The organism is Vibrio atypicus, from assembly GCF_009811315.1.
Lineage (GTDB): Bacteria > Pseudomonadota > Gammaproteobacteria > Enterobacterales > Vibrionaceae > Vibrio > Vibrio atypicus.
This window is the reverse complement of sequence record NZ_BLID01000002.1, coordinates 566,872-622,044: the sequence shown is the minus strand read 5'-3', so window position 1 is coordinate 622,044 and position 55,173 is coordinate 566,872. Positions and strand designations below refer to the sequence as shown.

General features: G+C 43.0%; 53 protein-coding genes and 2 pseudogenes (1 of these 55 only partly in view). 22 read left to right on the top strand and 33 right to left on the bottom strand.

The features are described 5' to 3' along the window. Positions 1-1,478: VCBS domain-containing protein (locus GVO60_RS07375; protein WP_217358338.1), on the bottom strand; the 1,478-nt coding region annotated here is incomplete at its 3' end. Between the two features lie 289 nt (positions 1,479-1,767). Here GVO60_RS07375 and GVO60_RS07370 point away from each other — a divergent pair. Together GVO60_RS07370 and GVO60_RS07365 are read left to right on the top strand one after the other, a co-directional pair. Continuing rightward, a complete protein-coding gene (locus GVO60_RS07370) occupies positions 1,768-3,081 on the top strand; it encodes a TolC family outer membrane protein (RefSeq protein ID WP_159652415.1) in 1,314 nt (437 codons plus the stop codon). A 2-nt stretch (positions 3,082-3,083) separates the two neighbouring features. Next, positions 3,084-3,698, top strand: a complete 615-nt coding sequence (locus GVO60_RS07365) for an OmpA family protein (RefSeq protein WP_159652413.1) — start codon at positions 3,084-3,086, stop codon at positions 3,696-3,698. Positions 3,699-3,770: 72 nt separating this feature from the next. Here GVO60_RS07365 and nhaA read toward each other — a convergent pair whose 3' ends face one another. The 5 genes from nhaA to GVO60_RS07340 all read right to left on the bottom strand — a co-directional run bounded on the left by nhaA (position 3,771) and on the right by GVO60_RS07340 (position 10,931). Continuing rightward, on the bottom strand, positions 3,771-4,958 hold the full coding sequence (gene nhaA, locus GVO60_RS07360; protein ID WP_159652411.1) for a Na+/H+ antiporter NhaA: 1,188 nt from the start codon (positions 4,956-4,958) through the stop codon (positions 3,771-3,773). A gap of 248 nt (positions 4,959-5,206) precedes the next feature. Continuing rightward, positions 5,207-6,331, bottom strand: coding sequence for a lipocalin-like domain-containing protein (locus GVO60_RS07355; RefSeq protein WP_159652409.1), 1,125 nt, complete (start codon positions 6,329-6,331; stop codon positions 5,207-5,209). Then, on the bottom strand, positions 6,332-8,785 hold the full coding sequence (locus GVO60_RS07350; RefSeq protein ID WP_159652407.1) for an ABC transporter permease: 2,454 nt from the start codon (positions 8,783-8,785) through the stop codon (positions 6,332-6,334). It lies immediately after the preceding gene. Continuing rightward, a complete protein-coding gene (locus GVO60_RS07345; protein WP_159652406.1) occupies positions 8,766-9,437 on the bottom strand; it encodes an ABC transporter ATP-binding protein in 672 nt (223 codons plus the stop codon). The genes GVO60_RS07350 and GVO60_RS07345 overlap by 20 nt, the downstream gene beginning before the upstream one ends. A gap of 123 nt (positions 9,438-9,560) precedes the next feature. Then, entirely contained in the window at positions 9,561-10,931 is a 1,371-nt protein-coding gene (locus tag GVO60_RS07340) for an MATE family efflux transporter (protein WP_159652404.1), read from the bottom strand. A 103-nt stretch (positions 10,932-11,034) separates the two neighbouring features. Between GVO60_RS07340 and GVO60_RS07335 the strand changes: the two genes are divergently transcribed. Next, a complete protein-coding gene (locus GVO60_RS07335; protein WP_159652402.1) occupies positions 11,035-12,468 on the top strand; it encodes a DUF2867 domain-containing protein in 1,434 nt (477 codons plus the stop codon). Between the two features lie 34 nt (positions 12,469-12,502). Here GVO60_RS07335 and GVO60_RS07330 read toward each other — a convergent pair whose 3' ends face one another. From GVO60_RS07330 to rsuA, 3 genes are all read right to left on the bottom strand, one after another. Beyond that, on the bottom strand, positions 12,503-13,162 hold the full coding sequence (locus GVO60_RS07330; protein ID WP_159652480.1) for a DUF2913 family protein: 660 nt from the start codon (positions 13,160-13,162) through the stop codon (positions 12,503-12,505). Continuing rightward, positions 13,162-14,367, bottom strand: a complete 1,206-nt coding sequence (locus tag GVO60_RS07325; RefSeq protein ID WP_159652400.1) for a Bcr/CflA family multidrug efflux MFS transporter — start codon at positions 14,365-14,367, stop codon at positions 13,162-13,164. The genes GVO60_RS07330 and GVO60_RS07325 overlap by 1 nt, the downstream gene beginning before the upstream one ends. Positions 14,368-14,526: 159 nt before the next feature. Then, positions 14,527-15,228 (bottom strand): 16S rRNA pseudouridine(516) synthase RsuA, encoded by a 702-nt coding sequence (rsuA, locus tag GVO60_RS07320; RefSeq protein ID WP_159652398.1) that lies wholly within the window; start codon positions 15,226-15,228, stop codon positions 14,527-14,529. Positions 15,229-15,301: 73 nt separating this feature from the next. On the opposite strand from rsuA, the gene radD reads away from it, so the two are divergent. The 4 genes from radD (at position 15,302) to GVO60_RS07300 (ending at position 19,521) form a co-directional block, all read left to right on the top strand. Beyond that, positions 15,302-17,041 carry a DNA repair helicase RadD gene (gene radD / locus GVO60_RS07315; RefSeq protein ID WP_159652396.1) on the top strand — a complete coding sequence of 580 codons (1,740 nt, stop codon included), beginning with the start codon at positions 15,302-15,304 and terminating at the stop codon, positions 17,039-17,041. Positions 17,042-17,113: 72 nt separating this feature from the next. Beyond that, the gene (locus GVO60_RS07310; RefSeq protein WP_159652394.1) at positions 17,114-17,524 is read left to right on the top strand and encodes a PepSY domain-containing protein; all 411 of its coding nucleotides are present in this window, start codon (positions 17,114-17,116) and stop codon (positions 17,522-17,524) included. 1 nt (position 17,525) lies between these two features. Beyond that, complete coding sequence (locus GVO60_RS07305; protein ID WP_159652392.1) at positions 17,526-18,185, top strand: response regulator transcription factor; 660 nt, start codon at positions 17,526-17,528, stop codon at positions 18,183-18,185. Then, a complete protein-coding gene (locus GVO60_RS07300) occupies positions 18,175-19,521 on the top strand; it encodes an ATP-binding protein (protein ID WP_159652390.1) in 1,347 nt (448 codons plus the stop codon). Before GVO60_RS07305 ends, GVO60_RS07300 begins: the two co-directional genes overlap by 11 nt. Before the next feature lie 37 nt (positions 19,522-19,558). On the opposite strand, the gene GVO60_RS07295 is transcribed toward GVO60_RS07300, so the two are convergent. Next, complete coding sequence (locus GVO60_RS07295; RefSeq protein WP_159652388.1) at positions 19,559-20,836, bottom strand: LssY C-terminal domain-containing protein; 1,278 nt, start codon at positions 20,834-20,836, stop codon at positions 19,559-19,561. A gap of 18 nt (positions 20,837-20,854) precedes the next feature. Then, a complete protein-coding gene (locus GVO60_RS07290) occupies positions 20,855-21,583 on the bottom strand; it encodes a glycosyltransferase family 2 protein (protein ID WP_159652386.1) in 729 nt (242 codons plus the stop codon). A 380-nt stretch (positions 21,584-21,963) separates the two neighbouring features. Between GVO60_RS07290 and rplY the strand changes: the two genes are divergently transcribed. Then, positions 21,964-22,242: a 50S ribosomal protein L25 gene (gene rplY, locus GVO60_RS07285; RefSeq protein WP_159652384.1), complete on the top strand. Its 279-nt coding sequence runs from the start codon at positions 21,964-21,966 to the stop codon at positions 22,240-22,242. 377 nt (positions 22,243-22,619) lie between these two features. Here rplY and proX read toward each other — a convergent pair whose 3' ends face one another. The 4 genes and pseudogenes from proX to GVO60_RS22545 form a co-directional block, all read right to left on the bottom strand. After that, the gene (gene proX / locus GVO60_RS07280) at positions 22,620-23,627 is read right to left on the bottom strand and encodes a glycine betaine/L-proline ABC transporter substrate-binding protein ProX (protein ID WP_159652372.1); all 1,008 of its coding nucleotides are present in this window, start codon (positions 23,625-23,627) and stop codon (positions 22,620-22,622) included. Beyond that, positions 23,620-24,714, bottom strand: a complete 1,095-nt coding sequence (proW, locus tag GVO60_RS07275) for a glycine betaine/L-proline ABC transporter permease ProW (protein ID WP_159652370.1) — start codon at positions 24,712-24,714, stop codon at positions 23,620-23,622. The genes proX and proW overlap by 8 nt, the downstream gene beginning before the upstream one ends. Positions 24,715-24,717: 3 nt before the next feature. Continuing rightward, positions 24,718-25,905, bottom strand: a complete 1,188-nt coding sequence (proV, locus tag GVO60_RS07270) for a glycine betaine/L-proline ABC transporter ATP-binding protein ProV (RefSeq protein WP_159652368.1) — start codon at positions 25,903-25,905, stop codon at positions 24,718-24,720. A gap of 372 nt (positions 25,906-26,277) precedes the next feature. Next, a pseudogene (locus GVO60_RS22545) lies at positions 26,278-26,458 on the bottom strand (integrase); the annotation flags it as partial. On the opposite strand from GVO60_RS22545, the pseudogene GVO60_RS22540 reads away from it, so the two are divergent. Next, positions 26,441-26,601, top strand: a pseudogene (locus tag GVO60_RS22540) (tryptophan--tRNA ligase); the annotation flags it as partial. The pseudogenes GVO60_RS22545 and GVO60_RS22540 overlap by 18 nt on opposite strands. A gap of 74 nt (positions 26,602-26,675) precedes the next feature. Here GVO60_RS22540 and GVO60_RS07265 read toward each other — a convergent pair. The 3 genes from GVO60_RS07265 to GVO60_RS07255 all read right to left on the bottom strand — a co-directional run bounded on the left by GVO60_RS07265 (position 26,676) and on the right by GVO60_RS07255 (position 29,386). Next, complete coding sequence (locus GVO60_RS07265; RefSeq protein ID WP_159652366.1) at positions 26,676-27,371, bottom strand: substrate-binding periplasmic protein; 696 nt, start codon at positions 27,369-27,371, stop codon at positions 26,676-26,678. Between the two features lie 234 nt (positions 27,372-27,605). Then, positions 27,606-28,613, bottom strand: a complete 1,008-nt coding sequence (locus GVO60_RS07260) for a tetratricopeptide repeat protein (protein ID WP_159652364.1) — start codon at positions 28,611-28,613, stop codon at positions 27,606-27,608. 260 nt (positions 28,614-28,873) lie between these two features. Then, on the bottom strand, positions 28,874-29,386 hold the full coding sequence (locus GVO60_RS07255) for a DUF2799 domain-containing protein (RefSeq protein WP_159652362.1): 513 nt from the start codon (positions 29,384-29,386) through the stop codon (positions 28,874-28,876). Positions 29,387-29,627: 241 nt separating this feature from the next. On the opposite strand from GVO60_RS07255, the gene GVO60_RS07250 reads away from it, so the two are divergent. The 3 genes from GVO60_RS07250 (at position 29,628) to GVO60_RS07240 (ending at position 33,016) form a co-directional block, all read left to right on the top strand. Beyond that, on the top strand, positions 29,628-30,965 hold the full coding sequence (locus tag GVO60_RS07250; protein WP_159652361.1) for a winged helix-turn-helix domain-containing protein: 1,338 nt from the start codon (positions 29,628-29,630) through the stop codon (positions 30,963-30,965). A gap of 35 nt (positions 30,966-31,000) precedes the next feature. Next, positions 31,001-32,149 (top strand): outer membrane protein assembly factor BamB family protein, encoded by a 1,149-nt coding sequence (locus GVO60_RS07245; protein WP_225874904.1) that lies wholly within the window; start codon positions 31,001-31,003, stop codon positions 32,147-32,149. 186 nt (positions 32,150-32,335) lie between these two features. Then, positions 32,336-33,016, top strand: coding sequence for a DUF1826 domain-containing protein (locus GVO60_RS07240; RefSeq protein ID WP_159652359.1), 681 nt, complete (start codon positions 32,336-32,338; stop codon positions 33,014-33,016). A 48-nt stretch (positions 33,017-33,064) separates the two neighbouring features. Here the strand turns inward: GVO60_RS07240 and GVO60_RS07235 are convergent, their stop codons facing one another. The 5 genes from GVO60_RS07235 to GVO60_RS07215 form a co-directional block, all read right to left on the bottom strand. Further along, positions 33,065-33,403 (bottom strand): hypothetical protein, encoded by a 339-nt coding sequence (locus GVO60_RS07235; RefSeq protein ID WP_159652357.1) that lies wholly within the window; start codon positions 33,401-33,403, stop codon positions 33,065-33,067. A gap of 44 nt (positions 33,404-33,447) precedes the next feature. Further along, positions 33,448-33,942 (bottom strand): RDD family protein, encoded by a 495-nt coding sequence (locus tag GVO60_RS07230; RefSeq protein WP_159652355.1) that lies wholly within the window; start codon positions 33,940-33,942, stop codon positions 33,448-33,450. 215 nt (positions 33,943-34,157) lie between these two features. Beyond that, positions 34,158-34,463: a Bor family protein gene (locus GVO60_RS07225; protein WP_159652353.1), complete on the bottom strand. Its 306-nt coding sequence runs from the start codon at positions 34,461-34,463 to the stop codon at positions 34,158-34,160. Between the two features lie 96 nt (positions 34,464-34,559). Beyond that, positions 34,560-35,882, bottom strand: a complete 1,323-nt coding sequence (locus tag GVO60_RS07220) for a sensor histidine kinase (protein WP_159652351.1) — start codon at positions 35,880-35,882, stop codon at positions 34,560-34,562. 27 nt (positions 35,883-35,909) lie between these two features. Further along, positions 35,910-36,611 (bottom strand): response regulator, encoded by a 702-nt coding sequence (locus GVO60_RS07215; RefSeq protein WP_159652349.1) that lies wholly within the window; start codon positions 36,609-36,611, stop codon positions 35,910-35,912. A gap of 207 nt (positions 36,612-36,818) precedes the next feature. On the opposite strand from GVO60_RS07215, the gene GVO60_RS07210 reads away from it, so the two are divergent. Together GVO60_RS07210 and GVO60_RS07205 are read left to right on the top strand one after the other, a co-directional pair. After that, positions 36,819-37,919: an alpha/beta hydrolase gene (locus tag GVO60_RS07210; protein ID WP_159652347.1), complete on the top strand. Its 1,101-nt coding sequence runs from the start codon at positions 36,819-36,821 to the stop codon at positions 37,917-37,919. Positions 37,920-38,048: 129 nt separating this feature from the next. Then, positions 38,049-38,669 carry an alpha-ketoglutarate-dependent dioxygenase AlkB family protein gene (locus GVO60_RS07205; RefSeq protein WP_371862435.1) on the top strand — a complete coding sequence of 207 codons (621 nt, stop codon included), beginning with the start codon at positions 38,049-38,051 and terminating at the stop codon, positions 38,667-38,669. Here GVO60_RS07205 and GVO60_RS07200 read toward each other — a convergent pair. The 5 genes from GVO60_RS07200 to ectA form a co-directional block, all read right to left on the bottom strand. Then, positions 38,666-39,256 (bottom strand): hypothetical protein, encoded by a 591-nt coding sequence (locus GVO60_RS07200; RefSeq protein ID WP_159652345.1) that lies wholly within the window; start codon positions 39,254-39,256, stop codon positions 38,666-38,668. The genes GVO60_RS07205 and GVO60_RS07200 overlap by 4 nt on opposite strands. 180 nt (positions 39,257-39,436) lie before the next feature. Then, the gene (locus GVO60_RS07195) at positions 39,437-40,867 is read right to left on the bottom strand and encodes an aspartate kinase (protein WP_159652314.1); all 1,431 of its coding nucleotides are present in this window, start codon (positions 40,865-40,867) and stop codon (positions 39,437-39,439) included. Between the two features lie 80 nt (positions 40,868-40,947). Further along, entirely contained in the window at positions 40,948-41,334 is a 387-nt protein-coding gene (locus GVO60_RS07190; protein ID WP_159652312.1) for an ectoine synthase, read from the bottom strand. 11 nt (positions 41,335-41,345) lie between these two features. Next, complete coding sequence (ectB, locus tag GVO60_RS07185; RefSeq protein ID WP_159652310.1) at positions 41,346-42,611, bottom strand: diaminobutyrate--2-oxoglutarate transaminase; 1,266 nt, start codon at positions 42,609-42,611, stop codon at positions 41,346-41,348. A gap of 11 nt (positions 42,612-42,622) precedes the next feature. Further along, positions 42,623-43,177: a diaminobutyrate acetyltransferase gene (gene ectA / locus GVO60_RS07180; RefSeq protein WP_174855872.1), complete on the bottom strand. Its 555-nt coding sequence runs from the start codon at positions 43,175-43,177 to the stop codon at positions 42,623-42,625. A gap of 575 nt (positions 43,178-43,752) precedes the next feature. Between ectA and GVO60_RS07175 the strand changes: the two genes are divergently transcribed. The 8 genes from GVO60_RS07175 (at position 43,753) to GVO60_RS07140 (ending at position 51,378) form a co-directional block, all read left to right on the top strand. Beyond that, complete coding sequence (locus GVO60_RS07175) at positions 43,753-44,250, top strand: hypothetical protein (RefSeq protein WP_159652306.1); 498 nt, start codon at positions 43,753-43,755, stop codon at positions 44,248-44,250. Between the two features lie 87 nt (positions 44,251-44,337). Then, positions 44,338-44,832, top strand: a complete 495-nt coding sequence (locus GVO60_RS07170; RefSeq protein WP_159652304.1) for a hypothetical protein — start codon at positions 44,338-44,340, stop codon at positions 44,830-44,832. Positions 44,833-44,905: 73 nt separating this feature from the next. Further along, entirely contained in the window at positions 44,906-45,610 is a 705-nt protein-coding gene (locus GVO60_RS07165) for a fimbrial biogenesis chaperone (protein ID WP_159652302.1), read from the top strand. 1 nt (position 45,611) lies between these two features. Next, positions 45,612-46,286: a fimbrial biogenesis chaperone gene (locus GVO60_RS07160; protein WP_159652300.1), complete on the top strand. Its 675-nt coding sequence runs from the start codon at positions 45,612-45,614 to the stop codon at positions 46,284-46,286. Next, entirely contained in the window at positions 46,270-48,750 is a 2,481-nt protein-coding gene (locus GVO60_RS07155; protein WP_159652298.1) for a fimbria/pilus outer membrane usher protein, read from the top strand. The genes GVO60_RS07160 and GVO60_RS07155 overlap by 17 nt, the downstream gene beginning before the upstream one ends. After that, positions 48,740-49,615 (top strand): hypothetical protein, encoded by an 876-nt coding sequence (locus GVO60_RS07150; RefSeq protein ID WP_159652296.1) that lies wholly within the window; start codon positions 48,740-48,742, stop codon positions 49,613-49,615. Before GVO60_RS07155 ends, GVO60_RS07150 begins: the two co-directional genes overlap by 11 nt. Positions 49,616-49,702: 87 nt before the next feature. After that, the gene (locus GVO60_RS07145; RefSeq protein WP_159652294.1) at positions 49,703-50,371 is read left to right on the top strand and encodes a response regulator transcription factor; all 669 of its coding nucleotides are present in this window, start codon (positions 49,703-49,705) and stop codon (positions 50,369-50,371) included. A gap of 152 nt (positions 50,372-50,523) precedes the next feature. After that, positions 50,524-51,378: a tetratricopeptide repeat protein gene (locus GVO60_RS07140; RefSeq protein ID WP_159652292.1), complete on the top strand. Its 855-nt coding sequence runs from the start codon at positions 50,524-50,526 to the stop codon at positions 51,376-51,378. Between the two features lie 8 nt (positions 51,379-51,386). On the opposite strand, the gene phnP is transcribed toward GVO60_RS07140, so the two are convergent. The 5 genes in view from phnP to phnK are tightly spaced (at most 18 nt apart) and all read right to left on the bottom strand, a layout consistent with a single transcriptional unit that may run on beyond the window. Next, positions 51,387-52,160 carry a phosphonate metabolism protein PhnP gene (gene phnP / locus GVO60_RS07135; RefSeq protein WP_159652290.1) on the bottom strand — a complete coding sequence of 258 codons (774 nt, stop codon included), beginning with the start codon at positions 52,158-52,160 and terminating at the stop codon, positions 51,387-51,389. Further along, positions 52,154-52,738, bottom strand: coding sequence for a ribose 1,5-bisphosphokinase (gene phnN / locus GVO60_RS07130; RefSeq protein ID WP_159652288.1), 585 nt, complete (start codon positions 52,736-52,738; stop codon positions 52,154-52,156). Before phnN ends, phnP begins: the two co-directional genes overlap by 7 nt. Before the next feature lie 16 nt (positions 52,739-52,754). Further along, positions 52,755-53,891 carry an alpha-D-ribose 1-methylphosphonate 5-triphosphate diphosphatase gene (gene phnM, locus GVO60_RS07125; protein WP_159652286.1) on the bottom strand — a complete coding sequence of 379 codons (1,137 nt, stop codon included), beginning with the start codon at positions 53,889-53,891 and terminating at the stop codon, positions 52,755-52,757. Positions 53,892-53,903: 12 nt separating this feature from the next. After that, a complete protein-coding gene (gene phnL, locus GVO60_RS07120; RefSeq protein ID WP_167522331.1) occupies positions 53,904-54,626 on the bottom strand; it encodes a phosphonate C-P lyase system protein PhnL in 723 nt (240 codons plus the stop codon). Positions 54,627-54,644: 18 nt separating this feature from the next. Further along, on the bottom strand, positions 54,645-55,173 hold the 3' portion of the coding sequence (gene phnK, locus GVO60_RS07115) for a phosphonate C-P lyase system protein PhnK (RefSeq protein WP_159652470.1). 296 nt of this gene lie beyond the right edge of the window; 529 of the gene's 825 nt are visible here — the last part of the coding sequence; its start codon lies off the right edge, out of view; the stop codon is at positions 54,645-54,647.

Genomic DNA, 55,173 nt, shown 5'->3' with positions numbered 1-55,173 from the left:
AGTTCACTCAGCTCTACGCTAATGTCGGTGCTGTTGACCTCGCCAAAGCCTTCGTCTTCTGTGGCGGTCACTGTGATGTTGTGAACGTTCGCCGCCAATTCATAATCATTGGTGAACGCCGCGACACCCGCTGCAGTTAAGCTAATTTCACCAGAATTGGCATCGATTTCAAACAGAGGCTCATCCGCGTCATTGGTGACATTACTGGTGATGCTATAAGTAACGTTTTCGCCATCTGGGTCGCTGGCAGAGACAGTACCTATCACATCGTCTGCGGTAGAGTTTTCGTTGTAACTGAATTCGTAGTTACCGGACTCTGGGTCGGCATCGTTGAAGGTTGGCGGATTGTCATCAATATTCTGCTCATTTAAGAAAACATCAACGTCAACTGACTGCGGTTCTCCTTCACCATCCCCTTCTGTCACCGTAACAACAATACCATGTGCATTGCCTAAAACTTCATAATCATTGACATAGGCGGCGACACCCGCCTCTGTCAAACTTATCTCGCCAGTATCAGGATCAATTTGGAACAAGTCATTATTGTCATCATCTTGGATATTGGTAGCAATACTAAAAAGCAACACACTATTATCGGGATCGGTCGCTGCAACTTGCCCAATCGTAACACCAGCTTCTGTCCCTTCGTTATAGTCAAAGGAATACGAATCAACATCAAACGTTGAAAAGTCATCTTCAGTAGAACTATCTCCGACATTAACAAATTCTGGTAAATCATTGGTGCCGTCAATTGTCACAGTCACCGTGGACAACGTTCCATCCCCAGACTGAACCTCGAACTGCTCAGATACCAAATCGCCAATGTTTAATTCATCGAAAGCATGGTCTGCAACAAAGGTCCAATTACCATCACTATCAATTGAAAACTGTCCGTAGGTGCCCTGTACATCTGATTGGGAAATAAAGGTCGGGTCATCTGTATCTGAAGCAACCAGCGTTCCATTGATAACCCATGGCTCATCAGTTTCATCGACTCTGACATCATCATCGCCACTAATAAGTGCTTGCGTGGAAATAGAATCTTCAACAATATCTAATAATGCTAAGCTTTGCGTTTCAGATAACCCTTGAGATTCCAGACCAGAAGTATCAAAGCTCGTCTCTGCCAGAGTTTCCGCTCCAATTCGCTCAATGTCTCCCGACCCTGTTGGACTTGACCCATTTTGCCCACCGGCGGCGGTTGCAAACTCATCGTTTTGGGTTGGATCCACCCCTTGTTCAATTTGTTCAAAAATCGCCGCAATTTCATTGTCTAAATTGAGTTCGGTTAAGCCACCGTCGTCACTAACAAGCAGAGCTTCTACATCGGTTGTTTCTGTCGTTCCCTGACCGGTAACTACCACAACTTCACCAGGAGCAGGAGCCTCTCCAGGAAGTAACTCTCTCACTTGGCCGTTGGCATCGACGACCACTGTTGAATTGGCCAAAGCCAACGTCGCAATACTTTTAATATCCATAGTCAAACTTTCCCAGTTGTATGACTAATTCCGCAGCTTCTAAATGAAGCTCTCTCATTCGAACGTACTAGTGCATCCTATAAACCTAGTTGTCTCACAACTGATAAACCACTTAAAGACATAAAAGTGCCAACGAAAATTGATAATTAGATAACTAAAAGCATTATTTTATTTGATGTAAATCTCACTTCTTCATTGATTGAGCTAAGCTTTTCTTGATATTCCATACATTCTGACACTCCAAACTTACTTCATAAGTCGCAGACGGCTTCTGAATAAGGAGGCAACTTTGAACTGGAAAAAAAACCTAATAGTTAGCTGCATATTGTGTTTTAGCGCTGCGAGTAGCGCCCAAACGCTCGAACAGTCAGTCGCCATTACACTAGCAACAAACCCAGAAATTAGAGCAGTGTTCAATGAGTTCCAAAGTGCAGTAAAGCAAAACTCTGCAGCTGGAGGCGCTTATTTACCTAGCATTGACCTGGATGCAGGCATTGGATATGAACGTATAAACCCCGCAGATTCAACTGGACGAGATACTACAAACCTCACCCGAAAAGAGGCAACCGTGAGTTTGACGCAGCTTTTATGGGATGGCTCAGCCACATTAAATGATATGGATAGAACCGCCGCAGAAGCCGAATCCATACGTCTACAACTTTTGGCTGATGCTTCAGACTTAGCGTTAAAAGTAACGAGCATCTATTTAGAAGCGGTCAAAGCAACTGAGATTTTGGCTCTATCAGAAAGTAATCTAGCGGTTCATAAGGAAATCTATAAAGACATACGTAGGCGTGCAGAATCTGGAATTGGCTCTACTGCTGATGTATCACAAGTTGAGGCTCGTATCGCGAAAGCGCACGGTAATCTACTCGCGGCTCAGAACAACTTAATTGATACGCACACACAATTCAAAAGAGTTGTTGGACAAGATCCACTAGGGCTTATCTACCCAAGAGCAGACGAAGACAAACTTCCTTTGTCACTGACAGACGCGATTGTACAAGCGTATGACCAGCACCCTATCATAAAACTCTCAATGATTGATGTTGATGCGGCACGCTTCCAATATAAACAGTCTAAAGGCAGCTTCTACCCAACCTTCTCCATTGAAGCGAGTCAAACATGGCGTGATGATGCGGGTGGTGATGAGGGACGAGGAGAAGAAACGCTTGCGATGTTAAGAATGCGATACAACATCTACAACGGCGGATCCGATAGCGACCTTTCAGAACGGGCAGCATATCAACTTAATAAAGCAAAAGACCTACGAGATGATGCCTACCGACAAGTTGAAGAAAGCTTACGCCTTTCATGGAGTGCGCTAGATTTAACACTTCAACAAAAAAACTTTTTGGCTGACCATGTAGATTCTGCTGCTGAAACCGTTATCTCCTATGAGAAACAATATCGAATTGGTCAGAGAACCCTACTCGACCTGCTCAATACCGAAAACGAGTTGTTTGAAGCTCGTAAAGATTACTTAGACGCTCACTACGCAGAGCAATATGCAAAATACCGTGTTATGAATACCACCGGCATTTTACTTGATGCATTGCTAGTCGACACGCCTAAAGAGTGGACACAGCGAGTGGAGTATTGATTATGAAAACAATATACCTAGTCCCCCTTTCAGCGCTCACAGTCGCAATAACACAACCATCTTGGGCCGAAGACGAATATGAGTATATCGACGCACCAGTCGCGGAACAAATAGCCGATCTCACTGATGATGATAGAGATGGCGTCGTCAACGCTCGAGATCTTTGCCCTGCGACTCCTTCTGGAGCCCAAGTTGATAATGTTGGATGTGGCGAGTCTTTGAAAGAACAAGAGGAACGTCAATTGCGAATCCTATTTGCAAATGACTCCTATGAGATCAATCCAATCTTTTCTGATCAGATTCAAACCATGGCCGAGTTTCTTGAACGCTATCAATCAGCATCAATCCAAATCCAAGGGTTTGCGAGCAAAGTGGGATCACCCGAATACAATCTAGAGTTATCCAAAAAACGGGCCCACGCGGTGGAAGATGAACTGCTTTCCTTCTATGTCGAACCTGAGCGAGTCACTATTGTAGGATATGGTGAAACTCGACTAGAAGCAGAAGGTGACGACGAGACCTCACACGCACTTAATCGTAAGGTGACTGCGACTGTAGTTGGTTTGAAAGAAGAAGTTATTGAAGAGTGGACGATATTTACATCGAAAGAAAAATAACCTCACTCAGCAGCTAAAGTAAAAAAGCGCCTCAATATAAGAGGCGCTTTTCTGTATTAATGGATGTTGAGCTTAATGGTGAGACTTCACTTCGTTGGTGCTACCTGATTTTGCTTCTTTCGTTTCAGGTAGGGATAAGCGAAGTAACACATAACCTAAAATGGCAGCTGTAGTAGAGCCCATCAAGATACCTAGTCGAGCAAAAGTATCGTACTCTGCATTCGCTTGGCCAAATGCCAGCGACGAAATAAAGATGGACATGGTGAAACCGATACCACACAACACTGATACTGCGAAAATATTCTTGAAGTTAATTCCCTCAGGCAGTTTTGCTACTCCCAGTTTTACGGCCAACCAACTAAAGCTAAAGATACCCAGAGGTTTACCAATCAATAAGCCCAAAGCGATACCCAATGGTAGTGCTGCTGTTAAGCTAGATAGTGAAATACCTTCCAGTGAAATACCAGCATTGGCAAATGCAAACACAGGTAAAATCGCAAACGCCACGTATGGGTGAAGCGCATGCTCCATATGTTTCAGCGGAGAATATGAGCCTTTTTCACCTTTAAGAGGAATTGCGAAACCAATAACTACACCTGCAAGCGTTGCGTGAACACCTGATTTTAGTACCGCGAACCAAAGAATCAAACCAACGATCATATAAGGTGTCAGCTTCGTTACATGCTTAGAGTTGAGCATGAACAAGGCAGCTGTCATGGCAAATCCTATCGCCAGTGCCGTCGTAGATAAGTCACTGGTGTAGAACAGAGCGATAATAACAACAACACCAAGGTCATCGATAATCGCAAGTGCAAGCAAGAAGACTTTCAAGCTAACAGGAACTCGTTTACCCAATAGCGCCATAATACCCAGTGCAAACGCAATATCCGTCGCAGCAGGAATCGCCCAACCTTGAATGGCGGCAGCATCACCAAGGTTAAATAGTACATAAACAAGAGCAGGAGCTAACATACCACCAACGGCTGCAATCGCAGGGAAAATGGCTGTCTCTTTCGATTTAAGAGCACCTTCTAACAGTTCGCGCTTTACTTCCAAACCAATCAACATGAAGAAAACAGCCATCAGGCCATCATTAATCCAATGCGATACAGACATGCCGAGCACATAAGAGTGCAAGATACCTTGGTAAGCGTCATTTAATGGAGAGTTTGCAACAGTCATCGCGATGGCAGCGGCAATCACTAGTATAATTCCACCAGCAGACTCCATCTTGAAAAAATCGCGAATAATATCACTCATGATATCTTCCTTATATTTATTATGTTAATAAGCGATTAACAAAGAATACAGACGAGTGTATAGATAACAAAACCACAGGAAAAATCGCTTGTTTAGTGTTTTAATTTCGGTATTTCCGATGTAAATACGGTTATTGCCTTCTATTTTCCTGATCCAATTATAGGCAAGATGCGCAAATAACCCCAGAAAAGCAAAAGAGCGGCTTCTCATCTAGTGAGAAGCCGCTCTTAGTCTATGTAATTCAATAGTTAATAACCAGTAAGTTGTATAAAGCCTTTCGCATTATGGCTACCTGTCGCAGAAATAGGACCTTCCCAGTATGGAATCACAAAGGGCAACCATAATGATGAATTGAGTACCTTCGTCGTTAAACTGATGTCATAACGAGGAATATTAATGGTCCAATGCAATGGTACCTTCTTCGTCCCGCTTATGTACGTTGATTGCAGCGGAATCAAAGAGATTTCATCCGGCGCTATATCAATGACTTTCCCATCATTCGTTGCTAACGTACCAAAGATATAAGGCAGCTGCTTTTCATGACGATATCGACTGAGTGACAGCGTCGTTTCATCATCGAGATGTAAAACAAACCAGTCCCAACCTTGCTGCTGCTCAGTCATAAGGCCGCTCCCCCACTCCTTACTCATCCAAGCGCTTCCTTCAACTTGAATTAGCTTACTATGACCTAGCTTAAGCTCCCCTTTTACCCTTAAAAATGGTGCAGTTAGGTTATAGGATGCAACAGGGAGTAGATCATGCTTCTCTCTATACCCACGCTCACCAGGCAAGACATAAGGCCCTTTTACGGTCGTAGTTAGTGATAAATCGAAAGAATCAGAAGATGCCGTCAGTTGACCAGGAAACGGTGTCTTTCCTAGCGAGCGCCAATACCAGTTATCTATCCAAATTCGAAAAGGGGCATTAGACATACCTGCCTGACCAATGCCTCCTCGGGAGATACGCTGTTCACGCCAAACCTGACGACCATTACTAATAACTATATGAGAAGCATAGATTTGAGGGCTCAACCAACCCGTGAAGTCATTATCACTATGTGCGACTCTAAAGTAACTCCATTGCACTCCGTATTGTTCACCATGCTGGTCAGTGACATTCGCAAAGTAATGCCACCATTCATGTTGAAACTCATTGTGGAATGCGAAGTCTCGCGGCAAAACCACAGGAACATTAGGTAAAACCGGCTCAAACACTTTACTTGATTGGGCGGTTAATACTGAGCTCACCGCTTGGCTTGATTGAGATTGGTAATCTTGACTATAAAAATATAAGTAGTACGCCGTTGATAACAGGACAAAGATAACGACACATCCGACAATACTTCCAAGTAGTTTGCCTTTCCTTGTTGTCATTTACAGCGAGCTCCTCAACGATTTCATTGCCGTACCACGCACCATTCGTAACACAGGAAGCGCACCAGCTACAACCAGCGATAGCATGGCCAGCAACGCGGTATGTAAATACTCGCTTGGTATTAGTTGAAGCTCTAATGTCCAACCGAAAGATTGCTTAATGATGATATCAACCACTAGCCTCGCGAGAGCAAGACCGAGTGGCATCGCGATCAATATAGATATCGCGCCAAATACAAACAGTTGCAAGCTGCCCATTATGACTAACTCTTTACCTGACATTCCGAGGCAACGTAATAATGAAATATGTTTTTGTCTAGACACTTCGCCCGCAATCGTCGCAAAGAAAATACCAAAAACAGCGATGACAAGCGTGATGTTACCCAAAGTATCAGCGATAGAAAACGTTCGGTCAAACACCCTCATCGCTTGCTTATGAATATGGCTATTATCAAAGATACGTTCAGAATCAATCCTAAACACCGACTCCATCCGTCGTTTTAAACCGACAGGGTTCACACCTTCGTTCAGCACTGTTCCTAACGCAACGCTGCCACTACCCGCGAATGCATATAACCAGTTTCGGTGTGAAAGCAACACTTGATTGTATGGGTTGCCATAATCGTAATAGACGCCCACAACTTGCCAACCATGTCCCAATTTACCGGCTAAATCGATATAGTCGCCCGGTCTGATCCCCAGTTTAAGCGCCATCGATTCACTAACCATCACCCCTTTAGAATGATGCAAATGATACCAATAGTTAGGCACACCAAGTTTTACGGTTAGCGCATCAAGCTCCCCATCAGAGCCACCTGTACTGACTACCTGCAGCGCGCCACGAGAAGTATTGAGTTCTTTTTCCCAACGCCACCAAACTTTATCAACTTCAGGTTGTTTTCCAAGCCAGGTACTCATTCGAGCAGCTGCGTTGTTATTTGGGTAAATATACAAATCCGCAGCAAGGCGCTGGCTTAACCATTTATCTGTCGTGTCACGGAAACTTCCAACCATGGTTTCTACGCCAATATTAGCTGACATTGCTAACATAAACGCCATTGTCGCTACACCACGATAACTCATGCTCGCCGCCGCATCAGCGAAGAACCAACGTGCTTTTACCCAACGTAATGAATAAGAGAAACCATCAAAAACCTTCCAAATAAGGAAAGGAGTAAACAGCGCCACACTTAATAACATCAAGGCGATAATGACAAAGCCCGACTCTTGCGTTTGAGGCGCTTGATAAATCGCAATAGCCGCGACACAGAGAGCGCAGGCCAGAAGCGCTTGTATCGAAAACTCTGTACCCGCAAAACGGACCAAAGATAGACGCGTTGTAAGACGAATTGGTTGAGATCGTAGAAGACGAATGAGCGGCCACGCACAGGCAACAAACGCACCAATTAGAGATAGGTATAAACTGTACAGGCTCGCAGTCCAATTCCATTCAATCGCTAAACCAACGTTTGCATCGTAAAGGTCACCTAGACTGGATGAGACAGCCGGAATTAACTGATTTGCCAGCAATAGACCAAACAGATTGCCACACAACCAACTAACCGCAACGAGAAGTAACAGCTCAAGCATCAGTGCCTGCGCTAATTGCCAGCCAGACACGCCCGTTTGACGCAAGATTCCGACCAAAGGCTGACGCTGCACTAACGACAAAGACATGGCTTGATAAAAGATAAATAGCCCAACTAAGAAGGCTAACATTCCCATTGCGCTTAAATTAAGGTGGAATGCTTCCGTTAAGGACTCTAATTCAGCCCTAGAACTTCGGCTAAGCTCCATACCATTAGGTAAATATGCCTTTAATCGAGCCAGTTTTTCTGCTGGCATTTCGCTACAGGCAATCACAGAGATCCCAGAACTTCTTTCCAGCATACGCAGCAAAGACATGTCAGCAATGATACGCGTCCCATTCAACATGTTCTGAGTATCAATGACTACCGGCCCAAGCTTACTGCCATCATTCAAACGAATAAAATCGTTGTTCTGCCATTGCATATGTTCAGCCAAATCTTGACTGACCAAAATAGGAAACGGCGCTTGCATCAGTTTAAGGGTTGGGGCTTCTTGAAGAGTTAAACCCGATTGGAAGCTAAGCATCGCAACTGGGTCGATGCCAACCAGCATTAAATCGGCACCATCTTCGGTATGAACGTTTAAACTTTCAAACGGAGCACATTGATTAAATCCGTCACGGCGTAACTGAATATAAAAACCCTGAGGGATCTTATTGGTCGTATGCTTCGGACGAATTCGATAAGGTAAAGGATTGGAAAATAGCTTTTCGCCATGCTCATAACTTTGTCTTGCATGACTATTGATAGAGCTTACACCCACTAATAGCGAGACGCCTAAAGTAAGACCAAGCCAGACAAGAATGATTTGAAAAGGATAACGTCTGTAGTGGCCTAATAGCGCTTTAACTACGGGCCATAACATGAAGCTGTCCCCCTTGAAGGCGAATCTTACCTTCCATGTGCCCTGCTACTCGCTCACTGTGCGTGACCAACAACAGAGTACAATCTAACTGCTTGGTTAATGACGTAAGTAATCGCATGACAGCTTCTGCATTACGCTCATCCAAACTTCCCGTTGGCTCATCTGCCAATAGGATTTTAGGTTCCATGTATAGCGCTCGTGCAATAGCGGCTCGTTGTTGCTGACCACCAGACACCTCTTCAGGATAACGACCTAATAGAGGCATAAGATCTAACGCTGAAAGAATCTGTCTCCATAAACCTTGATCATCAGGCAGCCCTTTTAATTGACGACAAAATCGAATGTTATCGGCAATATTGAGCGTTGGAAGAAGGTTGAATTGCTGGAAAATTAGACCAATGTTGTTTCGTCGGTAAGCAGTACGCTTGCTTTCAGAGCTTTTATGCATAGTGAAGTTTGGGAACCAAATTTCACCAGAATCGACAGTATCTAGGCCAGCAATTAGATTGAGTAAGGTACTCTTTCCTGAGCCACTTTCGCCCATTAGAGCGACCTGTTCGCCTTGTTTTAATGACAACTCAGCACCTTGTAAAACTGGGTGAAACTCACCGCCATCTACATAGCCTTTACATAGGTCTGTTAGCTGAAGCATCAATACTCTCGAAAACAATAAAAATCGGACTGTGAATCTACACTAATTCGCTCGAACTAGAAAGTATTTTGGACACCAGATCACAAGATATGCATCAAAACACATTCGCTTACCGCTTTATGTCTAATTTTCGATCAAATTACGAATCCACTTACGAGTTTTCATTCTATATAGAGAGCCGAACCACTTAATGGCCTCTTCTGTTAAAAACAGTAAATAGATCCATTCAGGAGGCCAACCTAACCCAATAGCCGCGAACGCAGCGAGTGGGATACCAATCATCCATTGAGCCACAAGATCTTGATATAAACAGAATTTAACATCGCCGCCCGCTCTTAATACGCCGACAATGGTCATCATAGGCACGGAGCGCAAAACAATACCTAGGCTAAGCACCAACATGAATTTTTCGGCTAAAGCTCGCGTTTCCTGCGTGAGGGCAGTAAATGAATCCAGCACCAACCCCTGAACCATATAGAGCAAAGCAGCAACAATAATACCTACGATGACACTCAGTATCGTGACACCTATTGCTTGATAATAAACTTGCTCATAATTCTTCGCGCCAATCTGATTGCCAACAAGGACGGCAGCCGCATTCGACATACCAATTAGCAGCGCCAAAGAGATCGACTCAACTGGTGTCATTACGGACAGCGCAGCCAAACCTTGAACGCCTGAGTGACCTAAAATGGCATGATAAGCAAATAAACCACCCGCCCATGCAAAGAAGTTAAACGTTGTAGGTAAAGAGAGCTTAAGAAATTTCACAATGCGTGGCCATTCCATCACATCACGAATATCGCCAATGCCAAACGCCAACAAATGCTTTTTAAGATGTAGGTAACTAAACAGGGTCAGTACTTCGATTGCTCCGCTCAGCACTGTGGCTATCGCCGCCCCTTTGATACCCATTGCAGGAACGCCAAACTTACCGAATATCAACACCCAGTTAAGGAAGATATTCGACACAATGCCAATACCACTAAAGAAAGTGCTCACGCCCGGTTTATGCATCGCCCTTAAACCAACAGACATGCTAGCTACACAAGCCACAGCAAACATTGTAATGGAGGTGATCACCAAATACTCTGCACCTAACGCAATAACTTCTTGTGAGTCCGTCGCTAGACTCATAATTTGAGTAGGAAACAGAATAAACAACGAAGCAGTCAGAGCCGCAAAGATCGTAGAAATAAGCCAAGTAAGGGCGGTACTTTGACGCACACCTTTTTTGTCTCCCGCTCCCCAGTATTGCGCAGTCAAAAGCGCACCACCCGTGGTAACGCCCACTAGCATAATTGTCGTCACGAATGTCGCACGCGCTGCCACACCGACAGCAGCGATTTCCGCCTCACCTAACTGGCCAAGCATCAATACATCGACAAGGCTTCGGCTAGAGAACATAATACTTTGCAACGTGATCGGCAGTGCTATCGCAATCAAGCGGCGGATAAAATCGCCTTTGGTATGGTATAAGATTTTAGAAACCATGATTAACACCGACCTTGTACAAGAGTCTGAAAAATAGGAAAAATTGGCTGACTATTATATGCTCAGTGAATATTTCAAGCCATAAGTTTCATAAGGGATTGTGATGAAAAAAGTTCTGGTTCTGGGAGCATCTGGTTATGTAGGCTCCCAACTGCTTACTCAGCTATGTGATAAGGGCTACTTAGTCACGGCAGCAGCAAGACAGATTGACTATCTAGCGTCGCGAGTGACACCTCACCCTAACCTCTCAATAACTTTTTTGGATTTAGCCGACAGAGACGCAACACAAGCACTGATTCCACAGTTTGACCTTATTTACTTTCTTGTCCATGGAATGGCTCATGGTCATGACTTTCTCGACTATGAATTATCACTCGCCGAAAACTTTCGTCATGCCTTAACCAATAGTAAGGTTCAACATGTCATATATTTAAGTGCTATTCAGCCACAAACAGGTAACTCAGAACATTTAAAAGCACGTAGGATGACGGGCGAAATCTTACGTAAATCTGGTGTACCTATCACAGAATTGCGGGCAGGCGTTATTATTGGTGCCGGCTCAGCGGCATTCGAAATCATGCGTGATTTTGTTTATAACATGCCGCTACTTATTACACCGAAATGGGTCGATTCTAAAGCCAATCCCATTGCCCTTCACAACTTAAATCACTATCTGCTTTGTTTTTCAGAGGAGCTTCCAACAGAATCGTCTCTGTATGAAGTTGGAGGGCCTGACACCCTCAGCTATCGTGAGCAGTTTAAAGTGATTGGTCATGTGATCAACAAACCAGTAAAGCTTTGGTCTACTCCCCTGCTGACACCCAAACTTGCGTCACAATGGCTTGGGGTAGTGACTTCCGTTCCTTCCAGTATTGGAGCTGCACTGCTCTCAGGCTTAGAGCATGATTTCATTGCAGAATCGGACGCCATCCGCACCCGCTTTCCCCAGCCTTTAATCCCATTTAAACAGATGGTTGAAGAAAGCATTGCTGCTGAGGGCACGTTCGTTCGCAGCGAAGTATGGGGATTTGAACCCGCAGCACTTCAGCGATGGCAACCGGGATACGGCTACTACCCGAAACAAACTGGCGCCACGATAGAGACAGAATTAAGCTCCGATACCCTATGGCAAATTGTGAAGCAGATCGGTAGCCGAAAGGAAGGCTACTTCTTTGCTAACATCCTTTGGCGTACTAGGGAATGGCTGGATCTATTGTTTGGCGGAGGAAGACCTATTAGACGTTCGCCAGAAGGTCCCGAGTTGAAAGTGGGTGACTTTATTGACTCGTGGAAGGTAATTCGCTGTGAGCCAAATCAGTTCCTTTCGCTATTCTTTGGCATGAAAGGCCCGGGGCTCGGTCGATTGGAGTTTACTCTCGAAGATTTAGGAGACCGTCGACGATTAAATGTTACCGCTTGGTGGCACCCTCAAGGTTTACCCGGCCTACTCTATTGGTTTGCGATGATGCCAGCGCATATGTTCATTTTTAAAGGTATGGTCAAAGCGATTGTCCGCAAAGCAAAAGAGCTCCCTTAAAGGAAGCTCTTTTTTAGCATAAATAACACCTAACTTAAGCTTGTAGGCTTAATGGAATTTCCGCTAAATGAAGGCCGCGGTTATTTGGGTACACCAAATATTCACCGTGGTATTTGACGTTAGATTTGTAGTCAGTCACTTTATGAACCATAAAGCCAGCCTCTGCCGCTTTTTCAATAAAGTCTGCGTGATGACCACGAACAAACCAACTCATTGGCTTAATCATGGTTTCACCTTCAAAGCAACTTTCACATTGCTCGGTACACATGGCTAATGAATTAGGGCCGTCAGTGAAGATTTGAACTTTGCCACAATCAACCAACTCTTCCGATGTTGTGATCTCCCAACCTTGCTGTTCCATCATATCGATAAAGTCATTGATCTCTTTATCTTTGATGATGCGATCTTCTTGGCCTTGTGGAAGAAATTGACCGTAAAACTTAGAAATACGCTGGAAGGTAGACATCAAGCTTGCCTGATTGCCTTTTGAACGCCCCATCTTTTGCCAACGAATCAGATCGCTACTGACAACGCGGTGAAAACGTTGCGCCTTAATTGCGCGAGTGATCCAACGTAATAAATAGAGGTTATTGGCCGCTGGTGCATTCACCGCTTTACCTGATTTATGTTCTGCATCTAACTCAGTTAGAGCCGTATTCACTAAGTTTTGAATTTCAATCGTGTATTCAGACATTACGCCTTTCTTCCAAATATCCAGTAAAACGCGGCAGACAGAATAGAACATGCTGTCATCACCGTAATCATTGGCCAAGTTACTCCGCCAGGCATAATTGCAACAATCGCCCCCACTAAAGAGCCGATACCAAAACGCAAGGTGCCAGCCAGTGAAGAAGCGGTGCCTGCCATGGTTGGGTAGCTGCTTAACAGCAAGCCCATACTGTTACTGCCAATCGTTGACAAGGTACCAATAAACATGACCACGAAAGGTACTGTGCCCCATAGCCCAAGGTCAAGCATCCAACCAACAAAAAGACCGATCCCGGCGATGAGTTGAACAGTTAAGCCAAATCGAAGCATATTATGGGAGCCCACCTTTTTGACCAAGCGGCCATTGATGCTGGTCATGATGATCATAGCAACAATGTTTAAACCAAATAGGTAACCAAATTGATCGGGTTGAACACCGTAAATATCAATATAGACAAAGGAACCAGCAGTCAAAAAGGCAAACATGCCGGAAAACGAAAAAGCGCCGGAAAGAATCAAACCCAATGCAACTGGGTTAGTGAACAATTTGGCGTAGTTACGCATGGTTGTGCCAAATCGAAGCGGCTGCTTTTTCTCAGGCGTTAGCGTTTCCGGGATCTTCCAAAGCACCAGTAAAATCACCATCACAGAGAATGCGGCCAAAATCCAGAAAATCGCTCGCCATCCAAACCATACGGCGACATGACCACCTATCATCGGCGCAACCAGTGGTGCTACGGTCATAACTAGTGTGACAAAAGACATCGCACGAGCAAAATCTTCACGGTCAAACATATCGCGCACGACCGCTTGAATGATCACAGCGGCAGCTGCACCAGCAAAACCCTGCGCGGCACGGACCCAAGTTAATGCCTCAATACCACTCGAAGTTGCGCTCACCACAGATGCTAAACCAAAGAATAGAACTCCAAGAATCAATACTGGGCGACGACCATAGCTATCCGCCAAAGGCCCATGAATAAGCTGACCAATCGCAAAGCCCGCGGTATACGCTGTTAAGGTGATTTGCACCGCCCCTTCCGTAACACCTAGATCGCGAGCAATCGTCGGCATCGCAGGTAAATACATATCGATGGCGAGTGGTGTTAGCGCACCTATTGCCCCTAAGACAAGGAAGAAAAGAAAACTGATTTGGGGCGTTTGGATTTGCTGTGTTGCAGAGTTAGACATACTTCTCCTACTCGGTTGCGTTAGACTTGCAGCCTCCTTGCTGCAACCAAACAGAAACAAAAGACCCGCGTCCGCGAGCCTTGAATCGATCTATATTCAAACAAATGGATACAAAAGACTAGTTCCCATTTGGAATTAAACTATTTCCCGAAGGCTGGATTAATTCCAGACTGAAGCAATTTCTTCTTCGGTCAGCGAGCGATATTCGCCTGGCTCTAGGGAGTAGTCTAATTCAATCGCACCAATACGCTCTCGGTGAAGGTGTTCAACCTTGTTACCCAATGCCGCGAACATACGCTTCACTTGATGGTACTTACCTTCAGTAATCGTCAAAAGAAGTTCGTTTTCATCAGCATTGACGATTTCCAATTTAGCTGGAAGAGTTGGTTCTTTCTCATTTCGAAGCTCAACGCCTTCTGCCAGTTTTTCAGCGTAATCTTCACCAATTGGATCCACGAGCCACACTCGGTACGTCTTCTCACATTTACGTTTAGGTGAAGTAATACGGTGTGACCATTGACCATCATCAGTAATCAAGACTAAACCGGTTGTATCCACATCTAAGCGGCCCGCAAAATGGAGAGCATCAATCTTAACTTCATCTAACAAAGCAAACGCGGTTTGATTCGAGCTGTCTTCATGCGAACAGACAAAACCATCCGGTTTAAAAAGCATAAAATAGCGTGGACCTGGCTTAGGAATCGTACGACCTTGCCATTCAACCACACAGTCATCAGTCACTTTTACTGAGCCGCTCTTTTTCACTTCATCATTAACGGTAACGTCACCGCTTCGGATGATGATCGTTGCTTCTTTACGTGTTGCACCAAGTGCATCACACAAATATTTATCTAAACGCATGAATACCTCATTTTTGTTTGCTGGGGTATTATAGTGCGACTGAAACAAATAGTTGAGCTATTTCACAAAATTTATGTACACACTTCGCCCTTATCAATCCGACTCAGTGAAATCTGTTATCCACTACTTCCGTAAGCATTCTTCTCCTGCGGTATTGGTCTTGCCAACTGGTGCGGGGAAAAGCCTCGTGATTGCAGAACTAGCACGATTAGCCAAAGGGCGCGTATTAGTATTAGCGCACGTTAAAGAGCTCGTAGAGCAAAACCATGCCAAGTATGAAGGGTATGATCTAAAGGGTTCGATTTACTCGGCGGGTCTTGGTCGAAAAGAGACCGACCAACAAGTCGTGTTCGCTTCCGTACAATCAGTAGTTCGCAACCTTGATGACTTTAAAAATCAATTTTCGCTTCTAGTTATTGATGAGTGCCACCGCGTACCAGATAACAAAAACACCAGCTACCAAAAAGTCATTAGCCATCTGCGAGAATTAAACTCAGGAATTAAAGTCCTAGGTTTAACCGCAACCCCTTATCGCTTAGGTATGGGGTGGATCTATCAATATCACACTCGTGGCCTTGTTCGCACAGAGGAACCACGCTTCTTCCGCGACTGCATTTTTGAGCTACCCATTCGTTATCTGCTGGACGAGAAATTCCTCACGCCGGCTAAAATGATGGATGCACCCGTTCTTAGCTATGACTTCTCTCAGTTAACACCGGCTTCTACAGGACGTTACAAAGAGTCAGAAATGGACATGGTGATCGACAAAGCCAAGCGCGCAACACCGCAAATTGTTGAGCAAATCATCCACCTTGCCAAAGACAAACAAGGCATCATGATTTTCGCTGCCACCGTAAGGCACGCGCAAGAGATCTTTTCCCTGTTACCTGAAGGGCAAACGGCGTTGGTCATTGGTGATACTCCAACAATTGAGCGCGATGCGATTATCCAAAACTTCAAAGATCGCAACATTAAGTTCCTCGTTAACGTCTCGGTCTTAACAACCGGCTTTGACGCGCCACACGTTGACCTGATTGCAATTTTACGCCCCACCGAATCAATCAGCCTGTATCAGCAGATTGTTGGCCGAGGTCTACGTTTATCGCCAGGCAAAGAAGAATGCTTAGTGTTGGACTATGCTGGTAACAGTTATGATTTGTACCAACCAGAGGTCGGCGATCCAAAACCAGACTCAGACAGTGAAATCATTACCATCCCCTGCCCTGCTTGTGGTTTCAATAATAACTTTTGGGGCAAACTAGACAGCAACGGTTTTCTAATTGAGCATTTTGGTCGTAAATGCCAAGGCTTTTTCGAAGACGACGAAACAGGTGAACGCGAGCACTGTAACTACCGATTTAGAGCCAAGTATTGTGGTGAATGCGGTGCAGACAACGACATCGCAGCGCGTATTTGTCATGAGTGTGATGCGACCTTGGTTGACCCAGATAAAAAACTCAAAGAAGCCTTGAATCTAAAAGATGCCTTAGTATTTGAGTGCCGAGATATGGATATGAACGTCCATAAAGATGAAAAAGGAAAAAGCAGCCTAAAAGTCACCTATATTGGAGACAATCAAGCGCAAGTACATGAGTTTTGGCCACTCACAACCAAGGGGCAAAAACAGCGTTTTAAAGATCAATTTGTTCGACCACACTTGGCTGATAAACACCGCCCGTTTGATGATGCATCACCGACAAAAGTGGTTAATAATCAACATAGATTCCGACTGCCTCAATTTGTCATTGCCCGTAAGGTTGGGCGTTTTTGGAAGATGCGCGATAAAATCTTTCAAGACGAGCTAAATCACTAAGTCAGCTTATTCACTTGGTGTTCAGATTCGAATGGGTATACTGTTATTCCATGGTTCAAACTGAGTAAAGACATGCTAAAACAAGCGTTTATTATCTGCGTGACGATAGCGAGCACGCTCTTGCCGATTCATGCTTCCTACGCACATGAGCACGGTAAAAAGAACGGCCACGCATTAGTGCAAGACGTCATCAAGCCCGGTGCGGAAATTGATTTTGAAGAAGATCAAGACGAAGTTTATGACGCTGTCAAGAAAGGTTACATTCGACCTTTTTCAGAGATGTACGCTGCAGTAGAACGTGATTTGCATGGTCGAATTATCGAAGTTGAACTCGAAGAAGATGATGATATTTGGGTTTATGAACTCAAACTCAATTATCAAAATAACATTATTAAAGTTGAGTACAACGCACAAACATTAGAAATGCTGCTAATTAAAGGGCGACATTTTAAAAAAGCACTCAAGAATCTAGAAGACCAATAATATGAAAATTCTCGTAGTTGAAGATGAACCACGTCTAGGCGAACAAATTGTAGAAGCATTAGAAAATAATGGTTGGACTCCAGAGCTTTCAACCGATGGTATTGATGCACTGTATCGTGCAACATCCGAAAAGTGGGAGGCGATCGTACTTGATCTCGGTTTACCAAAGCTAGATGGGTTAACGGTACTTAAAAGCATTCGCGATGAAAACATTAATACGCCAGTTATTATCCTCAGCGCGCGCGATACCTTAACTCAGCGCGTAGAAGGCTTAAATGCCGGCGCTGATGATTATCAAACCAAACCGTTCGAGATGGTTGAGCTGATTGCTCGTATTCGTGCACAGCTTAGACGCGCGTCTGGTAATGCCTCACCCGTTATTCAAATTGGTAATTTGAGCCTCGACACTCGCACTTCAAAAGTGATGTGGCAGGGTCAAGCTATAAGCTTAACAGCACTAGAATTCAAAGTGGTTGCATACTTCATGCACAACCCGGATAAAGTCATTTCTCGTACTGAGCTAGTGGAACATATCTACAAACAAGATTTTGACCGCGACTCCAACACCATCGAAGTTTTCGTAGGCCGAATTCGCAAAAAAATTGCACCAAAAGTGATTAAAACCGTTCGAGGATTGGGATATCAATTGAATGCCGAATAGAAAACGTCATCTCCTTAAACGCCTCAGTTTAAAAAGCCGCCTTGTATTGGCGGCTATCGTTTGGCTAACGGCCATGGTCATCGCAGCCGGAGTCACTGTTCCTCAACAAGTTTTTAGCTATATGATCGACTCTACTAACGATCAGCTTTCTCTTTATCAAGATGAACTCTCTGCTTCACTCGAAGTCGATGACAAAGGTAAAATCTCCCTCTCCTCCCCTTTATCCGACCCACGCTTTAATCAACCTTATAGCGGCTTATATTGGTCTATTGATACCGAAGCCGATGAACTTCGATCCCGTTCTTTATGGGACCAAAAGATCACGTTTGAAAAGTTAAGTAAAGAACCGCTGGGAGCTCGAAAGGAGCGGCTCATTTTCATTCAGACTTCGCTCTATTTCCCAGACTATGATGGCCCGATTCATATCCTTATTGGTATTGACGAACAACCTATTGAAGATACGGTTGCCAAGCTGATGGGGCAACTTTGGATCATATTGGCGCTGCTTTATGTGGGCGTTCTCTTTATCATTATGATTCAAATTCAGTGGTCATTGAGTCCGTTAACCAAGATGCACAAAGAGCTTTCTCAAATGCGTTCAGGGGAAAAAGAGTGCCTCGATGGTGATTACCCTCGCGAAGTCTCACCTGTTGTCACGGACTTAAACGCACTACTTTTCCATTATCAGGAACTGCTAGAGCGTGCACGCCATCATGCTGGCAATCTTTCTCACGCATTGAAAACACCACTTTCCGTTTTACGCAACGAGATCGCTACTGCTGATAAGGAAACTCGCCTTCGGCTTGAACCACCTGTCACACAGATCCAACATCAGATTGACTACCACTTAGGCCGAGCTCGCATGGCTGGCTCTAAAAACATCTTAGCGGTTAAGACCAATCCAGCTGAACGCATTGATGCTATTTCAATGGCCTTTGATAAGGTCTACGCCTTTAGAGAGGTCGACCTTATCAACGAAATCGATTCAGAGTTGGATGTCGCAGTTGAAGATACCGACTTCGATGAAATGATTGGTAACTTGCTGGAAAATGCTTATAAGTGGTCAAACTCCATCATTCGCGTTCATTCTCACGATAGTAGCGACAATGGAATTGAAATCATCGTCGAAGATGATGGGCCTGGTATCCCTGATGAGAAACTCGAAGCGGTTATACAGCGTGGTGTTAGACTTGATGAAACCACGCCAGGAACAGGGCTCGGGCTTAATATCGTCAATGAAATGGCCCATAGTTACAGAGGCAAACTCACTCTTGAGAGAAGCACTATAGGCGGTCTGAAAGCGACCTTACTGGTTAAACGGAGTACCACGGGATAAGACTTAACGGTTAGCTAAGCTGCAATCTACTACTTAACTAACCGTTATTCCCCTTAATCAATAAGACCTGCCCATCAGTAAAGTAGTCATGCTCTTCATCCAAAACGACTCTATCAACAAGTTGCTTGTATCCCATCTCTTGCTTTACTGAACTCGCTACCACTTGCAGTGCGAACTTGTCGCGCTCCGCATCTACGTTCGGGTCTATGCTGTGTAGCACGGTAACAATCCCAGAATACGGCGTTATTTGCAGCCCGTTGTCATAGCTAATAGCACCTAGCCAATACAGTTCTTGAGTCTTTGGATCGATTCCACCTTTCCACCAACGAATATGGCTACGCTTTAATAAGTCACCGGGCAACTGAAAGGCCATCTCTTGCGGGATATGATTCCAAAACAGATCAGAGACAGGTGGAGTCTTCTCATTAAGCAACTGAATGTAATCTTTAAACTCTAAGTCATCACGCGAGAAAGTCTTGTTTTCTATCCAACCGATATCCAACATCAAATCTCTTGGGTTTTGTCCGTAATAAAGGATGTTAATCGCCTGAGCATCAAACACCGCTGACTTTCCTGGGTATGCTTTTAACGTTAGCGCGCTTGGCTCTACCATATCCAGAGTTGAGTGTTGCGCTTGCAGTAGTTCATCGTTTAAAAAATCGTCCGCATAAAAAAAGAAATGGGCATAATTAGCAAACAAAATCGTACCGACAAAAAGCCCAAGTGTCACCGATCGTCGATAACGCCAATCACACACTTTCGCGGCCGCGAAGAAAGCAATGGTCACGGCAATGGCATAGAAGCTAAGTTTATGCTCAACAACAAAAAGCTTTACTTGCTGCGCCCAAGGTAAACTCTCTAGTCCGTAGGCCAACATGTAACCCCAAAACACAAATTGCCCTACTCCCAGTAGCAAACCAATGCTTGAGTACAAGGTAAATCGTCGCCAAGTGATTCTATGTGTACCAGCCATAAAGGGCACCACCCAAGCAACTGGACCAAGTAAGCGCGCAAACATTAATATAGCATTGCCCTTTTTCGCCATCAGATAACGACAACGCGCTATCGGGCGACGCGTTTTACTTTGCCACTTCACTAGTTTCTTTTGTGCAGGAAGACCCAGTTTACGGCCGATAAAGTAACTTGCTTGGTCCCCAATGAGTCCGCCAAGTAGCACCATAATGACGCCACTGACCAAACCTTGATGAAGTTGGTACCCAGCTGCGATAAGAAAAGGCTCGCCAGGTACAAAAAGATTGGGGCCGATTAACGCATCTAACAAGGCCCCAATGAATAGACTGAATGTGGTATCCATCACGCCTCCACTACCAAATTATTGCTCTTTGTAGTGGCCGAATTGATAGTTCATTTCGTTTTTACGCATTTCACCAGACCAAAAACGGCGAACATTGGCAGACAAATAGGTGCAACCCATTTTAAATACGCCATCTTGATCAAGTCGACGTGGGTCAAAACCAAATGTCAGATTCAGAAATCTAAAGCGCCAGGTTTGACTCGCTCTTTTCACGTAGTCACAATCTTCGCAAAGTACGATTTCTTCATCAAAACCGCCTATCTCTTGATGAGCGCGTTTAGTCGAGAAGATACAAGCGCCAACCGCCGTCGGAAAGAAGAACTGGGTAGCAAATAGACCCGCGTTGAATAAGCCGTAACCAAGCTTGTGCACTAATGGTAAACCTTGTGCGCCCATGTACACGCCGGCCACTTCAAGCTTTTTCTCTGTCAGTTGCTTCATTGCTTGGCGTAAGAAATCCTCATCAAGCTGGACGTCAGCATCTAAAAACAAGATTCGTTCATACTGCGCCAATGAAACGCCTGTATTGCGACCTAAGCTGGTACCGCGCGCAGCCATCTTATGAACGGTTAACTCTGGGAGTGCATTTTGGTAAGCCTGCGCGACTTCGCATGTGGCATCATCACTGTTTGAGTCAACCACAATCACTTCGAAGTTCTGAATGGTCTGATTCGATAGGTTTTCTAGTAAGCGACCGATTCGTTTTTCTTCATTAAGTGTAATAACAACAATACTTAGCTTTTCCATGTTCGTACCTCATTGTGATTCATTCTGTTGTGTGAGGTACAATGTAACTAGGTAGTACTTAACCATGCGTGAGGGAAGTATTCAGATTCCATTCATTTTTACGATCAATTGAACCTGCTAACTTTTCCCGCGAGAGAAATAGATACTCCACCGAGAAAGGCCCGTTTATTCGCAGCCCTATAACAGCGCTAACTATTTGAAACAAACTACTCAAAAGATAGCCAGTTGACCGGCTTATCTATTGCGAGAATAACGATACAGTGTTAGTATCCGCGCTCGCTTAAAGAGTTACTACCAATTTCTCTTTAGCGTTTACCACACTGAACAAGGTCGCATTGTTTGTGTGAATATGAATTTCTTAAATTTTTGAGAGTAATACTATGAAATTTGAAGCAGTAGTACGTACTGAACTAGGTAAAGGTGCGAGCCGCCGCCTACGTCACGCTGGTAAATTCCCTGCAGTTGTATACGGCGGTGAAGAAGCAGCAGTTTCTATCGTTCTTAACCACGATGACGTTATGAACCAAATGGACAAGCCTGAGTTCTACGAAGGTATCGTTCTAGTGATCGACGGCGCTGAAGTTAAAGTTAAGCCACAAGACGTTCAACGTCACGCTTACAAGCCAAAAGTTGAGCACATGGACTTCATCCGTATCTAATTCCCTACCAGGAATTAATCGGATTAAATCCAGCCTTTTGCATATAAGATAATCGGCCTTACCATCCGAGAAGTCTAAAAATTCGAAACCCCGATGCTACCAACATCGGGGTTTCACCGTTTTTGAGCCCTCAAAAACGCTCTCAATTCTCTTCAACTTACTGAAACTTAGCCTACTTAAAATAATCCAAAAGAGTCTAGTAGTGAGTCTTTTAAACTCGTTCAATAAAAAAAGAGCCTTTTATGCGCTTGTCGGTACGAGAACTGACAAGTGGCACAAAATGGCTCTTTTTACATCTTGAGGAGATGCTATCTCATTGATCTTATGAATTCTTATCTAAAAATTCGTTGACCTATAAGATCTCCCTTCATCCACAGTTACAGTGCTGCTTTCTTTGCTTCTGCAATCCAAGCATCAAACGTACTTTGGTTGGCTTTGATCCAACCATTTACGTGCGCTTCGATATCTGCAGAGCTGTTCTTACCTTTACTCATCATCATGTTCTGAGCACTTACATCATTGATGTTAAGTTTGATGATTTCGAAAAGCTTCGCTGCTGATGGGTTGTTCTTGGCAAACTCTTTATTCGCAATAATGCGCATTGAGTTCATTTCGAAGCCGTAGTTTTTACCATTAGATAATGTCGTATCCACGTTCGCACGCTCGCCAGGAAGTGCCGAGAAAGGTACTTCTAGCCATACTACGTCTTCATTAGGAACCAGTACGCCACTTACCCAGTAAGGAGTCCATGTGTAGTACAGGATTGATTCACCCTTTTGGTAACGAGAAATAGTGTCTGCAATAATTGCAGCGTAGTTACCTTGGTTGTGAGTCACCGTATCGTCCAGTTTGAAAGCTGATAGTTGGTGTTCAATCACCATTTCACAACCCCAGCCTGGGTTACAGCCTGTTAAATCTGCTTTGCCATCACCGTCGGCATCGAACAGCTTCGCGATTTTTGGATCAGTCAATTGACCAATGTTGGTGATGTTGTACTTTTCTGCGGTTTTCTTATCAATAAGGTAACCTTGAGCAGCACCACTTATATATTGACCTTTACGGTAGAATTTCTCATCACCACCTGCCATTGTGTATTTGTCAGCATGAAGCGGGAACCAACCTACTGTTAAGAACGTCGCGTCACCTTTTGCAATTGAGGTGTAACCTACGTTGTAGTCGACTTCTTGAGTTTGCTTCACGTCATAGCCAAGCTCTTGTAGAGCACGGTTAACAATCAATGTTTGGAATGTTTCTTCAGCAACTGAAGATTGAACAGGCTGAACAGAGACGCCTTCACCCGGTAGGCTTGCAGCCCACACGTTAGTAGATACTGCTAATGTAGAAACGATGCTTACTGCGAGTTTACTCTTCCATGAATTATTCATTGGTGTTTTTCCTTAATTGAAGTTCTGATTTGTTACCGCGGTTGAGTACATTCAGTACAAGGGAAACAGGCCCCATGCGATACCAGCGTAATTTTGTATTACCAGCATTGACGCCCAGCACTTGGGTGATACGGTCTAATAAGATGGCCAAGATGACGATGCCTAAACCACCAACAGCGGCCAGTCCCATATCTAAACGGCCAATACCTCTCAGTACCATTTGACCTAAACCACCTACCGCAATCATTGATGCAATAACCACCATCGATAACGACAACATCAGTGTTTGGTTTACACCCGCCATGATAGTTGGCAGAGCAAGTGGCAATTGAATTCGATAAAGCATCTGCTTTTTGCTAGCACCGAATGAATGACCTGCTTCGATCAATTCCTCTGGTACTTGCTGAATACCCAAAATGGTCAAACGTACAACTGGAGGAAGCGCGAATATGATAGTCACCACGACACCCGGAACGTTACCGATACCAAACAACATTACGATGGGTACTAAATATACGAACGCTGGTGTGGTTTGCATGGCATCCAAAATTGGGCGCACAAATTTCGCCGCCGTGTTACTTCGGGCAAGCCAGATCCCCATGGGTAAGCCAATAAGTAGACAGAAGAACACCGATGTCATGACCAGTGACAATGTGGTCATTGCTTCAGACCAAGCGCCAATCATACCAATGAAAGTCAAAGATACGGCTGTTGTAACGCCAAGTTTCAAGTTTGAAAACTGCCATGCCAATAGAAACAAGATCATCAACATGAATGGTGCAGGCGTAGACACAAGCGCCGTTTCAAATGAACTTAAAATGAAATCGATAGGCACTCGAATTGCCTGAAACAATGGGCGCCCATGTTCAACTAGCCAATTCAATCCAGATTCAACCCAAGCGTCAACGGGTAAAACAGCTTCTGCAAAAGGGTTAAGTGGATCAAAAGGTGTCGCTTCGACTGTTTCGCTGCTTAACCAATCCGCTGATGATGAAGTATCGGCTGCTTGTCCCCAAGGATCACTTGCAGGCTGAGCTGCTGGAGTAGATTGAGACCATGGGTCATTATTTGTTTGTTCAGACGACATGGTCTACCCCTTATCCAATGTTTGCAACAGTCGTGACTTAGTTACCACGCCAAAGTAATTACCTTGCTCATCCACAACAGGAACGGAGTAAGGCACACCACCAACAAGACCAAGCACATCATTGATTGGTAAATCAGGGTTGAGAGTCAATCCATTATCGAGCTGTGCGCTGACTAGTGATTTGTTCTCTTTGTGGGCTTTGCGAAGCGAGTCTACAGAGACAATACCGGAGTAACGACTGCTCTTCTCAACAACGATGCCGTATTCACGGTCGTTATCCATCAAAATTTGTAGAGCGGATGCTGGGCCGTCGTGTTCTGATTTTTTAAATACCGCAGCTGGTTTCTTACGAGCAATGTCTTTCACTGTAAGCACGCTTGCTACGTTTACACCGCGGAAGAAAGCTTCGACATAATCATTCGCTGGGTTATTAAGAATATCGTCTGGGGTACCTACTTGCACCACTTCGCCATTTTGCATAATCGCAATTCGATCACCGATACGCATCGCTTCATCCAAATCATGCGAGATGAAAACAATGGTTCGTTTATCGTCATTTTGAAGGCGAATAAGCTCATCTTGCATTTCAGTACGAATTAAAGGGTCAAGCGCAGAAAACGCTTCATCCATTAACAAGATATCTGGGTCACATGCTAACGCACGAGCCAAGCCAACACGTTGCTTCATGCCACCCGACAATTCATCTGGGTAAGACTCTGAATGCGCGCCAAGGCCTACCCGCTCTAGAGCTTTCAATGCTGACTGCTTTCGACTTTCAACTTCAACACCTGCCAACTCAAGACCAAACGCGGCATTCTCGATAACCGTCATATGCGGCATCAAAGCGAAATTTTGGAAAACCATGGAGATGTTGTTACGGCGAACTTCGCGGAGCTCATCTTCTGAGATGTGGGCAATGTCTTTACCTCGAAGAAACACATTACCTTTGGAAGGTTCAATCAAGCGGTTAAGAAGGCGTACTAAGGTTGATTTGCCAGATCCTGACAGTCCCATTATGACGAAAATCTCGCCTTCTTGGATACTAAGAGAAACATCGTTAACGCCGATCGTTAGCCCTGTTTCTTCAAAAACTTTATCTTTATTCGCGCCTTCATTAATCATAGTAAAAGCACGGTCGGTGTCTTCACCAAACACCTTATACAGTCCCTTAACTTCCAGTATGGGATCCATGTAATCTAATCCTTTCTTAGTTATTTAAACTCTAAATTGGTTATTTAGATCCGAAAAACGATTAGTACTCTAAGAAATTAATACACGCAAATCAAGGGGTGCCGTTCGGTAAAATGCGATAATGACCACTACCTAGGTCTACAACACAAAGCTTAAAAAACATGCACACCAAAGGCAACACATTGATAAAAAAGGGGTAAATTAAACAAAAACCTGGCCAATATTATATATTGTTTACCAACAAATTATTAGACACTAATTTCACATAGGGGCAATTATTAGGCCATATGAACCAAGATTAACCATGCTTGGTTAGTGTACAAATAATTTGAACACGAAGCACTTGTTGAGATTTAATGACGTTTCAGATCCAGAAACTCGCTCAGTTGCGCTTATGTACTGCTCTTGAATCATTCTGGCAGCTAAACCTTGTATCTCAGGATAGGGAGAGTCGAAGGAATTTCTTAAGGTGATCATATAAGCCTAAAGAGCTCCTTACTTTGCAGAACTCTTTATTTATGTTGTGGTGGTGAATCTGATAGAGATGATTCGACCTATAAAACGGAAAAGATCTGAAGTTTAAATGACAAGGCTCAATTGATTGATGTTTTAAAACAAGGAAACCAAATTTCCAGAGAAAAGACAGAAAAAGCACCTTTTGATGTAAAAGATATCTTTGGACTCAACATACTCTAAACGACTCGCCTTAATATTTCTTTTCGAGAGAGTCCTTAACCGACTCTCTTTGAATTTACAATACCTAGACCAAGCTATTGTTCTCTATAAACACGAATGGCCTGATTCAGTTTGGACATAAAACCTGGGTTATTGTTCAAGAAATGCTTAGAGATATACATACCGAACGCTTTCTCTTGCTCTAAAATGATTTCGTAATTACCTGTCTCGCTCACGGTATCAAGAAAAGTCATTTCAGCAATTAATATGGCCGTCACCGCTCCTGAATCTAGCTTATCTTTAAGCTCAGTAACCGACGTTGCAGCGTGTATAGACGGGTACCCATTCACTTTTAACCAACGGTGCGTGTTGGTGTTCAGCAAACTAGCCACTGTTGACTGCTTTTTAAATGTTGAATCGTAAGGCGTAAAGCTACGTCCATTTTCTTGGCGAATGATCCAAACCCAACGGTTAGACATCAAAGGCTCTGAAAACTCAGCATATGTATCTCGCTCTGAGTTTTGTGATGCCATAAAAAAACCGTCCGAGTGCTCCTTCCTAACCTCTTGTAATGCACGGCCATGATTCGACGATACGGTAATCGTATAACTAACGTCTATAGCGTCCAAAACCTGTTTCACAGCATCTGTACCAATGCCAGAGGGAGAACTTTCAGAATCGAGTTGAGTGTAAGGAGGAAAATCAGGGACATAAAAATGCATATCGTCAAACGAATATGACTTAAACGAAATTAACAATGTAACGACTAGTAGAAAAAATCTGGTTCTCATGTTGATCTACATACCTTAAACAAGCTTTCTATTCAGTATAGTATCTCAACCGTATGACTATGATTGCCCTTTCTATATTTATTACATTCTTCGATGAGACCAGTTCTAAAACACACTAATTACCCATAAGAAATGGCATTATCATACCATTCAGCAACAACACCTTTGTGCTATAACAGGGTCGTGACGCGATTAAACAATTAAGCGAGCACTAGGCTCGCTTCTTAATATCATCTACCAGATTTCTTCTAGCAGCGTCTCTTTAAGTTCATGCGATGCGGCTATGTTCTCTTTCGACATGTATTGCTTTACATCCGCAATCTCTTTCTCTGCCGCAGAGTTCCCATTCTCATCTGCAATTTCAAACCATGCGAGTGCTTTTACAAAGTCACTCCAAGTTCCATGGCCATTTCGATACGCATAACCAACAGAGTACTGGCTGTACGCATTGCCTTGCATCGCTCCCGCAGTGAAATATTCAAATGCTTTTTTATAGTCGCTGGTTTTGAAACCACAAGGCTTCTTATACTGTGAGCGGGAATATATATCGCCCATTTTGGCATAAGAAAGTGTATGCTCTCCTTCTTCAATAGCATTACTAAATAGTTGCATCGCCTTAGGGCAGCTTTCTGTCACGCCCTCACCGTTTAAGTAGGAAATGCCTAAATTATACATCGCACTAACATCACCTAAGTCCGCCGCTTTCTCAAACCAGTAGGCGGCTTTCACGTAATCCTGCTCAACCCCTTTACCGTCATTATATGAAAATGCAAGTTGGTACATTGCGTCTGGCTCGCCAGCTTGTGCTGCTGCTAAGTAATAGTCGTTCGCTTTTTTATAGTCAGCAGGTACACCCTCTCCATCAAAGTACATGACGCCTAGCGAATACAGCACATACGGGTCTTTACCTTGCTCGGCCTTATGATACCAAGCAAGAGCTTGTTCATATTCGTCATTGCTATAATACTCATCGGCCAAAATAACCATGGCCTTTTCCTCACCAGCATCTGCCAGTTTAGCCATATATTCATAGCCGCGGTCTATGTTTTCTTGAAACTCTGAGTAGTCAATTAGCAAACTTGCCGCTTTCATTAATAGCTCTGGATTGTTGGAAGCTTCAGCTTTCTTAAGTAAAGCTACCTCTTCAGGTTCAAAGTATTCCAGTTCTAAATCATAAGCTAATGCATTGATCGGCAAAGTCAGAGCTAAGGACGTTAATAAAATATGACGTTGTTTAATCATTTGGGCTATTCCATCTATTAGTATATTTTTCCAAATGAATATAACAGAACTCCTTTTATACCAAAGAGAGTTCATATTAAATTGAGAGCTTACAATAGCAAAAAATCATTACCTCTTTCTGATGCCAAGCCATTCTGGTATCGAAGCAATAATCACATCTATAGCGTGCGCAATGGGAGCAGCCTCCACACTATTTATCTTCGAAGCGTCGCGATAATAGCGACGCTTACTTAGGTGATTTAAGGCTCTGACTAGATGACTTAGAAGTTAAGGTTAAAGTTGACAGTTGGCGTTAATAAATCAGAGCGCTCTCGCACTAACCTTTTTCTGTTCTCTTCTAAATACTGTTTCTTCTCTTTATCGGGTTTATTAGCCAATTGAATATCGATATCTGCGATCTGCCTATCTAGCTCTTCAATTCGTTGTTTACGCTCGTATTCTTGACGCCCTAGTTGGTAGTTTTGTAAGAATAAATTACTACTACATACACCGTGGTACTCACGCCCTTCAGCACCGACTGTATAGCCGTTATCCGGTGAGCAATAGATCAATGTGCCGTTGTCAAAACCTTGCTGCCACTTCTCTCTATCCGGAGAAATACCGACCTCCGCACAGTCTTCTGCGTAGCTCCCGATAATATTTGGATTGTTACCATAGTGTCCATCTAGATATCCAACTTGATACCAGTTCGCAGTTTTGCACTCTTCTGGTGACATGCTTGCACAACCCGACAATATGGTGAATACCATCAACAGGAAAACAGCTTTTTTCATCGGTACTATCCTTAACACGAAATAGGAGTCTTTGATTAAAGTGTAAGTGCTTTATGACTGGTTATAAATTGATAAGTTCAAATTTGAATGACGTCATATATCGCTCAATAAATAGAGGCGATACGCAAAAACACAACGCCAAATCAGAGCATACATTGTTATTAAACACAATGGAGAGAGATTCAAAGAAACACATATCCCTATTTGCTAACTTATTAAAGCTATTACATAAGGAGTATTTATGGAGTCATCTTGGATTGTTGGTAACTGGCATTTAGATAGCGCAAGCAATAATATCACTTCAGGGCCAAAGAAGATTCACTTGGAGCAAAAACACTTCCAACTGCTAGTATTGCTTGCTCAAAACGCACCCGACCCTGTCTCAAAACAAGAAATATTTACTCAAATATGGCGCGATCGTATCGTAAGTGATGATGCTTTATATGTTGCAATCAATGCCCTGCGAACTTCTCTAGGCGATAACAAGAAATCCCCGACATACATAAAGACTCTTTCCGGCAAAGGCTATCAATTGATCGCTAATGTTCGTAAATTTCAAGCAAGCTATGAAGATGAACTTGATGACGAGTTACGAGAAAAGTATCAACGCGCTCGCTTTCTCGTCGAGCAAGGTGACACTCGTCGCCAAGAGTGTATTGATTTGCTGCATGAAGTCATTTGTCACCAGCCTAACTTTGCGCCTGCTTATCTCAATTTAGCGAATGCAATGATCTTCAATATATTCTCTGAAAGTACTGAGCTCACCTTAGAGAAAAAACGTGTTGAAAAGCTGCTATTAAGAACCCTTGCTATCGACAGCAATGAAAAATCTGCACACCTAATGCTAGCAAATCTCTATTTTTTGGTTTTTAAAGATCACCAAAAAGCCCACTTTCATTTTCAGCAAGCAGATTCTTTACCCTACTCACACTACTCTTTTGCACAATTTCTATTAACCCAATTTGAATTTGATGAAGCTTTCAAAGTGCTACAGAAACACCTTCAATGTTACCCAAGTGACTACTCTAAAGAATCTGTTGCGTGGTTTTACTGTATGCAGCGAGACTATGAAAAAAGTCATCGAGAGATTGAGAAAATTAGAGAGTTCGCCGAGGAAAACATGTACTACCACGTTTCTCTGCAAGCCATATACGAACAGCGCTGCGAACACGATAAATCTTTTGAAGAATTGTACTGGTTGATGCGGCATGCTGGCTATGAGGAATACTCACTACGAACTATCCGAGAAAAATACAATGCGTCAGGATTAAAAGGTGCCTATCTTTGGCTTGCCACTAAAGACACCCAACACCTTAGCTTAGGTCAATATCTTCCACCACTTTCCACTGCACGTTATGCCATAGGTGCGAATGAAATTGGTCTAGCCTTAGATTGTTTAGAACAAGCAGAGTTTCTATATAGGCCCGAGTTGCTTTGGCTAGGTGTCGATCCTAAATACATTCCTTTACATAATGAGCCACGCTATCAAGCGATTCTAAAGCGGCTAAACCTTCCTCTTCCTCCTGTTCTTAAGAAAACCTCAGCCATTACTAAGGATTTACCATTATTCACGACGTAATGTTAGTTAAGCATTTGAATAGATGGAATTAGATAATGAAATTACATATTAGAATGGCGTTAGTCATAAGCTTTGTACTCTCACTGTTTGGTCAAGCAATAGCAGCCGAAAGTGGTGACTATTTAGGGAGTTTAAAGAGCCAAGGACAAATTTGGTCTTCTCCCAAAATTGATGGTGAATTGGTTTATTTTGGTAGCGATGATGGAAACTTCTATGCCTTCAATCGAAAAACGAAAGCCAAAGAATGGCAATTTACCACAGCTGGAAAGGTGCGTTCTATCGCTGCTTTTGCGCAAAACTTAGTCTTTTTTAGTAGCGATGATGGGTTACTCTACGCTCTGAACAAGGAATCTGGAGTTCTAGTTTGGAAATTCAACCTCGACGATAAAAATATTGAACGATTACTCCCTGTCAATCGATCTCCATGGGATTACGACTACAGTAAATCTTCCCCTGTTATCGACGGCGACACGCTCTATATTGGCAGCGCAAACCATCATCTTTATGCACTCTCTAGTAAGACTGGCGAACTAAAATGGAGCTTCAAAGCCCAAGACCGAATTCGTTCAACCGCTACTTTCAACCATGAATCCGTATTTGTCAGCTCATGGGATGGAAACACTTATGCATTAAACAAAGAAACAGGAGCTCTCTTGTGGCAGCATGCTAGCAATAAGCGCATTGTCTCCGACCCCGCTTTAATCGGCGATAAAATCATTATTGGTTCTCGTGATACGGTGATCTACGCATTAGATACAAAGCAAGGCAACGTTCAGTGGCAATATCAATTTAGCAATGGTTCATGGGTCGAATCTTCTGCTATTAGAGGAGAGAATGACAACGTATTTTACATAGGGAGTTCAGACAATAAACAACTACTCAAGTTTGATGCTAACACCGGTAAACGCATTTGGGAGTTTATAACTTGGGGCTGGACATGGGGTACTCCCGTCTACGACAACGGTGTTGTTTATATTGGCTCAACCGGAGCGAAGAGCTACTGGACCACGGTTAAAAAAGGCTTTTTCGCCGTAGACGCCATGACTGGTGAGCAACGTTGGCAATATAAGCCCAAGCAAATTGAAAACTACGTAGACGGCGGCGTTTATGGCAGTGTCGCCGTTGATGAAGACGCCGTGTATGTTCCTGATCTCGATGGCAGTATTCATATATTCAAAAAGTGAACCCTCATAGGGCAACGACTCATGTCGTTGTCTTTTTAATACTGCGACGAATAAAAAGTCATTCCCACTATCACATCGTATCTCTCACCCTTCAAAATCAACACCTTTTGTTATGTTATAACATTTCACTTTCTGTGTTATTCTGAGTTTTAACAGTCAGACTCTTCCAACAAAGGAGCTTATACAATGAGTACGGTATTAGCGGAACACCCTCCCATCAACCATACAACTAACCCTCGTTCGAAACCGTGTTTTAGCTTAGGACAAGCACCAAACGCATTGACTGATATCTACCAAGAGCACATCAATATTGCGGTTTGGCAGCGCTATTTGAGCTCCGATTTCAGCCGTGATGTCAGTCATTTCATTGCTCTAAACCCTGAGTTCAAGAAGTCACTCACTCTCACACCAGAGAATGCTTACGCCGAACTTGAAAAAGCAACTGATGGAAATGCGCCAAAAGAACTGATTGAAGATATAACAACACTCGTTGATATGTTTTGTTGTTTGTTTGATCTAGAAGAGGCAGGCGTGCGAATCGCGATATTAAGCGGAGCCATGTGCCCGCGCTTTCACGTAGACCATGTCCCTTGCCGGTTAGTGACGACCTATTATGGAACCGCTACCCAATGGTTACCCAACCAAGGACTTGATAGATCCAAACTTGGCCATGGAAGCAATGGTCAACCCGACTCGCTTTCTGGTTTGTATGAAGATGAATCATGTATTCAGTCACTCTCATCAGGAGATATCGCATTACTGAAAGGCGAACGTTGGAATGGAAATGAGAATTTAGGCTTGGTTCACCGCTCTCCAGTGAACCAAGCCAATGAGATAAGGTTATTGATTACGCTTGATTTTGGGTAAGCATTATTGCGACAAACCTTGCCCATAGGTGCTCAACCAATAACTGTTTTATAAGATGATACACATCAACAAACTGAAGCCACCCGAGATGAACAAAAGCATACTCAAACCTACATCAAAATTGCTCTGCTCATTGTTCGCTTTACCATCATTTGCCATTGATGCGGCCATTCTGGTCGCTTGAGCAGGGCTATGTTTTAAGTAGTAATCTCTGCCAGGCCTAGCGACTAAAAATATAGCCCCTAGAATCCATTGAGCGATAAGTGCGTAAAAGAAATAATCACTGATAAAGTTCAATTCTGGTATGCCAAAAACCCACTCGGTGATGTGTAGGACAAATGCAATTAATCCGTTTAAACCCAAAGCAAATAGTAATATTCGAATCATGTTCTCTCCTTACTCAAGCATAGGTGCAACCAATACCATCCACTTCAATCGTTAACATCCAGCTCTTTCTTCACCGCAACAGATATAACCTGCGTACCTGCAATTAGATCGTGAATACAGCGTCTGTTTTTCTTAAAGATAAATAGGATATTAATAGTAGAGACAATACCACCAATAAAAGGAATGTAACCTAGAAGAGCGATAGGCATTGAACGTTTAAGGAATAATTTAGGCAAACCTAGCCCCTTTCCGCTGAGATCAACAATCGCTATATTAAAAACATTCTTACCAATCGTCTGGCCTTTGGTATGCAGCAAGTAGCCATTACAGAGCAAATACGCCAACCAACTGTAAACACCTAGCATCACTATTTCAGGCAGCGTAATAACACCTTTAGCTAGAATTCGTGAACCTAAACCTGTGTAAAACAATACAGGTAATATGAATATAAAGGCGATAAAAGAATCAATAATCACCGCCCATAAACGAGACCACCTTGAGGCGAGAACAAAGCCTTCACTATTCACAGTTTGCTCCATCTAACTACTCCTTAAGAAAATAGGATTTTATAAACTTAAGAATACCCCAAATAATCAATGATTATTAATGATTTAACTAAATATCATAGATAGATCGAATAAAAAAGAGCTCTAAAAAGAGCTCTTATCAAAACGGTATTTCTGGAAATCTTCACCAACAAAAACACCTAAAGGATGTAACGTCGACTATTTAGGTCAAGGAAAACTAAAAACCTCTAGGACTTACAATAAACACGTGCTTCACGAGGTGTATAGATACCAAAAGTAACAACATCTAGAACAACGTTGGTAAAAGTTTGTTGCACTTCCACTTTTACGACTTTATCTGCACCACCACAAACTGCTGCAGCGTCGATTTCTTTGTCTTGTGCAATACCATCAATAAAGAAGTGTTGTGACTGCTCTTTTGTGGGTAACGCATCATTTGTTGTTGCACTCACTTCAGAGGACATAACGAAAGTTTGTTGAGCACAACCGGTAGCAACCATTGACAGAGCTGCGACTAGAATGAGTTTTTTCATGTTTTTCTCCAAGATAAGTAAAGACAACGCAATCTCCAGCGAGAGTGATTTCACGCTCAGCTGGTTGATGCATACTTTCTCAAAGATTGATAATACTTACTGTATGTGATTGTCAGCCGGTTTATTACATAGTGGAACAGATAAAGTGAACAACGCGCCATGCAATATTTGACTTCGGCCAACATCAACTTGTGCTTCATGCTGTTCACAAATCTTCTTAACAATGGACAGGCCCAAACCATGGCCACTTTTTGATTTGTTACGCGCTTTGCTGCCAACATAGAAAGGATCAAATAGTCGACTTAGATGCTCCGTTTCAATGCCTGGACCATCATCATGAATCGCGATTGAAACCACTTCTCTTTCCTCATGAACTTCTATCAGTATTTTACTCTTAGTAAACTTAATCGCATTACGTACAAGGTTATCGAGTGCACGAGTGAGCAACTTCTTATCGACGAATATCTTCCCCTCAATGTGCGCTGAATTCAATAAGATAATTTCAAATGATGTCTCTTTTTTCCACCGCCCAAGCGCACCTTCAATTAGCAAAATTGGCGATATTGTTTGGCATTCGAGCTCAATGTGTTGTGTATCTAGCTTGGAGTAACACAGAAGCTCATCGACCATTTGCTCCATTTCTTCGGTATCTTCAACAATACTCTCTACTGTCGCTTGCTGGCTTACGCTCATGCTTGTTTCTTTCAAGATTTCAGCCTGCCATTGAATTCGAAAAATGGGTGTACGCAGCTCATGCGCAACAGCATTGGTTAACGCTCTATTCGTTTCAATTAAATGATAAATACGATCAGCCATTATATTAAATGATCGATTGAGACTCCCTATAGCACTGGAGCTTGACGTCTCAGCTCGAGAAGAAAGGTCACCCTGCGCAAATTTTAGCGTCGCTTTTTCTAGCTTGTTCACTCGGCGAAAGATAATCAAAAGATGAACAACACCGTATAAGACAAAACTGGTGCCGAAAAACACCCATATCAAACTATTTTCAAATTCGACTTTTTGACGAACAAGGCTCTCTTCGTTGGGACTATATAGAAACGTTGCATCAATACCATCCAGTCGGATCCACAAGTCTCTATCTTCATCAAAATAGACTTTCATACCGGTATTCAAACTGAAGTATTTACTGACTCGTTCAGGTATCGAGTCATCTGACGAAAAGGTGGTAAGCGTATTGCGAGTTGTCTTGGTAAATAGAGAAATTGCGCTTAATGCTTGCTCGGGACCTTGATTATCTAGAATGTTTTGGAGCATCTCCTGATGGGCAGACGCTTCGTATTCTTCCAATAAATACTCATAATCTGTTGTCCATCGATAAACAGAGAACTCATAAGCGGTGAGGCCAACGAAAAAACAAATAAAAATGCCTATGATTGACTCTAAATAAATGCGGCGCATTACGGTTCTCTATATTCAGCGGTAACGTTATTTCCAAGTATCAGCAGCAAATAAATATCCTTTGCCTCTGATCGTCTGTATTTTCTCTGCAGGAACTTGATCATCCCCCAGCAGTTTTCGTAGCCGAACAACTTTATTATCAATGGTGCGATCAAAACCGTCGTACTCAATACCACGTAACTCTTTGGTTAGGAGATCCCTCGACAGCGCAGTGTCGGGGTGACAAGCAAGCAGCCAAAGTAGATCAAACTCGCTATCGGTCAGTGAAATCACATCGCCAGCCAGTTCACATCGCTTATACGTTTTTCTTAGCAATAGCTGACCAAAACGTAGTTCATCGCTTTTTGGTTTATCCACTTTGCTATTTTGTCGGCGTAACAAGGTTCGAATTCGCGCCAGTAAAACTCTCGGTTTAATCGGCTTACTAACAAAGTCGTCGGCTCCTGTTTCAAGACCAGCTACATGATCAAAATCATCATCGCTCGCAGTCAGCATTAAAATCTTACCTTGGTAATGTGCTCGAGTCTGTCTGCAAATTGTAAGGCCGTCAGAGACAGGCAGCATTAAATCAAGCAAGACGATATCTGGCTGTTTATCAATGATCTCTTTCACAGCCTCGCCACCATCATCAAGTGTGCTGACTTCAAATCCTTGAGTAACGAAGTAATCTTTAAGCATTTGCTGAAGCTTTAAATCATCCTCAACAATCAACATTGTGTTTTGTGTCATTTAATCCGTAACCCTTGGCATGCGTAGGCTGAATAAAGAACCCGCGAAGGGGTATAACGCGAGGATATCATTCTAATTCAATTAGATAGATAAACCCCATTGGTTTTATTGTAACGCTCTTGCAATACATTTCCATACATGATGATGACAGTAAATGACAAATCAGCCCAATAGAATGCTCCCCATCAATCACTTGGGGAAACATAAATGAAAAAAGTTAATGCTCTTTTGCTCACAATGCCTTTGATTATTCTTGCGGGTTGCAATTCAAGCTCAAGCAAAGATTCGTCAATAAAAGTTCAATCAGCGAAGCCTGTAGCTGACTACGCTTTTACAAATGCCGCTTTGGTCGAGTTAATGGAGGATCGTGAACAAATTCTTGAGTCTATGACTATAAATTTTAACGGTAACACTTACGATCAAATCAAGTTTGCTGAAGGGCTCGACGAAAGCACAACGGTTATTCAGTTGGAAGATAGTAAGAGTAACCGTTTAGATCTGTTACTTTCTTCTAGTAAAGATGGAAACTGCGCCATATACAAAGAATCAGAGCTCTTGGACTTTTTCAATTGTGATGACTCTGTTCGCTCCGTGTCGGGAGACAATACCCTCATTCAATCCACCACACAAAATAGCGGACAACCAATTCAAGTCGAGTTCAATAGCGATGCTCCTGAGTACATACCAAGCATTGGCTCTACAATTCTAACTGCGACGCAAAACGGCAATAGGATTGATATTACAACATCCTTTGCTTTCAAAGCATTTTATCGTGACTTGTTAAAAGTGACCGATGCAGATGAACGCATTCATTCAACGCTTGGGGTGACGACATTTCTGCAGCTATCCGACATAGTGCAAAAATATACAGGAAGCGATATGACCTTGAGATTTACAACTCACATCGGTGGTAGCGCTGATGACGATATCAATATGTACACGGGTTTAATGATCCATAATCACCAAATCACCACAATGGTTACGGCAACGGGTTCAGTATTCTCGGGTGGAACGGATTTATTTGCTGCAGGAAAAGTTCGCATCCTGGAACGTGCCGATGATTCGGTAGTGATTGAAGCGAACAAACAGATCGGCGTACATAGCTGGAGCAATGGTCAGCAATCAGCTAAGGAGATTCCTTATACTGATGAAAGCCACCGTAAACAGGCAACCTTCTTTAACACTGTGATGGGTGACAAAGGCATCGATTTTTATGTATTTACACTCGACTCGGCCCCTTTTGATGGCGAACATTGGGTAACCAAAGCTGATTCAGATAAGTACGATTTTATTACCACAATTCAATAAACATTTAGTTATGTAAGGTGCTGATGATTCATCGGCACCTTTGTCCACCAAATTTCTACGTTCTTGAGTATCATAAGTAGACCTAGTATTTTTATACTCTCGCAAACTTAGCCATAAGATGAACTGCAAGTGTCCTACAATCGTCAAAAGCCAACTGATTCTATACCTGTCAACCAATGGTATACGTTAAATAACGGCCTTCTCTACTGGGCACCTAACTTCATTGACATCAAAGAAGCCTCTCGTACATTCGATTTATTACACCAACAAGTCGCGTGGCGAAATGACATGATCACCTTGTTTGGAAAAACAATGCCCATACCTAGGTTGCAATGTTGGTACGGCGATGACGCATATCGATACTCAAACTTAACTATGGAACCAGAGCCGTGGTTCCCTGCTCTACTTGACTTAAAACAACGATGCGACAACGTAGCTAAGACGCCATTCAACGCAGTACTAGCCAATTTATATCGAGACGGAAATGACTCAAACGGTTGGCACAGTGATAATGAGCCAGAGTTAGGCCCAGAACCTGTGATTGCTTCATTAAGCTTTGGAGAGACTCGTCTATTTCATCTAAAGCATAAAGAGACTAAGCAAAAACTCTCTTTTGAACTGACGCCGGGGAGCTTACTTATCATGGCAGGTGACATGCAGCAACACTGGCTACATACCGTTCCTAAAACAAAAAAAACGAAAAGTGAGAGAATTAATCTTACTTTTCGGTCTCTTCTAAACACAAATTAATTAAGCGGTCGAAATCTAGCTTTTTCGTCCAACTCAAACAAAATAGCCGCGGCTGCAATATGGTCTGGGTAATCACAAAACTGCTGACGATAGATGTCGGTCATCTTGTTTAGATCCTCTGCCATCATCAGTTTCCAGTACAATGGCGTCGTTCTTAACATGGCAAGCAGAGGCTGAAACACTTCCTTCTCATACGCCAGCATTAACCATTCAAGGATATCAGCCCGATCATCTTCGCTTTCAATTGGGCTTTCTAATGCTTGCATCGCTTTTACGTAATTAGGATTGTTCCGTACAGAATCGACAACAGAAACATTGTCTTTGGAAAGCTCAGTTAAAGTTGATTTAATGGACGCGAGCCAACTCGCTTGATTCAAGTCTTCATCGGTTACTGAATCGTAGTTATGACGTATTTTCTTTTCCACTTCACGTTGTTGAATCATCACAACAGTGCGTACTTTTTGAAATGGCAATTGGTACTCTTTTCCCAATTCTGTAATCAATTTATGAAAACCACCATTCGGTAGATGAAGGTTAGATTTTAAAGTGGCAAGGGTCTCTTCTTGTTTTGGCGTCAGGTCGCTCATCGGGACTAAAATCCTCTTTCTTGTTCATTCTATCGTGGCATAGCACGCTCAAGTTCACAATGGCACCAACCTTATACTAATCGTACTCTTCACGCGAGGTTGTTTTTCAAATCAAAAATCTATAGAAATAAGCCCCACAAACATTGAGGGGCTTGGCGTTAAGTACTCACCAGATGCATGTCAAGCCACTTTACAGCCAGTCTGCTTCGCGTTACCCGACTCGAAAAATTCTTGATGCAAAGCTCGAATCGCAGCTTGATACTCTTGATCGCTCACCACAAACTGGACATTAACATTACGCATTGAGGAATGAAGTGCCACTGGTGTAACGCTGTGTTTCATCAGCGCCAATACACCTTGAGCTAACGCTTTGTTGGTATCCACCTGTGATCCAATCACAGAAATAAGCGCGACCATCCGCCCTTTTATTTCAGCTTTTGGATACCGCTTTTCCGCTTTATACAGTACTTTATTTAAGCTCTCATTGTTCCCGCCGAGATAGTAAGTAATAGAGTTTGCATTCATCTCTTTACCAATTAGCGTAACGTGAGCATCTGAGATAATTTCCATTAGGTCATAACTCACATTATCAACTTGGCCGACCATGGCTTGATCGAAAACGTGCAAAGCAAATACTCTTTCTTTCCCCGCAATTATCTCAACTTTATCCGTCGTCGGACGGTATTGGCTTGAAATCAAAGTTCCGGAATGCTCTGGCTCAAATGTGTTTTTGATTTGTAGTTCAATACCACTTTCTCGCAGTCCAGCCGCCGCATTAGGGTGGATAGCTTCCATCCCTAGGTTCGCTAACTGATCGGCAACATCGTAGTTGGTCAAGCCAATCGGCAACACGTTGTCTGCCCCTACTACTTTCGGATCTGCGGAACTTAAGTGGTATTCTTTATGAATAATGGCTAAGTCAGCGCGAGTCAATGAAGCGATGCGACTGAATGTCATCTCGCTATAACCACGATCATAGGTCGTCATCAAACCTTGCTGACACGATGCATAGCCTGTCACGATGGGCAATTCTTGAGAAACGTCGATGTCAGCAAAGGCATCAAGAATGTTCTCATCCAAACTTTTTGGTGTTTCTGAATTCCAACCGGACAAGTCCACAAAACGCGAGTTAATTCCGATGTTCTTTAGCTTTAACGCCGTATTGTACGCACTGTGTGCCTCACCAATTGAAGCAAGAAATTCCCGCACTTGAGGTAAGTAATGACGAAGTGAAAATTGGCCATACTGACAAGTGTCGAAGATATTAGCGATACAGCTTTTCGCTTCTGCGATACGAGAGCTAATAAACTTGTCTGCTCGCAATCGGTTCATTGGGTCTGCGAAGATATGTCCATTGGTGAGTAGCATTCTTTGTTCAACGTAATCTAAAGCTTCGCGCCATCTTTCATCACGTTTTGCTATCAATTGATAGACACCTGGTTTGCTGGTTTTTTTGCACTCTAGAAGCGCGTCCGTCATACCACTGTATGCCGACACAACAAAAACTCGGTTATACGTTTCACTGGGTACGCTAGGTACTAGAATGTTATCCAGTACCGCATCAAACGCAGTCATGGAAGTACCGCCGATTTTCTCTACGGTATAAGTCATAAAAAGACCTTATGAGATTTTTGTAAGAGGAGGAAATAGGAGCAGGAGGTTAACTCCTGCTCTGAAAAGGGTATGTTGAGTTAATCAACTAGAGGATATACGCCATTTTCATCATGGACTTCTTTACCAGTAATTGGCGGATTAAAAACACACGCCATTACCATCTCTTTGTCTTTATAGGCGCGAAGATAATGTTCATCATGCTTATCAAGGATATAAAGCGTGCCCGGTTTAATTGGGTAGGTTTCCCCCCCAACAACTTCAATTTCCCCTTCCCCACTCATACAAAACACAGACTCTAAGTGGTTCTGATAATGGATATGAGTTTCCGTGTTTTCAAAGATGGTCGTAATATGGAATGAAAAACCCATATTGTCATCCTTGAGCAGCATTCGAACACTTTCCCACGTTTCTGCTACGACTCGGCGCTCGCTATCTCGACACTCATCCAGAGTTCTAACTATCATCTGATTCTTCCTTATGATGCTTTTTTAAAGTGCTTCGCTACTACTTGGTCTACAGCATCTTCAAAAATGCTCAGCCCCTTTTCAAGTTCAGATTGGGTAATGGTAAGAGGACAAAAGAATTTCACCACTTCGTCATCTGGTCCTGCAGTTTCAATGACCATGCCGTTTTCAAAACATCGTTTCGCAATTTCACCTGACAACTCGCCACTACGACACTCCACCCCTATCATCATGCCGCGCCCCTTTTTCTGTACAAACAATTCAGGGTGGCGCTTAATATTTTGCTCGATCACTTCAGTGACCATAGCTGAACACCTAGCGATGTGGTTTTCGAACTGGGTATCTGACCAATAAACCTCTAACGCTTTAGCAGCAGTAACAAAGGCGTGGTTATTACCGCGGAAAGTTCCGTTATGTTCGCCCGCTTTCCAAATATCAAGCTCTGGCTTAAGCAGTACAACCGCCATTGGGAGTCCATAACCACCTATAGATTTTGATAGTGTGACGATATCAGGCTGAATGCCTGACGGTTCAAAACTAAAGAAAGTTCCCGTGCGCCCACAACCTGCTTGAATATCATCAACAATCAGTAAAATATTATGACGTTTACAAATCTTGCTAAGACGCTGCAACCATTCGTTAGAAGCAACATTAAGACCGCCTTCACCCTGCACTGTTTCTAGCAAAACAGCAGCAGGTTTATCCATACCAGCTGAGTTATCAACCAACATGGTTTCGAATAATTTCAAACCATCAATATCGGCATAACCTTCAAAAGGTATGCGAGTAACATTGTTGAGGCTCATACCAGAACCTTGACGATGATGTTGATTTCCCGTTGCCGCCAAAGCACCCGCAGTACAGCCGTGAAAACCATTCGTGAACGCTACAATAGAGCTACGTTGAGTCACCTTACGAGCAAGCTTCAGTGCCGCTTCAACAGCATTTGTACCTGTTGGGCCAGTAAATTGAACTTTGTAATTCAACTTTCTTGGCAACAGAATTTTCTCATTCAGCAGCGTAAGAAATTCTGCTTTAGCGCTTGAGTGCATATCTAAGCCATGGGTAACACCATCAGCTTCGATATACTCAACTAACGCCTGTTTCAAGATAGGGTTATTGTGGCCGTAATTAAGTGATCCTGCACCAGCAAGAAAATCTAAGTACTGCTCGCCTTGCTCGGTTTCTAGCCAACACCCTTTCGCTTTATTAAATACGACTGGAAAGCTATTTGAGTAAGAGCGGACTTTAGACTCTTGCCTGTTAAAAATATCCATAATAAGACCGTTTATTTTCCTTTTCTTTGGGGGGTATCAACGGGGATACGATACAAAAATTCTGTATCGTGCTTCCCTTTAAAGTGTTTGTCTTCATCTAGAAATGTACTGACTTCACCACGCTGGCCATTTTGCTTGTCGAGCTTTTTAAATAGTGCCCATGAAGCATCGTTTTCTTGGGTTATGGTGGTTTCGACTGTGCGGATATCGTTAAGCCCATCTCGCTTGAGCAACTCACGCAACATACTAAACGCTAGACCTTTCCCTCTATATCGTGGGGATACAGCTACCTGCCAAACAAACAAAGTTTCAGGGGCGTCAGGCTTACGATAGCCCGAAATAAAACCTGCAATATCGCCATCGCAACGGGCAAGGACACAAGTACGACTGAAATGAGTTGACTGGAGGAAATTGCAGTAAGAGGAATTCACATCAAGAGGAGGACATTCAGCGATCAAGCGAAAGACTTCATCACCGTCTTGTGCTGTTGGTTCTAAAAATGTCCACTCAATTTCTGAGGGTTCACCTATTTCTGGGTACATAACCCAAGGTGCTGAGCTGATCATGTGTAGATACATATCCTTTGAACTCTAAACAAATTTTCTGCGCAATATAGTCCACATTACGAGAGATAAAGCAAACAACCAGTGACAAATACCAGAAATTCGAGATCAAGATCACAATAAAACCCTAGTTAATGCAACATTCAAATAGTTAGTACTCTAATTGATTTCACTTTTATGATAGTGATTTGAAGATTGAGATATCTGGAGAGTTCAACTAACTCGCTCATCTAATGAGACGAATACTAAGCCGATCATTCTGAGTGAATTTTCTGAAAGCTTTCACCTATCCAAAAGAGCACGACTTGAATATAAACTCAATCATTTGACGTATATAGGCAAGTACCAACCATATTAATCAACACCTTGCATCAGACATAAAAAAGCACCTTGAACCCTAGTAATATTATTTTCTGGAATAAACCTTTGGATTAAGTTTTTACTAAATTAGGTTTCAAAAATATACAACCATTTCTACAACTTTGTTCATCCATATCAACCTAGTTTCCCACTCCGTTTTCCGAATACCTATTTACAATTCAATTATCAGGTTCATTGTTTCAAGTTGAGGCTTTTCAATGAGTAATAAAGATAGATTTATAAATCTCACCCTATGGTTGCTCTTTGTTTTTATGCCTTTTCATGTGGACGCTACGACACTCTCTATGCATTTACATGGTCAGATAGATAATCGATGCGAAATTAATTTTAACTCGGGTAATGTTATCGATTTATCTGGTAGGAAAAGTGAAACCCTACCTTTTGACTTATTTTGCAACCAGCCATTCAACATCGCATTGTCGTCAAAGAATGGTGGACTCAAATTAAAGAGTGATGCTGATGGTCATCTAACAAATTACTTATTTGAAATAGATATAAACAAAACTAAAACAAGTGAAAAGTTTGATAGCCAATCTTTGCTATCACCTAATTCAGTCAACAGTTTTGGGGTTATTCCATTCACTACACAGGGAGAGATTAGAATAACCCTAGAAAATATCCTGCTCTTTGCAGGGCAATACAGTGACGTTGTTGAGATTGATATATATCCATCAATTCACAACGTGACCAAATAGGAATACTGCCATTTAGGTAGATTACAGGTAGCTCTTTGGAATTAGAGCTAAACATGTACGTTTAAAGTAGAGTTGAAGGAAATTCATATGAAAAAACTAACGTTTTGCGCAGCTGCAATTACTGCTGTCTTAGCTTCACCTGTCAGTGCAGCTCCGGGCGATGTTCAACTAGTAGGCTTTGTTTCTCCGGTCTGTGAAGTCTCTGGTTTAGCTACTCAACTGTTAGATTTTGGTTCTGTTGATACAATTCAATCTGTGTCTATTGGCATGAGCATGAAATGTAACGATGTTGATGGTGCAACAGTTAAACTAACCAGTTCGGAAGGTGGTTTAGAGTCTGACGATAGCGAAGATTACGCTTTGACTTATGACGCAACATTTACACCTGCTGGACTTCCAGCACTTGTACTAAACGCTCCAGGTGGCCCTGGTCAAAATGATGTATCAGTTACTCAGTCTTACCCTGGTTCTGCAACTTTAGCGACGGGTATTGCTGCAACACTAGACGTAGTCACTACCGAAACTGCTGCATGGGCTGGCGGTTATTCAGATACATTAACCGTTAACATTACATCTAACTAATATAACAACCTTGGAGGCTATTAACTTAGCCTCCAAATTTAATTAATTCTCAACGTATTAGATGGAGCTAAAGATGTTTCGTTGGATTAGTTTACTTGCACTTATCATATTTTGTTCTCAAGCAAATGCTTATCGAGTCGAGCCTATGGTTGCAGAAATGGAACCTATTGGTAAACGAGCTCAAATGTCGATGCGTATCGATAACACCTCTCAAGTCCCTCTTACCGTTGAGCTATACCCTCTTTCAATGACCATGGATGAACATGGAAATGAAACCATTGAAGCCGCAGACAATGATTTACTTGTGATACCGGTAACAGCCATTATCAAGCCGGGTCGCTCTCAGTCTGTGATGGTTCGTTATTTAGGTGACCCATCCATCGCACAATCAAAATCTTATCGTATTGCAGTTAAACAAGTTAAAGTTGAAGAGTCCGGGGCAAATAGTGGTCAAATGGGCCTGCTTCTTCAATTTAATACTCTCATCAATGTTCGTCCTAAAAACACTGAACCAAAACTTGCTATTAAGAGCATTAAGTCCAAAGACAAAAAATGGTTAATAGAAGTTGAAAATTCAGGCAATAGTTACGGTCGCTTGTCAGATACAAACTGGACAGTGAGCGATGGTATTGAATCAAAGTATTTAAAAGGTATTGATATTAGCAAGTTGATTGCTGGTACATTAATTCTTCCTTACTCAACTCGATTTTTCGAGATGCAACCTTTAAACAAATTTAATGTAGCGAATTTAAAAATAGATATTGAAGAGGGAAATTAATATGAGAAGCCTATTGGTAGGGTTATTCTCACTATTATTTAGCCACTATTCCTATAGTATTATGCTTTCGCCTACCGTTCTTGAGTATAATATTGACAGTGCTAATTCCTCCAAGATTGTTGTAACAAACAATTCTAGTGAGAGATTGGCACTGGAAGCCAATATCTATAAATTAAATTTCCACGACAATGGTGAGTTTAATAGTAAACAACTTGATAATGACGCCTTTCTTGTTTTCCCACCAGCCGCTTTTTTGAGCCCGGGAGAAAAACAAGTATTTCGTTTACAATGGGTGAAAGAGCAAACACTGCCCCAATCAGAAAGTTTTTTTGTACGCTTTAGTCAAATAAACCTCACCAGTCCAAAGAATGAAAGCGATACAGTTAAATCAAACGTTCAATTTCAAATTCACTACAATGCGTTGGTACATATTTATTCAGATACGCAAAAACCACAGATCACTATGTATGTCAAAGATAGTGGCTTAATCACGTTAGAAAATGAAGGTAGCAAATACTCCTACTCTAATTTGTTGCAGTTCAACGAAGCCAACCTAAATTCTTCATTGAAGCTCAATGAAGTGATTGGAGATCTTTTTATACCACCCTATTCAACACTAACGATAAAACCTTCCATTAAGCTACCAGCGGGTGAATATCATGGACGAACGCAATAGTACCCGTATCGCATTACAAGCATTGTTTGCTCTCTTTTTGAGTCTGTGTGCTTGGCACACTCAAGCAGAGGAAAGTGAGGTTGTTTTAAATCCAACCGGGCGAGATATCGAGATCACTTCGCTACTCAAAGTGAGTGATTCCGTTCTGGGAGAGGCTCTGATTACCATCACAGCAGACAACGATATTCAACTTCCTAAAGAGAGTACCATTGCCTTACTCTCAACCTTAGTATCTGAAGAAGCCCTTCAGACACTCGATAACGCCAGCCACAACGATGTATTGGTAAAAGCAGATTTTGCAAAGGCAGGCTTGGGGCTGACTTTTGATCTATCCACACTTGAGTGTGTTATTTCTGTGCCTGAGGATGTAAGTTTAACTCGTCAACTTACCTTGGCTCAGTCTAACGAACATTTAAATTATTCTGAACCTAGCTTCTTCTCCGGCTATTTAAATTACAGTTTGGGGGCTAGTGCTTCTCAAACAGTTGATGAACAAAGAGAAAGAGTCAATTTATACAGCGGAAGAATAGATTCCGGAGTCAACCTAGGCTTTTTAAATTTAGAGTATGAAGCGGTTTATGAGAATAGTTCCGCAAACGCAGCTTACTATTCACGTGAAGGCACTCGACTCAATATTGACTTCCCTAAACAAGGAACACGTCTAGTCATTGGTGATATGTATAACTCCGGTAAACTTCTACAAGATGCCACGGATATTCTTGGTGTCGGAATTACTCGAGATTTCACCTTAATTCCTACTCGAAATGTTCGACCTAAAGCAAATCAATCCTTCACTCTTCAGCGTACTTCTAGCGTAGATGTTGTCGTCGATGGCGCAGTAGTTCAACGCCTTTCTCTAGGAGCAGGTAGTTATAACCTAAGTGATATTCCATTAGCGCAAGGCAATAATGATGTAGAGCTGATCATTACAGATTCTAGCGGTCAACAAGAACGTATTCAGTTTTCCATCGCGACCGGCAATGATTTATTGGATGCGGGGGAATTTGAATACAGCCTAATGTATGGTGTACCCAGTGAATATCGTCAAAACGAACTTCATTACCTCACCGAAGAAAAGCTGCTTCATGGCTATATTGATGTTGGGGTGACGCCATGGCTAACCCTTGGCTTGAACGGCCAGTCAAGAGAAGATCTCTACCAATATGGTGGCACAATCCTGCTCGCCTCTTCTATAGGTATAACCGAATTTTCCGGAGCGGCCAGTGAGCACCCAACGCTGGGTAGCGGCCAAGCCTATCGAGTCGCGTTCGACGCAGAGTTTGGTAGTGATTCGAACACGCGACCACAGCTCAGCATCATTTATGAGTATCAATCAAGTAACTATACCGGCGTAAGAAGTTATAACATTGATGACTCTCCACTAAATTCCGTTACACACTACGCCTCTGCCTTTGGTTCTTTTTATCTCGCCGACAGCTTGAGGGCCGCTTTATCTCTAAACTACAGCGCAAGTGTGGATGAACAAGATGATTACTTTTCGATAAGCCCAAGTTTGTCAGGCCCATTTTTCGCCACACCAGCGACTTGGAGTACCAGAGTTAACTACCGAGATTACAGGTTTAATGATGACGAATGGAATACGTCGCTCACTTTAAGTTGGCCATTTGGTAAAAGCACACGAGTCATTGGTCGCTATTTTAGCGAACTGGACCAAGCTTCTTTAGATTATACCTATCAAGATAACATCGGTAATACTGGCGGTGTGTCGACTTTTGCCTCTATCAATCGAAGCCGCGATGTTGATACCAATGTCGATATGGGAATCAACTACACAGCTAACCAATTTATTGCAATCGCCGATCATACCACTCGTGTCGATAGCTTCGATGAAGATACACGCAGTCACAACACTCGTGTTGAAGTCAGCAGTGCTATCGCCTTTGCTGGTTCCAACGTTGCCATTGGCAGACCTGTTCGTGAAGCCTTTGCTATTGTTAGTCGGCACGAAAGCCTCAAAGAAAACCGCCTTTCTGTTGACCCAACAAGTGATGGTGAATACGCGCGAGTCTTTAGTCGCGGGAGTGGAAATGCTCTTGTTCCTGATTTAGTTGCCTACAACACTCGCCTACTCAGTTATGACGTTGAGAATCTTCCACCTGGATACGATTTAGGTGACGGCGCATTTTGGTTAAACCCTGGTTACAAACAAGGCTACCTATTACAAGTTGGGTCTGACGCTGTGCTGACCGTGATCGGTACTCTTTTGGAAAAAGGGTCCAACCAGCCAATTTCCCTTATCGCTGGTAAGGCGTTTTATTTAGGGGATGAGACACAAGATCCAATTGAATTCTTTACGAATCGCAATGGTTTATTTGCGATATCAGGATTAAAACCCGGAAAGTACAAGCTTGAGCTAAATAACAAAAAGCAGCAATCCATCACGATTTCATTAGATGAACAGAGTGATGTGTTAATCAGATTAGGAGAAATGTATGTGGACTAAAGTACTAATACTCAGCATAGCGAGTTTGTCTTACACGACCTTCTCGCAAGCCAATTGTAATGTGCGCTCGCTTAATCTAGACGTTATCTCTGAGCAAACCAATTACGATATACTCGCTGCTGGCAACTACACTGTAACTAACACTTACCGAGTCAGTGCCGCTTTCGAAGGTACTGAGTGTCAGGCAAAAATCAGCATTGACCTTGATGAAGGCGAGCTTTCGCTAAAAGGGCACAATGGCAATGAACTGCAATTCGACTGGCACGGTGGAAGTGGATATCAACAAGCCAATCAATGGCAAATAACATTAAATGAAGAACAGCCTTCCGCCACATTCCAAATGCGCTATCCATCGTTGCAATGGCTCGATGCCGGTCACTATAGTGGAAATCTTGAAGCAACAATCGTTGGGGGGAATCTAGCGAGCCTCACGAGTATTCCATCAAAATCCACATCTATTGACATCAAAGTATTACCGGTTGCCAAAATCCAGTTTTATGGTTTAGCTCAATCACATTATGACCTCGATATGGGGTCACTATATTCAAATAAACAGATTCATTCTGCTCCTAAGTTGTGGGTAAAGACCAATACGGGCTATAGCGTAACCATTGAGTCAGCAAATCAAGGCATGTTAAGACATCAATCCGATGATTCAAAATGGGATATCGATTATGAAATGCTGTTTAATCAAACTCGTGTCGACTTGAATCAAGCCAACGCAACGATACAGCGACACACTCCAACATCTGGTCATCCGATACCACTAAAGTTTGCGATCGGAAATACAGAAAATAAGCCAGGTGGTACATACAGTGACACGTTACAAATATCGATTGAGCCGAGACTCTCACAACAACCTTAAGAAGTCTCAAACTTGAAACGGCTGAATACTAGCGCCCCCCATATTGCTAAGCTATTGTAAAAATTAAATATGCAAGTGGGACTAGGTATGCATTCTGAAACTAGTATGAATAACAAAAACATAAATATTATATTGGTTGGAAAAAATTGTATTCAAAATCAATTTATTAGACGTGAGATCGAGAAAAAAAGTGCGTTCACTTTCAACCGAAAGAGTTTGCAAGATTTTTATGAACGCTGTTCAAGCTATTCTTGCTCTGCAGACATTGTCTTGGTTTCGTATGATTTGTTAGAAAAAGCCGATCACGATATTAAGGAGCGTTTTCATACCTGTAGCAATGGTCTTATTGTCTACGATGTGCCCCATAGCTCTGATGATTTAAAACTAGCAGCCTATTCCAATTTAAAAGGTATCTTGTATCAAGACGCGCCCATCGATCATTTGCTACGTTGTCTCGAGGCTGTTGTCAGTAATGACCTCTGGTTGCCTAGAAAACTCATGGTTAAAATGCTCACGGATATTAGACCTTACGCGCTGAACTATCAGGAGCTAAGCCTAAATCTAACCAAAAGAGAGCAGCAGACGCTAGAGCGCTTGGTTCAAGGCCAGTCTAATTTGGAAATTGCAGAAGGTTTATTCGTGGCGGAAAGCACAGTAAAAACCCATGTGTACAAGTTATATAAGAAGCTTAATGTCCGGTCGCGCAAAGAAGCGATAGATAAAGTCTCTCACCCTCATTTAGATCGTGTGAACTAAACTCTTCTATCAAACAATAGATACAAAAATAAACAACCCTATAAACCTATCGGTAAATAAGGCAAAAAATTTAGCCTGATTCATACTCAATCAATGGTTATTTTGCTACTGTTAAAGCTTAATAAAACAATGATTTATATATGGATGCTGTTATGCGAACTTTGATTGCTATAGCGATAGGACTCTTTTTCCTCTGCCAACCTGTTCTTGCAGAGGAGAAAAGTTACTCCGAAAGCGAGGTGCTCGATCGCCCTTTGATGGAGCGTTACATTCTCGATGAACTCAAAGCTCTGCGCCAAGATCAGCAAGATTTAGAACGCCGCATGGTCATCCAAGTCACCGACAGAGAGCTTGCTGTCGCGGACAAATCCCTCAATTATGCCAACGTTACTGTTACCTATTTCTTTTACATCATTGCGGGTGTTGCTTCCCTTATCGCCTTTGTCGGTTGGCAATCATTACGTGAATTCAAAAACAACACCACAGAAATGGCGGACAAACGCCTACAATCTATCGCTGAAGAGTACGAGAAAAAGTTCAGTGCATTGGAGCGAGATCTAAAGCGTAAAACGCGGATTATCAGCGAAAATAACAAAGAAATTGAACGTATTAACGAGATTCACAATTTATGGTTGCGTGCGCAAAGTATGCCAACCGCAGAACAGCGAATTGATGTATATGATGAAATTCTTACGATCCGTCCTGGAGATCTAGAAGCCTTGACCTACAAAGCAGATGCGGCCATGGAGATCAAAGAGTACAACTGGGCTCTCAGCTTATGTAATCGAGTTTTAGAGCTAGATACCACCAATGGACCTGCCCTCTATCAACGAGCCTGCGCTTTCTCACGCTTAGGTATTGAAGAACAAGCAATTGAAGATTTAGAGCGAGCGATTGAAGCAACGCCAACGATTAGAGATCTAATCACTAATGAGCCGGATCTCGAAGGGCTACACGGCAATCCACACTTCGATACCCTATTACCAAATCTAAATGAACACAGTTAATTCGTTTTCTACAACAATGGCAGAGAGAGACTCAAACCATCTCTGCCAATCGTCACTTCATTCGATAAGCTATGTTCCTTCAACCAACAGTCTAGTTCATGGCTGATGTGGGTAATGACGAACTGCTTTGGCTTCAGACGCTCATAAACTTCAAACGCAGTATCAATATCACTATGATTCCCGCGCTCAGTACCAGGAGGAAAAGAGCAGTCTAAAATTAGCGTATCAAGTTGCTCTACTAATGCTAAATGCTGCGCCGTCTTCGTGGGTAATCCATCGGTATCGGTTAAGTAGGCCACTCGATGCCCCTCAAACTCAAATAAATATCCGAATGTAGGCCTAGAGTGCTCCATCATTAATGGCGTTATTTTCAACCCTTCGATATAAAAAGAAACCGCATGAGAAAGGTTAGAGCGAAAATCTAAACATCCAGAGTGCTTCAAGAGATCTGCACAACCTAAGGGGTCATTGGGACTCCACACTGGAATCTTCGGTCCATTCCCCCAACGTAAATGAAACAATCCTTGCACATGGTCAACATGGAAGTGAGTGAGCAAAAAGCCAATATAGGACCCAGGCGGAAAGCGCTTGTGAATATCCATAATCCCAGCATCAATCAACAGGCGTTTTTTATTATGCTCTTCTCCCCACTCAACCATCGCCGAGCAGGGGTTTCTCTCCTTGTTGGAGTCATTACTTGCGGCTTCACATGCGGTGCAATGGCACCCGTAAAGAGGAACACCACCCGCTGCACCAGTGCCGAGTAAGGTAAGCCTTAACATGGTGAATCCATCGCTACCTTTATTTTTTGGCCTTGTACCGTATTCTCCATTTGAGTGAGAAATTGCTCGGTACTACTTTGCAATGAGCCGCTATTGTCGATCACTATCGCATCTGCAGGTCGAACAGAATCGTATGCAATTGCGCGCTCTAAACGTTGTGCGATCTCTTGGGCACTTTCTCGCCCTCGACATTGCAACCGTTGTTGTAAAATCTCCGGAGTGACGAAAATCCAAACCACTTGCAGCTGGTCACCAAAGCGCGCTTTTGCTGTCGGTAGATACGCTCTGGAACCATTAACCATCACATCTAACCCTTGTGCAAGCCAATCGCACACTTCATTGCTAATCCCATAACGATAACCATTCGCCTGCCAATGCATGGCAAATAAACCTCGATTGATACGAAAATCAAACTCTTGCTCTGATAGCTCAATATGATTTTCGTTACCTGAAGAAACTGGTCGAGTTATATAGCGGTGGGCCACCATAAGCGGATCTCTTAACTGTTCCCGAACCATATTCATTATTGAGTCCTTACCAGCACCCGACGCACCCAACACATAAAACAATTTCGCCACCGCTATTTCCCTCTCGTTAAAAAACTCGACTACCTTGTCGCAACACTTGCTGAATCTTCGCTTGGCCCGCTTTACGCTCTACCAAAAGTAAATCGGCTCTCAAACCTTCATTAACTACACCTCTATCCGATAAGTTTAGCGCAGAAGCTGGATTCGCTGTTGCCAGTCGCGTTGCCGCCGCAAGGTCAAGATCGTTACGTTCATCATCCGCTAGCTTAAATACGGCGTCGATTAAGCTTCCCGGGAAATAGTCAGAAGACAAAGCATCAAGCACACCCAAAGTGGCCAATTCATGTGCGGCGACGTTACCTGAATGAGAACCTCCACGTACGACATTCGGCGCGCCCATCATCACTTTTAAGCCAAGCTCATGAGAACGCTGAGCCGCTTCAATCGTGGTCGGAAACTCTGCTAACACTAAACCCAATGAGTGTGATTCTTCAACGTGCATTCGAGTCGCATCGTCATGGCTTGCAAGAGGGATTCGTTTCTCGCGACACAATTTGGCTATTGCGTAGCGATTAGCATCTGACCATTGTTCCGATTGGGCGCGCTGATCTTTCTCAAACTCAGCCATTTGTTGATCATTCAAATTGTACTTCCCTTGGTAGTACTCATAATATTTATCCAGATTGACAAATTGACGCTGACCGGGAGAGTGATCCATCAGTGATACCATATGAGTCTGTTCGAGATCTAAATACTTCTCGGCCAATTCCAATGTAGCGGCGTGCGGCAATTCACAGCGTATATGCACAAAGTGCTCGGCACGATTTAAGCCCAAGTCCCCACTTTTCACTATCGTATCAATCATTTTATCGAGATTTTCCTGACGGTGTCCGCCATCACGAACATCCCCAACCGCAATGGCATCCAACACAGTCGTGATACCCGCCCCTATCAACTGAGCGTCATGCGCGGCCATTGCAGACAACTCAGGCCAACTCACTTTAGGCCTTGGCGTAAAATACTTCTCTAAATTATCCGTATGAAGCTCTATGAGCCCTGGCATCAAGTAACCTTGATTCCCATCGATGGCACCTGGTTGTTGACTACCCGAATCAGACATAGCTCGAATCACACCGTTTTCGATTTCAATCGAGCCATTGATGACTTCATTTTCCAATACCAGTTGTACGTTAGTAATAATCATCTCAATCCCTTTCTAATGTTCAACAACGAATAACGTTGATTTGGACATGTCATAAATCTTATCCGCTACCCGTTGACGAACAGACTCATCATGAAAAATGCCGACGATAGCGGCCCCTCGTTGCTTGGCTTCAGAAATCAGTTCAATCACCACCTGGCAATTTTTCTCATCCAATGAAGCGGTGGGTTCATCAAGTAACAGTATTGGTGACTCAACAATGAAGCCCCGAGCGATGTTGACTCTTTGTTGTTCACCACCAGAAAAAGTCGCAGGTGCTAGATGCCAAAGCGCCTCTGGCACATTAAGACGACGAAGCAATATTTTCGCTTTTTCACGCGCTATGGTTTTGTTTTCCCCTAACTCAACCAAAGGTTGGCTAACCACATCCAATGCGCTAATTCTTGGAATAACACGTAGAAATTGGCTCACCCAACCGATCGTGTGTTTTCTTACTTCTAAAATGGATTTAGGCGTCGCAGTAACGAGATCTATCCAATGACGACTATCGAGATTTTGACGAACTAGAATTTGCCCACCATCGACCAAGTAATTGGCATAGAGCGCTTTGAGCAGCGTACTTTTCCCTGAGCCAGACTGTCCAAGTAAAACCACGCATTCACCACTTTCTACTTGAAAGCTGCTGTCATCGAGTACCGACAAACTCGCGCCACCTTGATTGTGCAACACAAAGGTTTTACTGATGTTCTCGACACGGAGCATCACCTTGTTCTTCATGGTATTCATCGTACTTTCTTACCCTTGTAATACTGATGAGACGAGCAATTGCGTATATGGATGCTGCGGATCATCTAAAACTTGATCCGTTAAGCCAGTCTCGACAATTCGGCTCTCCTTCATCACAACTAAGCGATGGGCTAGCAAACGAGCGACCGCCAAATCGTGCGTGACAATGACCACAGACAAACCGAGTTCTGTTACTAAATTTCGAATCAAATCAAGCAAGCGAGCTTGCACCGATACATCTAATCCCCCCGTTGGTTCATCCATAAACACCAACTTCGGATGGGTGACTAAATTACGTGCAATTTGCAACCTTTGCTGCATGCCTCCCGAAAAGGTGATTGGCATGTCGTCAATACGATCGACGGGGATTTCAACTTGGCTTAACCAGTCGGTGGCTTGCTCTCGAATCTCTCCGTAGTGCCTTGAGCCGACCGCCATCAAGCGCTCCCCGATATTTCCTCCTGCCGACACTCTAGGGCGCAATCCATCCATAGGATGTTGATGCACAACGCCCCACTCGGTTCGCAATAGACGACGA

What these genes read in the sequence shown, in the direction of transcription:
- GVO60_RS07330 (WP_159652480.1), bottom strand. Translation starts at nt 13,162, where the DNA reads ATGTCTGAATACACGATTGAAATTCAAAACTTAGTGAATACGGCTCTA.
- GVO60_RS07310 (WP_159652394.1), top strand. Translation starts at nt 17,114, where the DNA reads ATGCTAAAACAAGCGTTTATTATCTGCGTGACGATAGCGAGCACGCTC.
- GVO60_RS07195 (WP_159652314.1), bottom strand. Translation starts at nt 40,867, where the DNA reads ATGACTTATACCGTAGAGAAAATCGGCGGTACTTCCATGACTGCGTTT.
- GVO60_RS07190 (WP_159652312.1), bottom strand. Translation starts at nt 41,334, where the DNA reads ATGATAGTTAGAACTCTGGATGAGTGTCGAGATAGCGAGCGCCGAGTC.
- proX (WP_159652372.1), bottom strand. Translation starts at nt 23,627, where the DNA reads ATGAATAATTCATGGAAGAGTAAACTCGCAGTAAGCATCGTTTCTACA.
- ectB (WP_159652310.1), bottom strand. Translation starts at nt 42,611, where the DNA reads ATGGATATTTTTAACAGGCAAGAGTCTAAAGTCCGCTCTTACTCAAAT.
- GVO60_RS07335 (WP_159652402.1), top strand. Translation starts at nt 11,035, where the DNA reads ATGAAAAAAGTTCTGGTTCTGGGAGCATCTGGTTATGTAGGCTCCCAA.
- phnP (WP_159652290.1), bottom strand. Translation starts at nt 52,160, where the DNA reads ATGTTAAGGCTTACCTTACTCGGCACTGGTGCAGCGGGTGGTGTTCCT.
- GVO60_RS07305 (WP_159652392.1), top strand. Translation starts at nt 17,526, where the DNA reads ATGAAAATTCTCGTAGTTGAAGATGAACCACGTCTAGGCGAACAAATT.
- GVO60_RS07365 (WP_159652413.1), top strand. Translation starts at nt 3,084, where the DNA reads ATGAAAACAATATACCTAGTCCCCCTTTCAGCGCTCACAGTCGCAATA.
- GVO60_RS07265 (WP_159652366.1), bottom strand. Translation starts at nt 27,371, where the DNA reads ATGAGAACCAGATTTTTTCTACTAGTCGTTACATTGTTAATTTCGTTT.
- GVO60_RS07345 (WP_159652406.1), bottom strand. Translation starts at nt 9,437, where the DNA reads ATGCTTCAGCTAACAGACCTATGTAAAGGCTATGTAGATGGCGGTGAG.
- phnL (WP_167522331.1), bottom strand. Translation starts at nt 54,626, where the DNA reads ATGAAGAACAAGGTGATGCTCCGTGTCGAGAACATCAGTAAAACCTTT.
- radD (WP_159652396.1), top strand. Translation starts at nt 15,302, where the DNA reads ATGTACACACTTCGCCCTTATCAATCCGACTCAGTGAAATCTGTTATC.
- proV (WP_159652368.1), bottom strand. Translation starts at nt 25,905, where the DNA reads ATGGATCCCATACTGGAAGTTAAGGGACTGTATAAGGTGTTTGGTGAA.
- phnM (WP_159652286.1), bottom strand. Translation starts at nt 53,891, where the DNA reads ATGATTATTACTAACGTACAACTGGTATTGGAAAATGAAGTCATCAAT.
- GVO60_RS07215 (WP_159652349.1), bottom strand. Translation starts at nt 36,611, where the DNA reads ATGACACAAAACACAATGTTGATTGTTGAGGATGATTTAAAGCTTCAG.
- GVO60_RS07145 (WP_159652294.1), top strand. Translation starts at nt 49,703, where the DNA reads ATGCATTCTGAAACTAGTATGAATAACAAAAACATAAATATTATATTG.
- GVO60_RS07165 (WP_159652302.1), top strand. Translation starts at nt 44,906, where the DNA reads ATGTTTCGTTGGATTAGTTTACTTGCACTTATCATATTTTGTTCTCAA.
- GVO60_RS07300 (WP_159652390.1), top strand. Translation starts at nt 18,175, where the DNA reads ATGCCGAATAGAAAACGTCATCTCCTTAAACGCCTCAGTTTAAAAAGC.
- GVO60_RS07155 (WP_159652298.1), top strand. Translation starts at nt 46,270, where the DNA reads ATGGACGAACGCAATAGTACCCGTATCGCATTACAAGCATTGTTTGCT.
- GVO60_RS07225 (WP_159652353.1), bottom strand. Translation starts at nt 34,463, where the DNA reads ATGAAAAAACTCATTCTAGTCGCAGCTCTGTCAATGGTTGCTACCGGT.
- GVO60_RS07230 (WP_159652355.1), bottom strand. Translation starts at nt 33,942, where the DNA reads ATGGAGCAAACTGTGAATAGTGAAGGCTTTGTTCTCGCCTCAAGGTGG.
- GVO60_RS07325 (WP_159652400.1), bottom strand. Translation starts at nt 14,367, where the DNA reads ATGTCTAACTCTGCAACACAGCAAATCCAAACGCCCCAAATCAGTTTT.
- GVO60_RS07355 (WP_159652409.1), bottom strand. Translation starts at nt 6,331, where the DNA reads ATGACAACAAGGAAAGGCAAACTACTTGGAAGTATTGTCGGATGTGTC.
- GVO60_RS07235 (WP_159652357.1), bottom strand. Translation starts at nt 33,403, where the DNA reads ATGATTCGAATATTACTATTTGCTTTGGGTTTAAACGGATTAATTGCA.
- proW (WP_159652370.1), bottom strand. Translation starts at nt 24,714, where the DNA reads ATGTCGTCTGAACAAACAAATAATGACCCATGGTCTCAATCTACTCCA.
- GVO60_RS07340 (WP_159652404.1), bottom strand. Translation starts at nt 10,931, where the DNA reads ATGGTTTCTAAAATCTTATACCATACCAAAGGCGATTTTATCCGCCGC.
- GVO60_RS07290 (WP_159652386.1), bottom strand. Translation starts at nt 21,583, where the DNA reads ATGGAAAAGCTAAGTATTGTTGTTATTACACTTAATGAAGAAAAACGA.
- GVO60_RS07150 (WP_159652296.1), top strand. Translation starts at nt 48,740, where the DNA reads ATGTGGACTAAAGTACTAATACTCAGCATAGCGAGTTTGTCTTACACG.
- GVO60_RS07170 (WP_159652304.1), top strand. Translation starts at nt 44,338, where the DNA reads ATGAAAAAACTAACGTTTTGCGCAGCTGCAATTACTGCTGTCTTAGCT.
- GVO60_RS07240 (WP_159652359.1), top strand. Translation starts at nt 32,336, where the DNA reads ATGAGTACGGTATTAGCGGAACACCCTCCCATCAACCATACAACTAAC.
- GVO60_RS07255 (WP_159652362.1), bottom strand. Translation starts at nt 29,386, where the DNA reads ATGAAAAAAGCTGTTTTCCTGTTGATGGTATTCACCATATTGTCGGGT.
- ectA (WP_174855872.1), bottom strand. Translation starts at nt 43,177, where the DNA reads ATGATCAGCTCAGCACCTTGGGTTATGTACCCAGAAATAGGTGAACCC.
- GVO60_RS07350 (WP_159652407.1), bottom strand. Translation starts at nt 8,785, where the DNA reads ATGTTATGGCCCGTAGTTAAAGCGCTATTAGGCCACTACAGACGTTAT.
- GVO60_RS07245 (WP_225874904.1), top strand. Translation starts at nt 31,001, where the DNA reads ATGAAATTACATATTAGAATGGCGTTAGTCATAAGCTTTGTACTCTCA.
- GVO60_RS07160 (WP_159652300.1), top strand. Translation starts at nt 45,612, where the DNA reads ATGAGAAGCCTATTGGTAGGGTTATTCTCACTATTATTTAGCCACTAT.
- GVO60_RS07220 (WP_159652351.1), bottom strand. Translation starts at nt 35,882, where the DNA reads ATGCGCCGCATTTATTTAGAGTCAATCATAGGCATTTTTATTTGTTTT.
- rsuA (WP_159652398.1), bottom strand. Translation starts at nt 15,228, where the DNA reads ATGCGTTTAGATAAATATTTGTGTGATGCACTTGGTGCAACACGTAAA.
- GVO60_RS07210 (WP_159652347.1), top strand. Translation starts at nt 36,819, where the DNA reads ATGAAAAAAGTTAATGCTCTTTTGCTCACAATGCCTTTGATTATTCTT.
- GVO60_RS07260 (WP_159652364.1), bottom strand. Translation starts at nt 28,613, where the DNA reads ATGATTAAACAACGTCATATTTTATTAACGTCCTTAGCTCTGACTTTG.
- GVO60_RS07200 (WP_159652345.1), bottom strand. Translation starts at nt 39,256, where the DNA reads ATGAGCGACCTGACGCCAAAACAAGAAGAGACCCTTGCCACTTTAAAA.
- nhaA (WP_159652411.1), bottom strand. Translation starts at nt 4,958, where the DNA reads ATGAGTGATATTATTCGCGATTTTTTCAAGATGGAGTCTGCTGGTGGA.
- GVO60_RS07140 (WP_159652292.1), top strand. Translation starts at nt 50,524, where the DNA reads ATGCGAACTTTGATTGCTATAGCGATAGGACTCTTTTTCCTCTGCCAA.
- rplY (WP_159652384.1), top strand. Translation starts at nt 21,964, where the DNA reads ATGAAATTTGAAGCAGTAGTACGTACTGAACTAGGTAAAGGTGCGAGC.
- GVO60_RS07175 (WP_159652306.1), top strand. Translation starts at nt 43,753, where the DNA reads ATGAGTAATAAAGATAGATTTATAAATCTCACCCTATGGTTGCTCTTT.
- GVO60_RS07295 (WP_159652388.1), bottom strand. Translation starts at nt 20,836, where the DNA reads ATGGATACCACATTCAGTCTATTCATTGGGGCCTTGTTAGATGCGTTA.
- GVO60_RS07250 (WP_159652361.1), top strand. Translation starts at nt 29,628, where the DNA reads ATGGAGTCATCTTGGATTGTTGGTAACTGGCATTTAGATAGCGCAAGC.